Annotated in this window: 48 protein-coding genes and 2 tRNA genes (1 of these 50 running past the window's edge); 35 read left to right on the plus strand and 15 right to left on the minus strand. The window is 62.9% G+C overall.

Annotated elements, in window-relative coordinates; genetic code table 11:
• Positions 1-500, plus strand: a 500-nt coding sequence (locus F6S12_RS02090) for a PqiC family protein (RefSeq protein WP_315868685.1), incomplete at its 5' end; no start/stop codon positions are given.
• Between the two features lie 227 nt (positions 501-727).
• Here F6S12_RS02090 and F6S12_RS02095 read toward each other — a convergent pair.
• Complete coding sequence (locus F6S12_RS02095; protein ID WP_161466571.1) at positions 728-2,254, minus strand: AhpA/YtjB family protein; 1,527 nt, start codon at positions 2,252-2,254, stop codon at positions 728-730.
• Positions 2,255-2,387: 133 nt separating this feature from the next.
• Here F6S12_RS02095 and serB point away from each other — a divergent pair, with 133 nt between their 5' ends.
• Positions 2,388-3,602 carry a phosphoserine phosphatase SerB gene (serB, locus tag F6S12_RS02100; RefSeq protein ID WP_011058924.1) on the plus strand — a complete coding sequence of 405 codons (1,215 nt, stop codon included), beginning with the start codon at positions 2,388-2,390 and terminating at the stop codon, positions 3,600-3,602.
• 71 nt (positions 3,603-3,673) lie between these two features.
• Here the strand turns inward: serB and asd are convergent, their stop codons facing one another.
• The 3 genes from asd to F6S12_RS02115 are packed head-to-tail and all read right to left on the minus strand — an operon-like array spanning position 3,674 to position 6,950.
• The gene (gene asd, locus F6S12_RS02105) at positions 3,674-4,534 is read right to left on the minus strand and encodes an archaetidylserine decarboxylase (protein ID WP_015633932.1); all 861 of its coding nucleotides are present in this window, start codon (positions 4,532-4,534) and stop codon (positions 3,674-3,676) included.
• 18 nt (positions 4,535-4,552) lie between these two features.
• A complete protein-coding gene (gene rhdA, locus F6S12_RS02110) occupies positions 4,553-5,368 on the minus strand; it encodes a thiosulfate sulfurtransferase (RefSeq protein WP_315868686.1) in 816 nt (271 codons plus the stop codon).
• Between the two features lie 43 nt (positions 5,369-5,411).
• Positions 5,412-6,950 (minus strand): HDOD domain-containing protein, encoded by a 1,539-nt coding sequence (locus tag F6S12_RS02115; protein ID WP_011058927.1) that lies wholly within the window; start codon positions 6,948-6,950, stop codon positions 5,412-5,414.
• A 166-nt stretch (positions 6,951-7,116) separates the two neighbouring features.
• Here F6S12_RS02115 and motA point away from each other — a divergent pair, with 166 nt between their 5' ends.
• Together motA and motB are read left to right on the plus strand one after the other, a co-directional pair.
• A complete protein-coding gene (gene motA, locus F6S12_RS02120) occupies positions 7,117-7,968 on the plus strand; it encodes a flagellar motor stator protein MotA (RefSeq protein WP_011058928.1) in 852 nt (283 codons plus the stop codon).
• Between the two features lie 3 nt (positions 7,969-7,971).
• Entirely contained in the window at positions 7,972-9,090 is a 1,119-nt protein-coding gene (gene motB / locus F6S12_RS02125; RefSeq protein ID WP_315868687.1) for a flagellar motor protein MotB, read from the plus strand.
• A 52-nt stretch (positions 9,091-9,142) separates the two neighbouring features.
• On the opposite strand, the gene rsgA is transcribed toward motB, so the two are convergent.
• Positions 9,143-10,174 carry a small ribosomal subunit biogenesis GTPase RsgA gene (rsgA, locus tag F6S12_RS02130; protein ID WP_161466574.1) on the minus strand — a complete coding sequence of 344 codons (1,032 nt, stop codon included), beginning with the start codon at positions 10,172-10,174 and terminating at the stop codon, positions 9,143-9,145.
• A gap of 108 nt (positions 10,175-10,282) precedes the next feature.
• On the opposite strand from rsgA, the gene orn reads away from it, so the two are divergent.
• The gene (gene orn, locus F6S12_RS02135; protein WP_011058931.1) at positions 10,283-10,825 is read left to right on the plus strand and encodes an oligoribonuclease; all 543 of its coding nucleotides are present in this window, start codon (positions 10,283-10,285) and stop codon (positions 10,823-10,825) included.
• A gap of 117 nt (positions 10,826-10,942) precedes the next feature.
• Positions 10,943-11,557, plus strand: a complete 615-nt coding sequence (locus F6S12_RS02140) for a trimeric intracellular cation channel family protein (RefSeq protein ID WP_169893104.1) — start codon at positions 10,943-10,945, stop codon at positions 11,555-11,557.
• Here F6S12_RS02140 and queG read toward each other — a convergent pair.
• On the minus strand, positions 11,539-12,618 hold the full coding sequence (gene queG / locus F6S12_RS02145; RefSeq protein ID WP_011058933.1) for a tRNA epoxyqueuosine(34) reductase QueG: 1,080 nt from the start codon (positions 12,616-12,618) through the stop codon (positions 11,539-11,541). The genes F6S12_RS02140 and queG overlap by 19 nt on opposite strands.
• 63 nt (positions 12,619-12,681) lie before the next feature.
• Here queG and F6S12_RS02150 point away from each other — a divergent pair, with 63 nt between their 5' ends.
• The 12 genes from F6S12_RS02150 to F6S12_RS02205 all read left to right on the plus strand — a co-directional run bounded on the left by F6S12_RS02150 (position 12,682) and on the right by F6S12_RS02205 (position 27,021).
• A complete protein-coding gene (locus F6S12_RS02150; RefSeq protein ID WP_011058934.1) occupies positions 12,682-13,542 on the plus strand; it encodes an NAD(P)H-hydrate dehydratase in 861 nt (286 codons plus the stop codon).
• A complete protein-coding gene (gene tsaE / locus F6S12_RS02155) occupies positions 13,530-14,000 on the plus strand; it encodes a tRNA (adenosine(37)-N6)-threonylcarbamoyltransferase complex ATPase subunit type 1 TsaE (RefSeq protein WP_015633937.1) in 471 nt (156 codons plus the stop codon). Before F6S12_RS02150 ends, tsaE begins: the two co-directional genes overlap by 13 nt.
• 3 nt (positions 14,001-14,003) lie before the next feature.
• Positions 14,004-15,431 (plus strand): N-acetylmuramoyl-L-alanine amidase, encoded by a 1,428-nt coding sequence (locus F6S12_RS02160; protein ID WP_198409248.1) that lies wholly within the window; start codon positions 14,004-14,006, stop codon positions 15,429-15,431.
• Positions 15,428-17,338, plus strand: coding sequence for a DNA mismatch repair endonuclease MutL (gene mutL / locus F6S12_RS02165; RefSeq protein ID WP_011058937.1), 1,911 nt, complete (start codon positions 15,428-15,430; stop codon positions 17,336-17,338). The genes F6S12_RS02160 and mutL overlap by 4 nt, the downstream gene beginning before the upstream one ends.
• Entirely contained in the window at positions 17,338-18,309 is a 972-nt protein-coding gene (miaA, locus tag F6S12_RS02170) for a tRNA (adenosine(37)-N6)-dimethylallyltransferase MiaA (protein ID WP_053148774.1), read from the plus strand. The genes mutL and miaA overlap by 1 nt, the downstream gene beginning before the upstream one ends.
• Positions 18,310-18,401: 92 nt before the next feature.
• On the plus strand, positions 18,402-18,662 hold the full coding sequence (gene hfq / locus F6S12_RS02175) for an RNA chaperone Hfq (RefSeq protein ID WP_007921378.1): 261 nt from the start codon (positions 18,402-18,404) through the stop codon (positions 18,660-18,662).
• Positions 18,663-18,674: 12 nt separating this feature from the next.
• On the plus strand, positions 18,675-19,976 hold the full coding sequence (gene hflX, locus F6S12_RS02180; protein WP_011058939.1) for a ribosome rescue GTPase HflX: 1,302 nt from the start codon (positions 18,675-18,677) through the stop codon (positions 19,974-19,976).
• A 96-nt stretch (positions 19,977-20,072) separates the two neighbouring features.
• The gene (gene hflK, locus F6S12_RS02185; RefSeq protein WP_011058940.1) at positions 20,073-21,251 is read left to right on the plus strand and encodes an FtsH protease activity modulator HflK; all 1,179 of its coding nucleotides are present in this window, start codon (positions 20,073-20,075) and stop codon (positions 21,249-21,251) included.
• Positions 21,251-22,120 carry a protease modulator HflC gene (hflC, locus tag F6S12_RS02190; RefSeq protein ID WP_011058941.1) on the plus strand — a complete coding sequence of 290 codons (870 nt, stop codon included), beginning with the start codon at positions 21,251-21,253 and terminating at the stop codon, positions 22,118-22,120. Before hflK ends, hflC begins: the two co-directional genes overlap by 1 nt.
• Before the next feature lie 292 nt (positions 22,121-22,412).
• Complete coding sequence (locus F6S12_RS02195) at positions 22,413-23,600, plus strand: ATP phosphoribosyltransferase regulatory subunit (RefSeq protein WP_152685903.1); 1,188 nt, start codon at positions 22,413-22,415, stop codon at positions 23,598-23,600.
• 54 nt (positions 23,601-23,654) lie between these two features.
• Positions 23,655-24,947 (plus strand): adenylosuccinate synthase, encoded by a 1,293-nt coding sequence (locus F6S12_RS02200; RefSeq protein WP_011058943.1) that lies wholly within the window; start codon positions 23,655-23,657, stop codon positions 24,945-24,947.
• Between the two features lie 139 nt (positions 24,948-25,086).
• Positions 25,087-27,021, plus strand: coding sequence for a methyl-accepting chemotaxis protein (locus tag F6S12_RS02205; RefSeq protein ID WP_093406886.1), 1,935 nt, complete (start codon positions 25,087-25,089; stop codon positions 27,019-27,021).
• A 57-nt stretch (positions 27,022-27,078) separates the two neighbouring features.
• Here F6S12_RS02205 and F6S12_RS02210 read toward each other — a convergent pair whose 3' ends face one another.
• The 4 genes from F6S12_RS02210 to F6S12_RS02225 form a co-directional block, all read right to left on the minus strand.
• The gene (locus F6S12_RS02210) at positions 27,079-28,644 is read right to left on the minus strand and encodes an ABC transporter permease (protein ID WP_053148777.1); all 1,566 of its coding nucleotides are present in this window, start codon (positions 28,642-28,644) and stop codon (positions 27,079-27,081) included.
• The gene (locus tag F6S12_RS02215; protein WP_019093050.1) at positions 28,644-29,669 is read right to left on the minus strand and encodes an extracellular solute-binding protein; all 1,026 of its coding nucleotides are present in this window, start codon (positions 29,667-29,669) and stop codon (positions 28,644-28,646) included. The genes F6S12_RS02210 and F6S12_RS02215 overlap by 1 nt, the downstream gene beginning before the upstream one ends.
• Before the next feature lie 185 nt (positions 29,670-29,854).
• Positions 29,855-29,941: transfer RNA gene (locus F6S12_RS02220), tRNA-Leu, on the minus strand.
• 165 nt (positions 29,942-30,106) lie between these two features.
• Positions 30,107-30,193: transfer RNA gene (locus F6S12_RS02225), tRNA-Leu, on the minus strand.
• A 226-nt stretch (positions 30,194-30,419) separates the two neighbouring features.
• Between F6S12_RS02225 and rnr the strand changes: the two genes are divergently transcribed.
• The 13 genes from rnr (at position 30,420) to F6S12_RS02290 (ending at position 48,621) form a co-directional block, all read left to right on the plus strand.
• The gene (gene rnr, locus F6S12_RS02230; RefSeq protein ID WP_315868688.1) at positions 30,420-33,047 is read left to right on the plus strand and encodes a ribonuclease R; all 2,628 of its coding nucleotides are present in this window, start codon (positions 30,420-30,422) and stop codon (positions 33,045-33,047) included.
• Positions 33,044-33,811: a 23S rRNA (guanosine(2251)-2'-O)-methyltransferase RlmB gene (gene rlmB / locus F6S12_RS02235; RefSeq protein WP_015633942.1), complete on the plus strand. Its 768-nt coding sequence runs from the start codon at positions 33,044-33,046 to the stop codon at positions 33,809-33,811. The genes rnr and rlmB overlap by 4 nt, the downstream gene beginning before the upstream one ends.
• 250 nt (positions 33,812-34,061) lie before the next feature.
• Positions 34,062-34,487: a 30S ribosomal protein S6 gene (rpsF, locus tag F6S12_RS02240; RefSeq protein ID WP_011058949.1), complete on the plus strand. Its 426-nt coding sequence runs from the start codon at positions 34,062-34,064 to the stop codon at positions 34,485-34,487.
• A 28-nt stretch (positions 34,488-34,515) separates the two neighbouring features.
• Positions 34,516-34,746, plus strand: coding sequence for a 30S ribosomal protein S18 (gene rpsR, locus F6S12_RS02245; protein WP_002551829.1), 231 nt, complete (start codon positions 34,516-34,518; stop codon positions 34,744-34,746).
• Positions 34,747-34,782: 36 nt separating this feature from the next.
• The gene (locus F6S12_RS02250) at positions 34,783-35,682 is read left to right on the plus strand and encodes a hypothetical protein (protein ID WP_011058950.1); all 900 of its coding nucleotides are present in this window, start codon (positions 34,783-34,785) and stop codon (positions 35,680-35,682) included.
• Positions 35,683-35,703: 21 nt separating this feature from the next.
• Positions 35,704-36,150: a 50S ribosomal protein L9 gene (gene rplI, locus F6S12_RS02255; protein ID WP_007921484.1), complete on the plus strand. Its 447-nt coding sequence runs from the start codon at positions 35,704-35,706 to the stop codon at positions 36,148-36,150.
• Between the two features lie 124 nt (positions 36,151-36,274).
• Entirely contained in the window at positions 36,275-37,672 is a 1,398-nt protein-coding gene (dnaB, locus tag F6S12_RS02260; RefSeq protein ID WP_011058951.1) for a replicative DNA helicase, read from the plus strand.
• Between the two features lie 180 nt (positions 37,673-37,852).
• The gene (locus F6S12_RS02265) at positions 37,853-40,150 is read left to right on the plus strand and encodes a YgiQ family radical SAM protein (RefSeq protein ID WP_161466576.1); all 2,298 of its coding nucleotides are present in this window, start codon (positions 37,853-37,855) and stop codon (positions 40,148-40,150) included.
• Between the two features lie 172 nt (positions 40,151-40,322).
• The gene (locus tag F6S12_RS02270) at positions 40,323-41,264 is read left to right on the plus strand and encodes an NAD synthetase (RefSeq protein ID WP_186355319.1); all 942 of its coding nucleotides are present in this window, start codon (positions 40,323-40,325) and stop codon (positions 41,262-41,264) included.
• Positions 41,261-41,710: a hypothetical protein gene (locus F6S12_RS02275; protein ID WP_152685904.1), complete on the plus strand. Its 450-nt coding sequence runs from the start codon at positions 41,261-41,263 to the stop codon at positions 41,708-41,710. Before F6S12_RS02270 ends, F6S12_RS02275 begins: the two co-directional genes overlap by 4 nt.
• A 171-nt stretch (positions 41,711-41,881) precedes the next feature.
• Positions 41,882-45,157, plus strand: a complete 3,276-nt coding sequence (locus F6S12_RS02280; protein ID WP_161466577.1) for a DUF2126 domain-containing protein — start codon at positions 41,882-41,884, stop codon at positions 45,155-45,157.
• Positions 45,158-45,244: 87 nt separating this feature from the next.
• The gene (locus tag F6S12_RS02285) at positions 45,245-47,731 is read left to right on the plus strand and encodes a circularly permuted type 2 ATP-grasp protein (RefSeq protein WP_015633945.1); all 2,487 of its coding nucleotides are present in this window, start codon (positions 45,245-45,247) and stop codon (positions 47,729-47,731) included.
• Positions 47,731-48,621: a transglutaminase N-terminal domain-containing protein gene (locus F6S12_RS02290; RefSeq protein WP_011058957.1), complete on the plus strand. Its 891-nt coding sequence runs from the start codon at positions 47,731-47,733 to the stop codon at positions 48,619-48,621. Before F6S12_RS02285 ends, F6S12_RS02290 begins: the two co-directional genes overlap by 1 nt.
• 109 nt (positions 48,622-48,730) lie before the next feature.
• On the opposite strand, the gene F6S12_RS02295 is transcribed toward F6S12_RS02290, so the two are convergent.
• Positions 48,731-48,907, minus strand: coding sequence for a hypothetical protein (locus tag F6S12_RS02295; RefSeq protein WP_011058958.1), 177 nt, complete (start codon positions 48,905-48,907; stop codon positions 48,731-48,733).
• Positions 48,908-48,975: 68 nt separating this feature from the next.
• Positions 48,976-49,563: a TIGR00730 family Rossman fold protein gene (locus F6S12_RS02300; protein ID WP_236203986.1), complete on the minus strand. Its 588-nt coding sequence runs from the start codon at positions 49,561-49,563 to the stop codon at positions 48,976-48,978.
• Between the two features lie 351 nt (positions 49,564-49,914).
• On the opposite strand from F6S12_RS02300, the gene azu reads away from it, so the two are divergent.
• Positions 49,915-50,361, plus strand: coding sequence for an azurin (gene azu / locus F6S12_RS02305; protein ID WP_011058960.1), 447 nt, complete (start codon positions 49,915-49,917; stop codon positions 50,359-50,361).
• A gap of 153 nt (positions 50,362-50,514) precedes the next feature.
• On the opposite strand, the gene nadE is transcribed toward azu, so the two are convergent.
• From nadE to F6S12_RS02320, 3 genes are all read right to left on the minus strand, one after another.
• Positions 50,515-51,342: an ammonia-dependent NAD(+) synthetase gene (gene nadE, locus F6S12_RS02310; RefSeq protein ID WP_053148788.1), complete on the minus strand. Its 828-nt coding sequence runs from the start codon at positions 51,340-51,342 to the stop codon at positions 50,515-50,517.
• A 3-nt stretch (positions 51,343-51,345) separates the two neighbouring features.
• On the minus strand, positions 51,346-52,560 hold the full coding sequence (gene pncB, locus F6S12_RS02315; protein ID WP_015633947.1) for a nicotinate phosphoribosyltransferase: 1,215 nt from the start codon (positions 52,558-52,560) through the stop codon (positions 51,346-51,348).
• A gap of 202 nt (positions 52,561-52,762) precedes the next feature.
• Positions 52,763-53,665, minus strand: a complete 903-nt coding sequence (locus tag F6S12_RS02320) for a LysR family transcriptional regulator (RefSeq protein ID WP_015633948.1) — start codon at positions 53,663-53,665, stop codon at positions 52,763-52,765.
• A 170-nt stretch (positions 53,666-53,835) separates the two neighbouring features.
• Here F6S12_RS02320 and F6S12_RS02325 point away from each other — a divergent pair, with 170 nt between their 5' ends.
• From F6S12_RS02325 to F6S12_RS02335, 3 genes are all read left to right on the plus strand, one after another.
• The gene (locus tag F6S12_RS02325) at positions 53,836-55,326 is read left to right on the plus strand and encodes an aldehyde dehydrogenase family protein (protein WP_011058964.1); all 1,491 of its coding nucleotides are present in this window, start codon (positions 53,836-53,838) and stop codon (positions 55,324-55,326) included.
• 113 nt (positions 55,327-55,439) lie between these two features.
• Positions 55,440-56,723, plus strand: a complete 1,284-nt coding sequence (locus F6S12_RS02330) for an NAD(P)/FAD-dependent oxidoreductase (RefSeq protein WP_065364889.1) — start codon at positions 55,440-55,442, stop codon at positions 56,721-56,723.
• 364 nt (positions 56,724-57,087) lie between these two features.
• Positions 57,088-57,671, plus strand: the 5' portion of a protein-coding gene (locus tag F6S12_RS02335) for a branched-chain amino acid ABC transporter substrate-binding protein (RefSeq protein ID WP_152685905.1). The gene runs 553 nt beyond the window's last position; only the first 584 of its 1,137 coding nucleotides appear in the window; its start codon is at positions 57,088-57,090; its stop codon lies off the right edge, out of view.

Genomic DNA, 57,671 nt, shown 5'->3' on the forward strand with positions numbered 1-57,671 from the left:
GCCTGCAGGCCTCCACTGATGGTCGCTGGGCCGGCAGCCTGTCTTCGGACATCGACCAGTTGCTGTTGCGTCAGGTGGCCGGTCATCTCGACAGCCAGCGGGTTGTATTGGCTCCGGCCACCAGCGGCTTCACTCCGGATGTCCAGGTGCTGCTGTCGATCACTCGCCTGGATTCAGGCAAGTCGCAGCCGGCGGTGCTGGATGCGCAATGGCGCCTGATCGACCGTCGTGGCCAGGTGCGGGACAACCGCATCGTTCATCTGCAGGAGCAGCACGCGGGAACCACGGCGTCCCAGGTCCAGGCCCAGGGCGTGCTGTTGCAGCGTCTGGCGGAACAGTTGTCGGGTGCCCTCAAGCCTCTGGCCAATCAGCCGGCGGTGGCGGAGGTGCCACGCAAGGCGGCCCCGGCTCCTGCGCCCAAGCCTGCCGAGCAGGAAAAGCAACCGAAGATCCCGATGGCCACGCCGATCCGCACGGATATGGAAGTGTTCAGGTTCTGAGTTGACATGCCGCGAGACAAGGCCCGCCCAACAGCGGGCCTTGTCGTTTCTGGCTCTGGCCAACGCAATCTCCTGTAGCCGCTGCCGAAGGCTGCGAGCGGGCCGCAGGCACGCAGCGATATCACCAGCGTTGAAGCCCCTGCGGGGCTTGTCGCAGGCTGCGCCAGCGGCTACACAAAGCTCATGAAAAAGCCCGCACTGGGCGGGCTTCTTTTTGCGGGTCAGCCTTACAGCTTGGCCCGTGTTTCATGCATGCGTGCCAGTTGCCGCTCCAGCATCGACGGGTAGGGCTCCATCAGGCGTTCCACGCAGCAGGCACCTTCCGGGCTGGCGATCGGGCGAATACGTGCCCGCTGGCGCAGCAGCGGGTCGTCATTGACCTTGCGCTCCACCAGCAGCAGGTTGCGGCTGTGCTGGGACAGGGCCAGGGCATCCTGAGCGGTTTCGGTGAGCAGCAGGTCGATCTGGCTCAGGCCGAACAGTTCGTCGCCCAGGGTCAGGCCCAGTTGCAGTTGCAGGGTGATGCCGCTGTCCGCCACTTCGATCTGCAGGGCATGGCCCAGGGCGCGCAGCAACTCGCCGCAGCAGATGGCGTTGGTCAGGTAGTCGTCACCGCTGTCTTCGCTGTGGAACAGCATCAGCGTGCTGCCATCGTTCAGGGTATGTAGTTCGCTCTGGTACAGCGAGGCGGCCTGGTCGAGGCAATCGCGGTAGCGTTCCAGCAGTTCCATCAGGCGGGCGCGGGGCAGGCGTCGCAGTTGCTCCTGGGCGCCGAGTTGCACCGCCAGTACCGCACTGTGCTGGGGCTGGGCCGGAACCTGTGGTTGCGGTTGTGGCTTGGCAGCAGGCGTCGATGAGCTGTCCCGCAGGTCGGCGAAGGGGTCTTCCTCGTCCAGTTCGTCTTCTTCGGCGTGAACCAGGTGCCGGGGTGCAGGCTTCAGGCCTGCTACCGGAGCGCTTTCGTCGAAGCTCGGGTCCCGCAGGTTGCGCACTTCGAATGCCGGCTCATCGTCCTCGTCGTCTTGTACTTCAGTCTCGGGCTGCGGTGCCGGTTCGGGTTTTTCCGGCACCAGGCGGGCATGCAGCTGACGCGCCAGATCGCCGATTTCGTCCTGGCGCTGAGTGGCGGGAGTGTGTTCGTCCAGGTCACGCAGCCAGACTCGCAGTTGCAGCAGCGGAGTCGAGATGTGCCGCCCCAGGCGCAGGCTCAAGGCCAGGGCCAGGGCCAGCAGGATGGCGCTGAGGATGCCCATGCTTTGCAGGCTGATGGTCATCGGCTGCTGGAATTGCGCCATGTCCAGGCTGATTCGCAGGTTGCCCGCGGTCACGTCCTGGAAGGTGATCTTGGTCTGGTACACGCCCTCGGTTTCACCCAGCAGGCTGCTCTTGGGGCGCTGGCCGGCCTCGGCGAGGATGCGGTTGTCCACGCTGTAGATGGCCGCGTGGGCCACCAGCGGGTTCTTGGTCAGATTGTTGAGCAGGACATTGAGGCTGAGGATGTCGTTGGACACCAGCAGCTCGGTGGCCGAGGTGGCGGTCTGGGTGGTCAGGCTCTGACCCAGGGCGTCGGCTTGTTCGTGCATGGCTTGCTTGAACTGCAGGCCCATCACGCCGGCATAGATCACCAGGGCCAGGGCGACCAGGATCACGTTATGGCTGGCAATGCGCAATGCAATCGGCACACGGCGGTGGCGCAGTGCACGGAAGATCAGCAGGAAGAAGTTATCGGTTTTAACTGGCGTGGGCCGGTTCACTGAGCTCGGCTCTTTTGTCCGTGAAGTTGACGCGCAGTATAGCGACAGGCCCTAGACCGGCAAAGCGCTGGCTGTGCCCGATGGTCACCGAAAGTGGGTAGAATGCGCTTTTTTTCCACCTCGGGGGTGCGCCTTGCGCGAAATTGTCCTGATAAACATCACCGGCGAAGATCGTCCCGGTCTGACTGCGGCCATTACCGGCGTTCTGGCCCAGGGTGGTGTGAACATTCTCGACATCGGTCAGGCGGTGATCCACGACACCTTGTCGTTCGGCATCCTGGTTGAAATTCCCAGCAACGAGCAGAGCTCGTCGGTGCTCAAGGACATCCTGTTCACCGCCTACAAGCTCGACCAGCAGGTGCGCTTCACGCCGGTGTCCGAGGAGGATTACCAGCAGTGGGTCGCCGGGCAGGGCAAGAAGCGCCATATCGTGACCCTGCTGACGCGCAAGGTTACCGCCGAACAGTTGCAGCGCGTGAGTTCCATCACCGCCAAGTACGGCCTGAACATCGACCATATCGATCGCCTGTCCGGGCGCATGCCCCTGGATATGCCTGCCGACCAGGGCAAGGGCTGCATCGAGTTCTCGGTACGTGGCGAAGCCGCCGATCCGCAAGCCCTGCGGGCCGAGTTCCTCAGCGTGGCCCAGGAGCTGAACGTCGATATCGCTTTCCAGGAAGACTCGCTGTTCCGCCGTAACCGGCGCCTGGCGGTGTTCGACATGGATTCGACGCTGATCGAGGCCGAAGTCATCGACGAGCTGGCCAAGGCGGCCGGTGTCGGCGATCGGGTCGCGGAAATCACCGAGCGGGCGATGGCCGGCGAGCTGGACTTCCGCGCCAGTTTCAAGGAGCGCCTGGCGCTACTCAAGGGCCTGGACGTCAATGTGCTGGACGCCATCGGCGCCTCCCTGCGCCTGACCGAGGGCGCCGAAACCCTGTTCGCCGAGCTCAAGCGCCTGGGCTACAAGACCGCGATCCTCTCCGGCGGCTTCACCTACTTTGCCAAGCAGCTGCAAGCCAAGCTGGGTATCGACTACGTGTTCGCCAACGAGCTGGAAGTGGTGGACGGCAAGGTCACTGGCGTGGCGGTGGAGCCGATTGTCGACGCCCAGCGCAAGGCCGATCTGCTACGTGAGCTGGCGCACAAGGAAGGCCTGCGCCTGGAGCAGACCATCGCTGTCGGCGATGGCGCCAACGATTTGCCGATGCTCGGCATTGCCGGCCTGGGCGTGGCATTCCGCGCTAAGCCGCTGGTCAAGCAGTCGGCCAAGCAGGCGATCTCGACCCTGGGCCTGGATGGCGTGCTGTACCTGCTGGGGTTCCGTGACCGCGACGGGCAACTCTGAGCCGCCGGAAAATCCCCGCTCATAAAAAACGCCGCTGATCAGCGGCGTTTTTTATGTCCGGCATTCAGGCCTCAAGCCTTGGGCAGGCCCAGGCCCTGGCCCATCCGCACGGGCGAGCCGGCAGCCAGCTCTTGGGCCCACTGCACCTGGTCCGGGCCAAACAGCACGATGGCCGTGGAGCCCAGCTTGAAGCGGCCCATTTCGGCGCCTTTCTCCAGGTGGATCGGAGCGCGGGCGGCTTCGTCGTAGCGCACGGTCTTGAGTTCGCGCTTGGGCGGCGTTACCAGGCCGGCCCAGACGGTTTCGATCGAAGCGACGATCATCGCGCCCACCAGCACCAGCGCCATCGGGCCGCGCTCGGTATCGAAGATGCACACCACGCGCTCGTTGCGTGCGAACAGCTCGGGTACGTTTTCAGCGGTAGTCTGGTTGACCGAGAAGATCCGGCCCGGCACATAGACCATTTCCCGCAGGGTGCCGGCCAGGGGCATGTGCACCCGGTGGTAGTCCTTGGGGGAGAGGTAGATGGTGGCAAAGTCGCCGCCCATGAACGGCTGTGCCAGGGCCGGGTCACCGCCCAGCAGTTCCAGCACGCTGTAGCTGTGGCCCTTGGCCTGGAACACTCGGCCGTGTTCGATCGGGCCCAGTTGGCTGACCGCGCCGTCGGCAGGGCTGAGCACCGCGCCCGGGGTCGGGTCCAGCGGCCGCGCGCCGTCTTTGAGGGCGCGGGTGAAGAAGGCGTTGAAATGCTCGTAGGCGGTCACGTCCTCGACCTGGGCCTCGGACATATCCACTTGATACTGCTTGGCGAACCAGCGGGTGAAGGCATTCTTGAACCAGCGCACGCGGCACTCGGCAATGCAGCCGGCCAGGCGCGACAGCAGGTGATGAGGCAGCAGGTACTGGCTGATGATGAACAAACGCTTTTTCATTGGGTGTCCTTAAAAACCTTAAATCTCTACGGGCGTATCGGGATGATTGCCCCATTCGCCCCAGGAACCGGCGTAGCCCTTGACCCGTGGGTAGCCCAGCGCCTTGGCCACCAGATAGGTGAAGCCGGAGCGATGGTGGGTCTGGCAGTGGGTGATCACTTCTTTGTCTTTGCTGATGCCCAGGTCCGCAAGGATCTGTGGCATGTCGCGGCGGATGCGCAGGTGGCGTGCCTGATCCATGCCGGCGGTCCATTCGAAATTCACCGCGCCGGGGATATGCCCGCCCTTGGCTGCCAGGACTTTTTCGCCGGAGTACTCCAGCGGTCCGCGGGCGTCCCAGATCACCAGGTCCGCCGCGCCGAGACGGCTTTGCAGGTATTCGCGGGTGGCGGTGGGCTCGTCATGCAGGGCCAGCGCCACGGGGCCGCCGACCGCGGCCGGCACTTCGGTAGACACGGGCAGGCCTTCCGCCAGCCAGGCCGGCAGGCCTCCGTCGAGGTAGTGGTAGCGGTGGTGGCCGATCACGTCCAGCAGCCAGATGAAGCGCCCGGCCCAGCCACCGCCTTCATCGTCGTAGACCACATAGACCGCGTCCGGGTTGTGCCCGAGTTCGCCGAACAGCGTTTCAAGCGTCGCTTGCGGCGGCAGCAGCCCGGGAGCCGGCGCCTGGCCCAGCTGAGTGCGCTTGGGGTCGACGAAGCGCGCCCCGGGAATATGCCCGGTTGCATAGCGGGCAGCGCTGGTCAGGTCGACCAGGATCAGTTCGCGGGCGTTCAGGCGGGCGAGCAGGTCGCTCGGTTCAATGACCAGCGGCAAGCCAGAGAAGTCAGACATGTCAGGTCCCCAGGGCGCAAAGGGAAGGATTGTAGCGCAAGCGTCATTGGCTGCGGTTGGTAAAGCTGTGCAAGGCTTTTTCGATGCACTGGGCGGTCTTGCCGAAGGCCTGGACGCTGATTTCCGAGAACGGCACGCCGCCCTGGTCGGCGATCGCCAGCATCAGTACCCGGCCATTGCACGACAGTGAGCGGATCAGCAGGTGTTCGCCGCGAAACAGCTGGCGCAGCGAGCTTGGCAGGTGAGGGGCGAACTGGGCCCGGTTGGCCGGGGTCAGGCGGATCTGCGCGGATTTTTCCAGCAGGCGTTGCAACAGCGGGCTCTGCTTGGCCTGCAGGGTCAGGCTGGCCGCTTCCCTGGGCAGGCCGTAAAGCTGTTGCACTCGCAGGTGGCTCAGGCTGCGATCGACCATCAGCAGCATGACCCGATGCATGCCGCATGCCGCCAAGGCATCCCGGGCAAAGCCGGTAAGGTGCACGGCGTTGGTAAAGGGGCTGGGGTCCAGCAACAGTTCGCCGCAGAGCTTGCGCCACTTGGCCAGTTCCAGTGCGGTGGGCGCCGGGGCTGGTTGCTCGCCGTGATGCAGGCGTCGGGCATCCCAAGGCCAGAGCAGGGCCTGGGCCGGGTGCCAGAGATCGGGCTGGGTGTCGTTGCGGGCGCTTTGTGCTGCCTGTTGGTGCAACTGTTGCTGGACCTGGTCCAGGGGGATCTGCAGATAAAGAGCGGTAAGGTTCTGCCAGCGCCGGCCATGGGGACTGTTCCAGGACTGTTGCGCCGCCAGCGCCAGTCCGTTGGCCAGCAACACAGTGTTGGCCGGCTGGTTCAGCCAGCGCCGCAGGTCCGGTTCAGCGTCCAGGCGTTGTTGCTGGCGCAGCGGGTTGTCGCTGTCGCGGGCAATCAGCATGACCTTGGCCAGCAGGTGCTGCTCCTGGGTCAGCAGGCGATAGCCCTGCTGGACCCAGATCGGCAGGTGCCAGGCCAGGACCAGGGCCTGGCACATTTCCATCAGCCGCACTCCGAACAGTTGCAGTTCAACGTCGTGTGCGGATTCGTGCTTGTAGATGACCCGCAGTTCCCACTCTTCCAGCAGCTTGGGATAGACCAGGGCCATGGCCCACAGCGGCGAGAGAAACAGCAGGCTGCCCCAGTGGATGTCCTGCCAGAGTCGCGCCAGGCGTCCGGCAAAGAAGCCATTGGCTTGCTGGCTGGCGTGCTGGCTGATCAGCTGGAACTGGCGCAATGCCTGGGGGATCTGCTCTTCAGGCAGCGTCGGCAGTTGCTCGAGCAACTCCTCGGTACGCTTGAGGCCCAGTCGATTGACCGCGATCTCCAGGTTTTCCGCCGGTTCGCTCATGCTGCCGTGGGAATGCCGGTTGGCTTCGCGGATCACGCTCAAGGCCAGTGCCGGGCTGTTTTGCATCAGATCGACAATCTCCCGCAGCGAGCTGCGGTTGTTGGCGATGGCGCGGCAGACCCGGTCATGGCTGGCCTGGGGCACCGGCAGGCGCACGCCATTGAGGAGCTTTACCCAGGCGTCGAGAGAGGCGGGCGGAGAATGTGGGACGCTGGTTTCATTAGACATGGTCGGGCGCAATCATCGTCTGCTGTGAACACGCCCAGAGCGGGCCAAACTGGCTTTTCGCCTTAACTGGCTATAGTCTGGCGCAGTTTTGCCGATAAGTAGAAGAAGAGTTTTAAGAACTTCCGAATATGACCTTGAACCCGACTCAATAAGTACTCCCCTACCTATGGCTAAAATTATCGGCATCATCGTCGTATTCGCGAGCGTGCTCGGCGGATACGTGCTTTCCCACGGCAAAATCGCGGCACTGATCCAGCCTTTCGAAGTGCTGATCATCGGCGGCGCAGCCTTTGGCGCATTCCTCCAGGCCAACCCGGGCTATATGACGATGCACGTCGTCAAGAAATCCCTGGGCATGTTCAGCTCGCGCTTCACCCACACCTTCTACTTGGAAGTGCTGGGCCTGATCTACGAGATCCTCAACAAGAGTCGTCGCGAAGGCATGATGGCCATCGAAGGCGATATCGAGGACGCCGCGGCCAGCCCGATTTTCGCCAAGTACCCGGCGGTGCTCAAAGATGAACGCATGACCGCCTTCGTCTGTGACTATCTGCGCATCATGTCCTCCGGCAACATGGCTCCCCACGAGCTGGAAGGCCTGTTCGACATGGAGCTGTTCAGCCTCAAGGAAGACCTCGAGCATCCATCCCATGCGGTCAACGGGATTGCCGACGGCATGCCCGGTTTCGGTATCGTCGCGGCGGTATTGGGGATCGTGGTGACCATGGCCTCCCTGGGCGATGGCGACCAGAAGTCCATCGGCCTGCACGTAGGTGCGGCGCTGGTGGGTACCTTCTTCGGTATTCTCGCGGCCTATGGCTTCTTCGGCCCGCTGGCCCACTCCCTGGCCCACGACGCCAAGGAAGAACTGAACGTCTACGAAGCCATCAAGGCGTCGCTGGTGGCCTCGGCTTCTGGCATGCCGCCGTCCCTGGCCGTGGAGTTCGGGCGCAAGGTTCTGTACCCGGCGCACCGTCCTAGCTTCGCCGAGCTGGAACAAGCGGTTCGCGGTCGCTAAGTCATGGAAAATAATCAGCCGATTATCATCAAGCGCGTCAAGCGCTTCGCTGGCGGACATCACGGGGGCGCCTGGAAAATCGCCTTCGCCGACTTCGCCACGGCGATGATGGCGTTCTTCCTGGTGTTGTGGCTGCTGTCCACGGCCACCCCGGAACAGAAGATCGCCATCGCCGGTTACTTCAAGGATCCGATCGGCTTCTCGGAAAGCGGTACGCCCTACATCATCGACCTGGGCGGCTCTCCTGAGCTGGCGCCGGACAACACCCTCAACCCCGAGATCAAGTCCCAGCCACAACCGGACAAGGTCACGGTGGATGCCGACCAGGTGGAGGGCATGGCCGAGCAGGTCGAGCGCGAGCGTCTCGAGTTGCTGTTGCAAGAGTTGCAGAACAAGGTTGAAGAAAACCCGCAACTGCAGAAGTTCAAGGACCAGATCCTCTTCGAGATCACCCCGGACGGCCTGCGGATCCAGATCATGGACGCCGAGAACCGGCCGATGTTCGACTCTGGCAGTGCACGTCTGAAGCCGTATTTCGAAGACATCCTGCTGGCCATGGCTGACACCATCAAGACCGTGCCGAACAAGATCAGCATCAGCGGTCACACCGACGCCAAGCCCTATTCGGGCACTGGCGACTTCGGCAACTGGGAACTGTCGGCCAACCGGGCCAACGCTGCGCGTCGGGCGCTGGTGGCGGGTGGTTATCCTGATCCGCAAGTTGCGCGTGTGGTGGGCTTTGCTTCGTCGGCTCTATTCGATCGCAAGGACCCGTTCAACCCGGTCAACCGGCGCATCGATATCGTCGTGCTGACCAAGAAGGCCCAGCGTGCCATCGAGGGTGAGCAGACCGATCCCAATGCTCCGGTACCGACCCAGGGTAGCGGTGCTCCCGGTGAAGTACCGGGGGCGGCAGCCGACCCGAATGCCTTGCCGCCCGGTAGCGAACCGCTGCCGGCGCACGAGGTGCGTCAACGTATGAATATCTTCGAGGACGGTGTGCTGAAGATGGACGAGCAGGGTGCGGCGGGCCAGTCTTCGGCTCCAGCTCCAGCTCCAGCTCCAGCTCCAGCTCCCACTGCTCCGGTGGCGCCGCCCGCTACGCCGGGCACGGCGAAGTGACAAACGACAAGGCCGCGAAGATCGCGGCCTTGTCGTATCTGGGTCAGGTCAATCAGTAACTGTTGTCTGGCAGGCTGGCGAGGATCGAGCGGTAGCTGTTCATCCGTTGCTGCTGGATCCGCCCGTCTTCCAGGGCCTTGAGCAAGGCACAGCCCGGCTCGCGATCGTGCTTGCAATCGCGGAAGCGGCAGGTGCCCAGCAAGTCATTGAACTCGATGAACCCGGCCTCGACATCGGCGCGGCTGACATGGCCGAGGCCGAACTCACGGATACCGGGGGAGTCGATCAGCTCACCGCCACCGGGGAAGTGGAACAGGCGCGCGGTCGTGGTGGTGTGAGTGCCCTGGCCGGAGAGCTCCGACAGCGGGCCGACGCGGGTTTCGACTTCCGGCAGCAGGCTGTTGACCAGGGACGACTTGCCCACCCCCGACTGGCCGACGAATACACTGATGCGCCCGTCCAGCAGGGCTTGCAACTGCTCCATGCCGTCGCCGTGATGAGCCGAGACCTCCAGCAGCGGGTAGCCCAGCTGACGGTAGACCGCGAGCAGGGCGTTGAGCGCAGGGGCGTTCTGCTCATCGATCAGGTCGGCCTTGTTCAGCAGCAGCAACGGCCGGATTCCAGCATGCTCGGCGGCTACCAGGTAGCGGTCGATCAGGTTGGCGTGGGGCTCGGGCATGGGCGCAAACACGATCACGATCATGTCGACGTTGGCGGCCACCGGCTTGAGCTGGCCGCGGCTGTCCGGGCGGCACAGCTCGGTGCTGCGCGGCAGTTGCGCGACGATCACCCCGATGCCCTGGTTGCCGGCGCGCCAGACTACCTGGTCGCCGGTCACCAGGGCCGGCAGGTTGGCCCGCAGGTAGCAGCGGAATACCTGGCCGGCCGTTTCGCCTTCGCGAGCCTCGACTTCGACCTGGACGCCGAAGTGAGCGATGACCAGGCCGGTCTGTTCCGGGCCCAGGTCGCCACCTTCCAGCGCCTCGACGGCAGAGGACTCGCGTTTGGCGGCGCGGGCGGCGCGCTCACCCTGGATCTTTTCGATGCGCCAGTTTTGGCGGCGATTGAGCTGGCGTTTGGCCATTGGTGTTCCGTGTCGATAATTACGGCGGATAGGTAAAACGGCGGCGAGTTTAGCACGCCGGGCAGGCCCTCTAGGCTAAACTGCGCAACTACGCCGAGGAGCCCACCCATGCAAAACCCGCAGAACCTGATTTGGATCGACCTGGAAATGACCGGTCTGAACCCTGACACCGACGTCATCATCGAGATGGCCACCATTGTCACTGACAGCAACCTCAACACCTTGGCTGAAGGACCGGTCATCGCCATCCACCAGAGCGACGAGATCCTCGCCGGCATGGATGAATGGAACACCCGCCAGCACGGTGGTTCCGGTCTGACCCAGCGGGTTCGCGAAAGCCGCATCAGCATGGCCGAAGCAGAAGCCCAGACCATTGCCTTCCTGGAGCAGTGGGTACCCAAGGGCAAATCGCCGATCTGCGGCAACAGCATCTGCCAGGACCGGCGCTTCCTGTACCGCCACATGAAGGCTCTGGAAAGCTACTTCCACTACCGCAACCTGGACGTCTCGACCCTCAAGGAACTGGCCGCCCGCTGGGCGCCGGACGTGCGCGACAGCTTCAAGAAAGGCAGCACCCACCTGGCCCTGGACGATATTCGCGAGTCCATTGCCGAGCTCCAGCACTACCGCAAGCACTTCATCAAGTTCTGACCCGCAGGCGCCGACTTGCCGGCGAACGGGCGCCCGCTGCGACTCGGCGCCCGTACCCGCCCCCTTTTGGTGCCCGCTTCAACTGAGTAGACTGCGCGCCTTCCTGCAAGGACCGCCATCATGCTGTTGATGCTTTATCTGATTGCCATTACCGCCGAAGCCATGACCGGCGCCCTGTCTGCCGGCCGGCGCGGCATGGACTGGTTCGGTGTGGTGCTGATTGCCTGCGTCACCGCACTCGGCGGCGGTTCGGTGCGTGATGTGCTGCTGGGCCACTACCCGCTGACCTGGGTCAAGCACCCGGAATACCTGGTGCTGACCTCGGTGGCGGCGTTGGTGACGATCTTCATCGCGCCCTTGATGCGTCACCTGCGCTCGCTGTTTCTGGTGCTCGACGCCGTGGGCCTGGTGGCCTTTACCCTGATCGGCTGCATGACTGCCCTGGAAATGGGCCACGGCATGCTGGTGGCTTCAGTCAGTGGGGTGATCACCGGGGTCTTTGGCGGCATCCTCAGGGACATCTTCTGCAACGATATCCCGCTGATCTTTCGCCGCGAGCTGTACGCCAGCGTGTCCTTCGCCGCGGCCTGGTGCTACATGCTGTGCATCTACCTGCAACTGCCCAGCGAGCAGTCGATCCTGGTCACCCTGTTCGGCGGCTTTCTATTGCGCCTGCTGGCGATCCGTTTTCACTGGGAAATGCCCAAGTTCGTCTACAACGACGAACACTGACGGTTGGCGTGCTGGTCCAGGGCCCATTGCACATGTTCGCGAACCAGTTCCGAGGGGTAGTCCTGGCGGGCCTTGAGGGCTTCCAGAACCGGAATGCTAGAGGGTGCGTTGCCCAGGCCCACCGCCAGGTTGCGTAGCCAGCGCTCGTAGCCGGCGCGGCGCAAGGGTGAACCTTCGGTATTGCTGAGGAATTTGTCCTCGTCCCACATGAACAGCTCTGCCAGTTCGGCATTGTCCAGGTTGTGCCGGGGCTTGAAGTCGCCCTCGGCCGTTGAGCGGGCGAAGCGATTCCAGGGGCAGACGATCTGGCAGTCATCGCAGCCGAATACCCGGTTGCCGATCAGCGGGCGCAGGTCTTCGGGGATGGCGCTTTTGAGCTCGATGGTCAGGTAGGAAATGCAACGTCGGGCATCCAGCACATAGGGGCCGACGAAGGCGTTGGTCGGGCAGATGTCCAGGCAGGCGGTGCAGCGGCCGCAGTGCTCCGTGGCGTGGGGCGCGTCCACCGGCAGGGGCAGGTCGACGAACAGTTCACTGAGGAAGAAGTAGCTGCCGGCTTTGCGATTCAGCACCAGGGTGTTCTTGCCGATCCAGCCGAGCCCGGCCTGTTCGGCGATGGCTTTTTCCAGCACCGGAGCGCTATCGACGAAGGCGCGGTAGCCAAAGGGGCCGATGGCTTGCTGGATGCGCTCGGCCAGTTGCTGTACGCGCTTGCGGATCAGCTTGTGATAATCGCGCCCCAGGGCATAGCGCGAAACGTAGGCCTTGGAAGGCTGGGCCAGGCGCTGGGCCATCTGGGTGTCGCCGGGCAGGTAGTCCATGCGCAGCGAAACCACCCGCAGGGTGCCAGGCACCAACTGGTCGGGATGGGAGCGTTTGCTGCCGTGGGCGCCCATGTATTCCATCTCGCCGTGGTAGCCGGCGGCGAGCCAGCGTTCCAGGTGCTGCTCATGCTCGGCCAGGTCCAGGCCGCTGATGCCGACTTGTTGAAAGCCCAGTTCGCGGCCCCAGTCCTTGATCGATTGGGCGAGAGCGGGAAGATCCTGGGTAATAGCGGGCATGAGGCGAGAGAAACCGGGGCTGAGGTGCGTATAATTCTGCCAGACATCGGAGCTCGAAGACGCATGCCGCAGACAAAACACCCTCTACCTGACGTTCAGTTGCTGACTTCTGGCCATTTGCCACATCTGAATGGACGACTTCGCGATGCCCACAAGGGCCAGTTCGGGCACCTGTTGCTGATTGGGGGCGATCGAGGTTTTGCCGGCGCCGCCTTGCTGAGTGCGGAAAGTGCCTTGCGCAGTGGCGCGGGGCTGGTGTCCCTGGCGACCCGCAGTGAGCATGTGGCTGCCGCTGCGGCGCGCTTGCCTGAGGTCATGACCCAGGGCACTCATTCGGCCAACCAGTTGATGGGGTTGCTGGCTCGGGCCACGGTGCTGGTGGTCGGGCCGGGGTTGGGGCAGGGCGCCTGGGGGCGCAGTCTGCTGTCGGCGGCGGCCAATGCGCCGTTGCCCCAGGTGTGGGATGCCGATGCCTTGAACCTGCTGGCCGAGGGCGGGCTGCAACTGCCTGCCGCGAGTGTCATCACTCCCCATCCGGGAGAGGCGGCGCGGCTGCTGGGTATCTCCAGCGCCGAGGTGCAGGCGGATCGCCCTGCAGCGGCCCTGGCGTTGAGCAAAAAATACGCAGCGGTTGCGGTACTCAAGGGGGCCGGTAGCCTGATCGCCACTGCCGATGGGCGGCTGGCCCGCTGTGACGTAGGGCATCCGGCGATGGCCACGGCAGGCTTGGGTGATGTGCTGGCTGGCCTGATCGGCGCCTTGCTGGCGCAAGGCTTGTCGGCATTCGATGCCGCCTGCCTGGCGGTCTGGCTGCATGCCAGCGCGGGCGAGCAGCAAGGCAAATTGGGCCGAGGGCTGGCGGCCAGTGATCTGATTCCAGCCATTCGTCAGTTGTTGGAGGAACAATCACCGTGTCTGAGTTAACCCTTTTTCTGGCCGACGAACAGGCCATGGTGGAATTTGGTGCACGTATTGCCCAGGTGACCCAAGGCGTGGGGGTGATCTTCCTCGAGGGCGACCTGGGAGCGGGCAAAACCACCTTGTCGCGAGGGATCATCCGTGGCCTGGGGCACGCGGGGGCAGTGAAGAGTCCGACCTTTACCCTGGTCGAACCGTACGAGATCGGCTCGGTGCGGGCTTTCCACTTCGACCTGTACCGCCTGGTGGATCCTGAGGAGCTGGAGTTCCTGGGGATTCGCGACTACTTCGAGGGCGATGCTCTGTGCCTGCTGGAGTGGCCCCAGCGTGGTGCAGGCTTTTTGCCAAAGCCTGACCTGACCATTACCATTACCCCGCATAACAATGGGCGTTCTGTGCATCTGTTGTCTCAAGGCTCGCGTGGCGAGTCCTGGTGTGCCGCTTTGGCGTTGGAATTCAAATAATTGATGGGGTTAGGTATGCGCATTCGCGCGTTGGTTGCTGTCGTAGGACTGTTGCTTACGGCATTGGCCGTCGATGCTGTGGCCGCTACACAGGTTCGCAGCGTCCGCCTGTGGCGGGCACCGGATAACACGCGACTGGTATTCGACCTGTCCGGCCCGGTTCAGCACAGCGTCTTTACCCTGACGGCCCCGGATCGTCTGGTGATCGATATCAATGGCGCGACCCTTGGCGGTCCGCTGAATGTCGCCACGGCCAATACACCGATTACCGCCATGCGCTCGGCACAGCGCACGCCCAGTGACCTGCGGGTGGTCATCGACCTGAAAAAGGCCGTCACGCCGAAGAGTTTCACCCTGGCGCCCAACGCTCAGTACGGCAATCGCCTGGTGGTCGATCTGTTCGACAACCCGGCTGACGCCGCGCCACCTGCTGCGCCGCCACCTACTGTGGCCACTGTCCCAGCAGTGCCCGTCACTCCGGCGGAGCCGGCGATCAAGCTGCCGCCAGCCCCGGCGGGCAAGCGCGACATCATTGTGGTGATCGATGCCGGCCACGGCGGCGAAGACCCGGGTGCCTCCGGCTCCCGCGGGCAGCATGAAAAAGACGTGGTGCTGGCCATTGCTCGCGAATTGCAGCGTCAGGTCAATGGCCTCAAGGGTTTCCGCGCCGAGCTGACCCGTACTGGCGACTACTTCATTCCATTGCGCGGTCGTACCGAGATCGCCCGCAAGAAGGGCGCCGACCTGTTCGTCTCGATCCACGCCGACGCTGCGCCTTCGGCCGCGGCCTTTGGCGCATCGGTGTTTGCCTTGTCTGAACGTGGTGCCACGTCGGAAACCGCGCGCTGGCTGGCGGACAGCGAGAACCGTTCCGACCTGATCGGCGGGGCTGGCAACGTCAGCCTGGATGACAAGGACCGGATGCTGGCCGGGGTGCTGCTGGACCTGTCGATGACAGCGTCCCTGACCTCCAGTCTGAATGTCGGGCAGAAAGTCCTGAACAACATCGGCCGGGTGACTCCGTTGCACAAGCAGCGGGTGGAACAGGCCGGGTTCATGGTGCTCAAATCCCCGGATATTCCGTCGATCCTGGTGGAAACCGGCTTTATCTCCAACTCCAACGAGGCCTCGAAGCTGGCCACCGCCAGCCATCAGCAGGCCCTGGCGCGCTCCATCAGCAGCGGCGTGCGGCAGTTCTTCCAGCAGAACCCTCCACCGGGCACCTATATTGCCTGGCTGCGCGATTCCGGGAAGATCGCCCAGGGTCCGCGTGATCACCGGGTCAATCCGGGGGAAACCCTGGCCATGATCGCCGTGCGCTATCAGGTCTCCGCGGCCACGCTACGCAGTGCCAACAACCTGAAAAGCGATGAATTGAAAGTGGGGCAGGTGTTGACCATCCCCGGTACAGAACTGGCGGCCAAGGAATGAGTGAATCGGTAATCAGTAGCGCACGCATCGAGCTGCTCAGCCCGCGCCTGGCCAACCAGATTGCCGCGGGCGAGGTGGTCGAGCGCCCTGCTTCGGTGATCAAGGAGCTGTTGGAAAACAGCCTGGACTCCGGCGCCAAGCGCATCGATGTGGATGTGGAGCAGGCCGGGGTCAAGCTGCTGCGGGTACGTGACGACGGTAGCGGCATTTCCTCCGACGACTTGCCGCTGGCCCTGGCCCGGCACGCCACCAGCAAGATCCGCGACCTGGAAGACCTGGAGCGGGTGATGAGCCTGGGGTTCCGCGGCGAGGCCCTGGCTTCCATCAGCTCCGTGGCGCGCCTGACCCTCACGTCCCGTACCCGGGATGCCGAGCAGGCCTGGCAGGTGGAAACCGAAGGCCGGGACATGGCACCAAGGGTGCAGCCGGCGGCGCACCCGGTAGGCACTTCGGTGGAAGTTCGCGATCTGTTCTTCAATACGCCGGCACGACGCAAGTTCCTCAAGGCGGAAAAGACCGAGTTCGATCACCTGCAGGAAGTGATCAAGCGCCTGGCCCTGGCGCGTTTCGACGTGGCCTTCCACTTGCGGCACAACGGCAAGAGCATCCTCAGCCTGCACGAGGCCAAGGACGACGCCGCTCGTGCCCGTCGTGTGGCGGCGGTGTGCGGTTCGGGCTTCCTGGAGCAGGCGTTGCCCATCGAGGTCGAGCGCAACGGCTTGCATCTGTGGGGCTGGGTGGGCTTGCCGACCTTCTCCCGCAGCCAGGCGGACCTGCAGTACTTCTACGTCAACGGTCGCGCAGTACGGGACAAGCTGGTGGCTCACGCGGTACGCCAGGCTTATCGCGATGTTCTGTTCAACGGTCGACACCCGACCTTTGTTCTGTTTTTCGAAGTCGACCCGTCGGTGGTCGACGTCAACGTGCACCCGACCAAGCACGAAGTGCGTTTCCGTGACGGGCGCATGGTGCACGACTTCCTTTATGGCACCTTGCACCGGGCCCTGGGTGATGTGCGGCCCGAGGACCAGTTGGCGGCGCCGGCGGCGGTCGCGGGCATCGTGCGCCCGACAGGTATCGAGGCCGGTGAGTTCGGGCCTCAGGGTGAGATGCGCCTGGCCGCGAACCTGGCTCTGGAGCAGCCCCAATCCCAGCCGAGCTTCAATGCGCCGGGCGCGGGAGCCGGCAGTGGCTATCAATATCAGTACACGCCACGGCCACAGCCAGTGTTGCCGGCCGCCGAGAGCCAGGGCGTGTACCGCGAGTTCTTTGCCCCGTTGCCGGGGGCGCCGGCGGCGGCCTTGCCGGACGGCCAGGAGGACATTCCGCCCCTGGGCTATGCCCTGGCCCAGCTCAAGGGGATCTACATCCTGGCGGAAAACGCCCTGGGTCTGGTGCTGGTGGACATGCACGCAGCTCACGAGCGGATCATGTACGAGCGCTTGAAGGTGGCCATGGCCAGCGAAGGCCTGAGCGGCCAGCCGCTGCTGGTGCCGGAGTCGATTGCCGTCAGCCAGCGTGAGGCCGATTGCGCTGAAGAACACATGAGCTGGTTCCAGCGCCTGGGCTTCGAGCTGCAGCGCCTGGGCCCGGAATCCCTGGCGATCCGCCAGATCCCGGCATTGTTGAAGCAGGCGGAAGCCAATCGCCTGGTGCACGACGTACTGGCGGACCTGATGGAGTACGGCACCAGTGACCGGATCCAGGCTCACCTCAATGAGCTGCTCGGCACCATGGCCTGCCACGGCGCGATCCGCGCCAATCGACGCCTGGCCCTGCCGGAAATGAACGCCTTGCTGCGGGACATGGAAAACACCGAGCGCAGTGGCCAATGCAACCACGGTCGACCGACCTGGACCCAAATGGGCCTGGACGATCTGGACAAACTCTTTCTGCGCGGCCGTTGATGACCCAGCTTCCTCCAGCGATTTTCCTGATGGGCCCGACCGCTGCGGGCAAGACCGATCTGGCCATCGAACTGACCAAGGTGCTGCCTTGCGAGCTGATCAGTGTCGACTCGGCGCTGGTCTACCGCGGCATGGACATTGGCACCGCGAAGCCTTCCAGGGAACTGCTGGCGCAGTTTCCCCATCGCCTGATCGATATTCTCGACCCTGCCGAGAGCTACTCGGCGGCGGATTTCCGTACCGATGCGCTGGCGGCCATGGCCGATATCACCGCCCGGGGCAAGATCCCGCTGTTGGTGGGCGGCACCATGCTGTATTACAAGGCGCTGCTTGAAGGCCTGGCGGACATGCCCGCGGCGGATCCGCAGGTACGTGCCGAGCTGGAGGACGAGGCTGCACGCCTTGGCTGGCAGGCCCTGCACGACCAGCTGGCGGCGGTGGACCCCGAGTCGGCGGCGCGGATCCACCCCAACGACCCCCAGCGTCTGACCCGGGCGCTTGAGGTCTATCGGGTCAGTGGCCTGACAATGACCGCCCATCGCCAGCGTCAATTGGCGCAAAGTACTGAAGCAGGCGCATCGGGACGCAGTCAATTGCCCTATACTGTCGCCAATCTGGCCATCGCTCCGGCGAATCGCCAGGTACTGCACCAGCGTATTGCACAAAGATTCACACAAATGTTGGAACAGGGATTCATTGACGAGGTCGTAGCTCTGCGTTCCAGAAGTGACCTGCATGCCGGGTTGCCGTCTATACGTGCAGTGGGCTACCGCCAAGTCTGGGATCATCTGGATGGCAAGCTGACGTCAGCCGAAATGCAGGAGCGGGGCATCATTGCCACGCGCCAATTGGCGAAACGCCAGTTCACCTGGTTACGTAGTTGGGCTGACCTGCAATGGTTGGACAGCCTGGATTGCGACAATCTGCCACGCGCCTTGAAATACTTGGGGACGATCTCCATATTGAGCTGAGTCCTTGCAATTGCCGTCTATCCTTGGGGGTGTGACGGCTTTGGCCATCTGTTTTCTGATTTTTATTATTGATCCTTAAAGGAGTGCGGCACATGTCAAAAGGGCATTCGCTACAAGACCCTTACTTGAATACATTGCGTAAAGAGAAGGTTGGGGTTTCCATCTATCTGGTCAACGGGATCAAGCTGCAAGGTACGATCGAGTCTTTCGACCAGTTCGTCATCCTGCTGAAGAACACCGTCAGCCAAATGGTTTACAAGCACGCTATCTCGACAGTGGTTCCAGTTCGCCCGATTCGCCTGCCTAGCGCTTCCGAATCCGAACAGGGTGACGCTGAGCCAGGTAACGCCTGATAGGAGTCTCCTTTGTTCTTTGAGCGCCACGGTGGTGGTGAACGGGCCATTCTCGTTCACTTGGATGGTCAGGACCCTGAGGCGCGCGAAGATCCGCAGGAGTTTCAGGAGCTGGCATTATCGGCCGGCGCCGAGACCGTCGCGTTTGTTAGCGTGCCGCGTCATCGGCCAACCGCCAAATACCTGGTTGGCAGCGGCAAGGTCGAGGAGTTACGCGACCTGGTCAAAGCCGAACAGGTAGACCTGGTGATTTTCAATCACATCCTCACACCCAGTCAGGAACGTAACCTCGAACGTGTATTCGAGTGTCGCGTGATCGACCGCACGGGTCTGATTCTCGATATCTTCGCTCAGCGCGCGCGCACCCATGAAGGCAAGCTCCAGGTTGAACTGGCCCAGCTTGAGCACATGAGCACCCGTCTGGTTCGTGGCTGGACTCACCTTGAACGGCAGAAAGGCGGTATCGGTCTGCGCGGGCCCGGTGAAACCCAGCTGGAAACCGACCGGCGCCTGTTGCGAGTGCGTCTGCGGCAGATCAAGGCGCGCCTGGAGAAGGTTCGCAGCCAGCGTGAGCAGGCCCGTCGTGGCCGCAAGCGTGCGGATATCCCTTCAGTGTCCCTGGTGGGCTACACCAACGCCGGCAAGTCCACGCTGTTCAATGCGGTCACTGCGTCCGATGTTTTCGCTGCCGACCAATTGTTCGCCACCCTCGACCCCACCCTGCGCCGGCTTGAGCTGGACGACCTGGGGCCGATTGTGCTGGCCGATACCGTGGGGTTCATCCGCCACCTGCCGCACAAGTTGGTGGAGGCGTTTCGGGCTACCCTCGAAGAATCGAGCAACTCCGATTTGCTGCTGCATGTGATCGATGCCCATGAGCCCGAGCGCATGGCGCAGATCGAGCAGGTGATGGTGGTGCTGGGGGAGATCGGGGCTCAAGACTTGCCGATCCTGGAGGTCTATAACAAACTCGATTTGCTCGAGGGTGTGGAGCCGCAGATCCAGCGCGACCCTGACGGCAAGCCGCAGCGGGTCTGGCTGTCGGCCCGTGATGGCCAGGGGCTGGATCTGCTCAAGCAGGCCATCGCCGAGCTGCTGGGTGAAGATTTGTTTGTAGGCACCTTGCGCTTGCCTCAGCGTTTTGCTCGACTGCGAGCACAGTTTTTCCAGTTGAACGCTGTGCAGAAAGAAGATCACGACGACGAAGGTGTCAGCCTGCTTGCTGTTCGCCTGCCACGGGCCGAGTTGAACCGGCTGGTCAGTCGCGAAGGCATGCAGCCGTCGGAATTCATCGAGCAACACACTTTGCAATAAAAGCCTGGGCAAGCGGTTGTGCCGCTGTAGCAGGCATTCTGTAGCATTGGTCGGCGCGCCGTGGGTGCGTCTTTGCTTTATCAGATGGAGAGCGCTATGGCTTGGAATGAGCCGGGTGGCAACTCGAATAATCAGGACCCTTGGGGTGGTAAGCGCCGCAATAATGGCGATCGCAAGGGGCCACCAGATCTCGACGAGGCCTTCCGTAAGCTGCAGGAAAGCCTGAATGGGTTGTTCGGTGGTGGTAAGAAACGTGGTGATGACGGCGGTAGTTCCGGCAAGGGCGGTGGTTTCGGCCTGCTGGGTATCGGTCTTGTCGTGCTGGCTGCCGTGTGGCTGTACAGCGCGGTGTATGTAGTAGACGAGCAGGAGCAGGCCGTAGTGCTGCGCTTCGGCAAATACTACGAAACCGTCGGCCCGGGTCTGAACATCTACTTCCCGCCGATCGATCGCAAGTACATGGAAAACGTCACGCGCGAGCGTGCCTACACCAAGCAGGGTCAGATGCTCACCGAGGACGAGAACATCGTCGAAGTGCCGCTGACCGTGCAGTACAAGATCAGCAACCTGCAGGATTTCGTGCTGAACGTCGATCAGCCGGAAATCAGCCTGCAGCATGCGACCGACAGCGCCCTGCGTCACGTGGTGGGTTCCACCGCCATGGACCAGGTGTTGACCGAAGGTCGTGAATTGATGGCCAGTGAGATCAAGGAGCGTCTGCAACGCTTCCTGGACAACTATCGCACCGGTATCACCGTGACCCAGGTGAACGTACAGAGCGCAGCGGCACCGCGTGAAGTACAGGAAGCCTTCGATGACGTGATCCGTGCCCGTGAAGATGAACAGCGTTCGCGCAACCAGGCTGAAACCTATGCCAACGGCGTCGTGCCGGAAGCCCGTGGTCAGGCCCAGCGCATCCTCGAGGATGCCAACGGTTACCGTGACGAAGTGGTATCCCGGGCCAAGGGTGAGGCAGATCGCTTCACCAAACTGGTTGCCGAGTACCGCAAGGCTCCTGAAGTCACCCGTCAGCGCCTGTACCTGGACACCATGCAGGAAGTCTTCAGCAACACCAGCAAGGTGTTGGTGACTGGCAGCAAGGGCGGGCAGAACAATCTGCTCTATCTGCCGCTGGACAAGATGATCGACAGTGGTCGTAGCGGCAGTGCTCCGGTAACGGGCGCAGCGTCGGCGGCCAGCAATGAAGCGAATGCGCGCGCCGCGGCTGACCATATGCAGCAACAGCAGCAGACGCGTTCTAGGGAGACTCGCTGATGAGCAATAAATCGCTGATCGCCCTGATCGTGGGCGTTGTCGTGGCGGTGGTTGCCTGGAACAGCTTCTACATCGTCGCTCAGACCGAGCGTGCGGTGTTGCTGCAGTTCGGTCGTGTGGTTCAGGCGGATGTCCAGCCTGGCCTGCATGTGAAAGTGCCCTACGTGAACCAGGTGCGTAAGTTCGACGCACGCCTGATGACCCTGGATGCACCGACGCAGCGCTTCCTGACCCTGGAAAAGAAAGCCGTAATGGTGGATGCCTACGCCAAGTGGCGGGTGAAGGATGCCGAGCGTTTCTACACCGCGACTTCCGGCCTCAAGCAGATTGCCGACGAGCGTCTTTCCCGTCGCCTGGAGTCGGGCCTGCGTGACCAGTTCGGTAAGCGCACCCTGCACGAAGTGGTTTCCGGTGAGCGTGACGCGCTGATGGCGGATATCACGGCGTCGCTGAACAAGATGGCGGAAAAGGAGCTGGGTATCGAAGTGGTCGATGTCCGGGTCAAGGCCATCGACCTGCCCAAGGAAGTGAACCGCAGCGTGTTCGAGCGCATGAGCACCGAGCGTGAGCGTGAGGCTCGCGAGCACCGGGCCAAAGGTAACGAACTGGCGGAAGGCATCCGTGCCGATGCTGATCGTCAGCGTCGCGTGCTGTTGGCTGAAGCCTATCGGGAGTCTGAAGAGGCTCGCGGTGACGGTGATGCCCAGGCAGCGGCGATCTATGCCAAGGCCTACGGCCAGGACCAGGAGTTCTACGCGTTCTACCGTAGCCTGCGTGCCTACCGTGAAAGCTTCGCGAACAAATCCGACGTCATGGTTCTGGACCCAAGCAGCGACTTCTTCCACTACCTGGAAAAGTCCAAGCCTTGATCAGGCCCTGACCCTGGAGCACCCCGCCGGGCGGCTAAAACGCCTCGCGGGGTGATCCTTTGGGAAAACGGGTGTATGATGCGGCAGCCGGGAAATTCCCGGCTTTTTTGCGTCTGCATCTTTGATTGGCCGTGGCTCGTTCAAGAGTCCGGCAAGATTTTTCGAGGAAAATGGTCTGTACAGCTGATTCCTGGCTGCCTGTCCGGCTGAGCTCGCGTCGGATGCGACTGTTTTCTGCTTCACTCTAAGGCTGGCCCCAGGCTTGCCGCCCGGACCATAGGGGAATGGCGTAATGGCAACGGTAGACCGCTGGCTGCTGCCAGATGGCATCGAAGAAGTATTGCCGCCGGAAGCGGCGCGCATCGAAGTGGCGCGTCGTCAGGTGTTGGATCTGTTTCAGAGTTGGGGTTACGAGTTCGTCGTCACTCCCCATATCGAATACCTGGAATCCCTGTTGACAGGTGCAGGCCAGGATCTGGATCTGCGTACCTTCAAGGTCATCGACCCGCAGTCGGGCCGGCAGATGGGGTTTCGGGCCGACATCACGCCGCAGGTGGCGCGTATTGATGCCCACACCCTGCGCCGCGAAGGGCCGAGCCGCCTGTGCTACGCCGGCAGTGTGCTGCATGCGCAGCCGCGTGCCTTGTCGTCCTCGCGCAGCCCGATCCAGCTGGGGGCCGAGTTGTATGGCGATGCCAGCCCGAGCAGCGACGTTGAAGTCATCAGCCTGATGCTGGCCATGCTGCAACTGGCCGACGTGCCCGATGTGCACATGGATCTGGGACATGTTGGCATCTACCGTGGCCTGGCACAGGCCGCCGGCTTGTCCGGTGCTGTTGAACAGCAACTGTTCGATGCCCTGCAACGCAAGGCGATCGACGAGGTCATCAGCCTGACGGAAGGCCTGCCGGCCGACTTGGCGGACATGCTGCGCTCCCTGGTGGACCTGTGCGGCAGCCGCGAAGTGCTGGGCGATGCCCGCCGTCGCCTGGCCGGTGCGCCGACGTCTGTGCTGCTGGCGCTGGATGAATTGCTGATCATTGCCGAGCGCCTGTCCGTGCGGTTCCCGGACTTGCCGCTGTATTTCGACCTTGGCGAGTTGCGCGGCTATCACTACCACACCGGTGTGGTGTTCGCGGTATTTGTTCCAGGCGTGGGCCAATCCATCGCCCAGGGCGGGCGCTACGATGACATCGGCGCGGATTTCGGGCGTGCCCGTCCCGCGACTGGTTTCTCCACCGATTTGAAAACCCTGGTGACCCTGGGGCGTGCTGAAGTCGAGCTACCGTCTGGCGGTATCTGGATGCCAGACAACACTGACGCGGCACTCTGGCAGACCGTCTGCCGCTTGCGCAGTGAGGGTCAGCGTGTGGTTCAGGCCTTGCCTGGGCAGCCTTTGGCCGCCGCCCGTGAAGCGGACTGCGACCGGCAATTGATTCAGCAGAATGGGCTTTGGCAAGTATTGCCGCTGGCTTCTTGAGTTTTCCTGCCGGCGGCTGCCGGCACCAAGTTTGCGCGAATGAGGACAAGTGTTATGGGTAAGAATGTCGTAGTCCTGGGCACCCAATGGGGTGATGAGGGCAAAGGCAAGATCGTTGATCTGCTGACCGAACATGCCGCCGCCGTAGTGCGCTACCAAGGTGGCCACAACGCTGGCCACACCCTGGTGATCGACGGTGAGAAGACCGTCCTGCACCTGATTCCGTCCGGTGTGCTGCGCGAAGGCGTGCAGTGCCTGATCGGTAACGGTGTGGTGGTAGCTCCGGATGCCTTGATGCGTGAAATCGTCAAGCTGGAAGAGAAGGGTGTGCCGGTGCGCGAGCGCCTGCGTATCAGCCCGTCCTGCCCGCTGATCCTGTCCTATCACGTGGCCCTGGACCAGGCCCGCGAGAAAGCCCGTGGCGAGCAGAAGATCGGTACCACCGGCCGCGGCATCGGCCCGGCTTACGAAGACAAGGTTGCACGTCGTGGCCTGCGCATCGGCGATCTGTTCCACCGCGAGCGTTTCGCCGCCAAGCTGGGCGAGCTGCTGGACTACCACAACTTCGTTCTGGTGAATTACTACAAAGAGCCGGCCATCGACTTCCAGAAGACCCTGGACGAGTGCATGGAATACGCCGAACTGCTCAAGCCGATGATGCTCGACGTGACTGCCGAGCTGCACCAGCTGCGCCGCGCCGGCAAGGACATCATGTTCGAAGGCGCTCAGGGTTCGTTGCTGGACATCGACCACGGCACCTACCCGTATGTCACCAGCTCCAACACTACTGCTGGTGGTATCGCCACCGGTTCGGGCGTGGGTCCGATGTACCTGGACTACATCCTGGGCATCACCAAGGCCTATACCACTCGCGTAGGCTCGGGCCCGTTCCCGACCGAGCTGTTCGACGACATCGGCGCTTTCCTGGCCAAGCGTGGTCATGAGTTCGGCGCCACCACCGGCCGCGCTCGTCGCTGCGGCTGGTTCGATGCCGTGATCCTGCGTCGCGCCATCGACGTCAACAGCATCTCGGGCCTGTGCCTGACCAAGCTGGACGTTCTGGACGGCCTGGAAACCATCAATATCTGTGTCGGCTACAAGAACCAGGATGGTGCAGTCATCGACGCGCCAACCGACGCCGACAGCTACATCGGCCTGGAGCCGGTGTACGAGCAGATGCCGGGCTGGAGCGAGTCGACCCTGGGTGCCAAGACCCTGGAAGAGCTGCCTGCCGCCGCCCAGGCCTACATCAAGCGCATCGAAGAGTTGGTCGGCGCGCCGATCGACATTATTTCGACAGGCCCGGACCGCAACGAGACCATCGTTCTGCGTCATCCGTTCGCTTGATAAGTCGTTGATGTAAAAAACAAAGGGCCCTTAATCGGGCCCTTTGTCGTTTCTGCCTGCCACGCGGCACGACCCTTGCTGTGAAATCCACTTCTAGAGTGCCATCAGAATAATGGCGTCAAAAGTAGAGGGATTTCCTGTGTCGGCCGTTCTCTCACTGTTACAAAGCCGTTTACTACGGCCTGTGTTCGTTACTCTCGGTATCGCCCTTTTGGTGCAAGTGCTGGTAGCGGTTGCCCTGACTCGGAGCACAGTGACTGCCCTCGAGGCGGATCTGGCTTCGCGCCTGGGCGGCGACAGCCAGAAATTGGCTGGCGAGCTCGAGCAAGCGGGCAAAGAAGTCACCTCCAGTCTGGAGAGTCTTTCCAGCAGTACCCGCCAACGCCTCACGGCCGGCCTGTCTTCGCGTCTCAAGGAAGAACAGGTACAGCTGCGTGCAGCGCTGGAGAAGGACCTGAAGGACTCTGCCAATGACATGGCTCAGTTGCTGGCCTCCGTGGCGCCTCGCGCCATGTGGGACAGTGATGTGCCGACCTTGTCCGAGTTCGCCCGACGGGCTCAGCGCAACCCCAATGTGTTGTTCGTGGTTTATGACGATGCGGCGGGAGAGCACCTGACCCGTTACCTGAATCGTGAAAACCCGATCAACAAGGCGCTGCTGGAAAAGGGCAAGGGCGACCGGGCGCTGGACAAGGTCCTGGATGCAGCGAAGAACGATCCTTCGGTGTACTACCTTGAAGCCTCGATCAATCCCAATGGCGTGGAAATCGGCAAGGTGCTGATGGGAGTCTCCACCGCGTCGGTGGAGGCCGATATCGCCGCCCTGGATCAGCGCTTCAGTGCCTTGATTGCCAGCAGCGATCAGTTGGTTGGCGACAGCCTCAAGGGAGCTTCTGCCGACAGCTCGGCGGCCATGCGCTCGCGCTTGCAGTCGGCCCAGGGTACGGCGGCACAGATGCAGGCCAATACCGCGAGCACGGTGCAGGAGGCGGCGACTACCTTGCGCTGGCAGATCGGCGTCGGCCTGGCGCTGGTTGGCCTGGCCCTGCTGCTGTTGCTGGCAGTGGTGCTGGGGCGTCGCGTGGTGAGCAAGCTGCATTTGCTGATCGCTGCGCTCAATGACCTGGCAGCGGGCGAAGGTGATCTGACCAAGCGTGTGCCGCTCAACAGCAATGATGAGATTGGCGACATGGCCTCGGCGGTGAATCGCTTTGTGGATAAGTTGCAGCCCATCGTGCGGGAAGCGGGGGATGTGGCCCAGCGCACAGGTGTCGAGATCGGCGCCATGAGCCAGCGTAATGCTGGGGCTGATGCCGCAGCCGAAGCGCAGCGTGATGAAGTGGCAGAGAGCCTGCGGGCGTTGTCGCAGATGGCCGATGAAGCCCAGGCGGAAAGCCAGGCGATGCAGGCCGCACTGCAGCAGGTGGTGGAGATTCGTCAGGCGACGGACGAGACTACCCGCACCTCCGAGCAGGTCGGCAGCCTGATCGAGGCGCTGGCGGGGCAAGTGGATACCGGGGCCAAGGTGATCGAGCGCCTGGCCCAGCAGAGCGAGCAGATCGAGGTGGTGCTGACGGTGATCCATGGCATTGCCGAGCAAACCAACCTGCTGGCATTGAACGCTGCGATCGAGGCCGCGCGCGCCGGCGAGACCGGGCGCGGATTTGCCGTGGTGGCGGATGAGGTGCGGGCACTGGCCAGCAAGACGCAAAGCTCCACTGGCGATATCCAGGCCCATATCGGTGCCCTGCAGCAGGGCGCGCGGGAGGCCGTAGCGGCTATCGGTCAGGCCGGGCGTCAGGCCAGCGAGGGCTTGCTGGTGCTGCGCGACAGTGCTCGCCTGCAACAATCGGTGCAGTCTTCGGTAGAGCAGGTGCACGCCGCGATTGGCCTGGCCACCCAGGCTGCGGCCCATCAGGCGCAGGGCGCGCAGGCGGTGCGTGGGCGGGTGGAAACCATCCATGCCCAGGCCGAGCGTGCGGCTCAGGCCGTGGTAGAAACCACCGCCAGCGGCAAGGTACTGGACAGCCTGGCGGCGCAGCTCAAGGCCAGCCTCGGTCAGTTCCGCGCCTGATGCCTGGCTGGCAAGCTGGCTCCTGCCACCTTACTGCAGGAGCCGGCTTGCCACCTCTCAGCGACTCAAATACATCCGCGTTGTCAGCAGATAGACCGGTAGCCCTGACACCAGTATCAACAGCGCCGCATAAGGTGCCGCCGCTGCAAACTCCACATTCGCCGTATGCGCCCACACTTCTGTGGCCAGGGTGTTGAGCCCGGTTGGGCTGAGCAGCAGGGTCGCTGTCAGTTCCTTCATCGCATCCAGAAAGACCAGGGCGAAAGCCGCGCCCAGCGCCGGGAAGATGATCGGCAGGGTCACTCGGCAAAAGGCGCTGAACGACGATGCGCCGAGGGTTCTTGCTGCTTCTTCCAGCTGTGGCGCGGCCTTGTTCAGCGCGGTGCGGATCGGCGCCTGGGCCAGGGGCAGGAACAGCAGGGCATAGGCAATCAGCAGCAGCGCCGAGGTCTGGTACAGCACCGGCACATAGTGCAGCGCGAAATACACCAGGGTCAGGGCGATCACCAGCCCTGGCAGGGCATGCAGCAGATAGGGCAGGCGCTCTGCCCAGATGGCCAGGCGCCCCTTGTAGCGCACCACCAGCAGGCCCACCGGCACTGCCAGCACCAGGCACAGGCCGGCGCCGCCCAGGGACAGGGCCAGTGAAGACAGCAATGCTTCGCTGATTGCCGCGACGGGGAAGGCTGCCGATGAACCGACGGCCAGCCAATAGGCAAGCATGCCCAGGGGGACACCGCTGCCGATCAGCGCCAGCATCAGGCAGTAAAGTTGTCCGCTGATGCTCCAGCCCCCCAGGCGTACCTGTTCGGCGTGCCTGGCTGCGCCCTGGCCGGTGCGTACATGGCGGCCCTTGCCACGGACGCGCAGTTCCAGCCCCAGCAGCAGCAGGCACAGCGCCAGCAACACGGCCGACAGCATGGCGGCGTTGGCATTGCTGAACTCCAGCTCGAATTGCTGGTAGATGGCGGTGGTGAAGGTCTGCAGGCCGATGATCGACAGGGCGCCGAACTCCACCAGCATATGCAGGGCAATCAGCAGCGAGCCGGCCAGCAATGAAGGCCATAGCAAGGGCAGGGTTATCTTGAAGAACACGCCCCAGCGATTTTGCCCCAGGGTCCGCGCCGATTCCTCCAGGGAGGGGTCGAGATTACGCAGGGTGGCCGCCACCGGCAGGAACACCAGCGGGTATTTGGACAGGGTCATCACCAGGATCGCGCCGCCCAGTCCTTCGAACCCGGCGCTCAGGGATACCCAAGTGAAGCTGCTGACAAAGGCCGGTACGGCGAAGGGCAAGCACAGCACCACGCCCCAGATCCGCCTTCCCGGCAAATCGCTGCGTTCCAGCAGCCAGGCCAGGGACAGGCCGAGCACGGCGCAGGCAAGGGTCACACCGAGCATCAGCAGCAGGGTATTGCTCAGCAGGCGCAACACATAGGGGCGCCACAGCAGGTGCAGGGCTTCAGCCCAGCCGGCCTGCCAGGCCTTGAGGCCGACATATAACAGTGGCAACAGGCTCAGGCAGACCAGTAGCAGGACTGGCAGCAGTAGCCAGATCGAAGGCCGCTTGCGCCTCGGCACGAAGGTGGTGCGCAAGGCGGAAGCGGATGGCGATGGATTCATCAGTTCAGGCCGACGTCACGTTCCAGGTCCAGGGCTTCCTCGGCATTGCCGAGATCGGCTGGGGTCACCTTCGGGGCTTCCAGTTCATTGAAGGGCTTGAGTCCACGATCGGACTGCATGCCTTTATGCAGCGGGTACTCGGCCGTGGTCTGGGTAATCACCCGCTGGCCTTCTTCGCTGGCCATGTAGGCCAGAAGCTGCTGGGCCTCTTTCGGATGCTTGCTGGACTTGAGTACGGCTGCGCTGGACACGGTGATCAGGCCGCCCACGTCGCCGCCCGTGAAGTAGTGCAGTTTCGAGTCGAGCTGGCCTTTTTCCCGTTGCAGGGCAAACCAGTAGTAGTTGTTCACCAGGACCGTGGCCACTTCGCCGTTTTCCACGGCTTTGAGGGCCACCATGTTGTTGCTGTAGACCTTGCCGAAAGCCCGCAGGCCGGTCAGCCATTCTTCGGCAGCATCCCTGCCGTGCATCTTGATGATGGCCACGGCCTGTTCCTGGAAGGCGCCACTGGTGGGCACGAAGCCAACCTTGCCTTGCCACTGCGGCTGGGAAAATTCCATCACCGACTTGGGCAGGTCTTTTTCGTCGATCAGTTTCGGGTTGAAGGCGACGACTCGTACGCGCGCGGTGACACCGATCCAGGTGCCGTTGCCCGCAACATATTCCTTGGGCAGTACGGCCAGGGTCGTGGTGTCGGTCTGGGCCAGCAGGCCCTGCTCGCCGAGTTTGTTCAGGGGAGGGGATTCTTCGGTGTAGATCACATCAGCGGGGGAGCGGTCGCCTTCTTCGACAACCTGGCTGGCCAGTTGATTGCTGCTGCCCTTGCGGACATTCACATGGATGCCGGTCTTGGCTTCGAAAGCCTTGGCTACCGCGTCGCCGACTTCCTTGTGCTGACCGTTGTACAGGGTCAGGGAAACCGGATCGGCTGCCTGGGTGAAGGGGGATGCCAGGGTCAGCCCCAGCAAAGTGATGGTCAAGCCACGCAGAAGGGATGTTGGAAGGAGGGTATTTCTGAACATCATTCGCAGGTTTCCTCACTGTAGTGCCGCAAAAACTTGTAACAATCATAAACGATATCGTTTCTCATGTGCGCTTTGCGGATGCGGAGGAAGGCGATGGCGCGGGGAAATATCAGGGGGCAGAAACGCAAAAACCCGCTTTCGCGGGTTTTTGTGAGACTTGAAAGTGATGCTCTCAAGTTTTGAATTGGTGCCCAGAAGAAGACTCGAACTTCCACGACCTTGCGGTCACCAGCACCTGAAGCTGGCGTGTCTACCAATTTCACCATCTGGGCAGTATCGACGTCGTCGCCGTGTCGATGGAGCGCACTATACGGACAGCGTTTTGATCTGTAAACCCCTGTTTTGGTTTTATTAAATCAAACACTTAGAATGCAAAAACCCGCTTTCGCGGGTTTTTGTTTGAGCCTTGAAACTGATCTAATCTCAAGCTCTTGAATTGGTGCCCAGAAGAAGACTCGAACTTCCACGGCCTTGCGGCCACCAGCACCTGAAGCTGGCGTGTCTACCAATTTCACCATCTGGGCAGTATCGCTGACGTCTCCGTCGTCGATGGCGCGCACTATACGGAGGCTCTTTTGAGCTGTAAACCCCAGATTTCAAAAAAGTTTGAAAAAAGTCTCCGGCGGTATGCGTGACGATGTTTCTGAGGCGATGGCGAGGATTATTCCCAGGTTGTCTGAGCCTGAAATTTCCCGTTTCAATACGCGTATGCCAAACTAACCCGCATATAGACAAGGTGAAATTTATCTAATGGCCGATTGGCAGTCCCTCGATCCCGAGGCCGCTCGTGAAGCGGAAAAATACGAAAACCCTATTCCTAGCCGCGAACTCATCCTTCAGCATCTTGCTGACCGGGGTTCGCCTGCTAGTCGCGAGCAGTTGGTAGAAGAGTTCGGTCTGACTACGGAAGACCAGCTGGAAGCCCTGCGCCGCCGCCTGCGCGCCATGGAGCGCGACGCTCAACTGATCTATACCCGCCGTGGCACCTATGCGCCGGTGGACAAGCTCGACCTGATTCTCGGCCGTATCAGCGGTCACCGCGACGGCTTCGGCTTCCTGGTGCCGGATGACGGCAGCGACGACCTGTTCATGAGCCCGGCGCAAATGCGTCTGGTATTCGATGGCGACCGCGCCCTGGCCCGGGTTTCCGGCCTGGATCGTCGCGGCCGTCGCGAAGGCATGATCGTCGAAGTGGTGTCCCGTGCCCACGAAAGCATCGTCGGTCGCTACTTCGAAGAAGGTGGCATCGGTTTCGTGGTGGCAGACAACCCGAAGATCCAGCAGGAAGTGCTGGTAACGCCGGGGCGCAATGCCAATGCCAAGATCGGTCAGTTCGTCGAAGTGAAGATCACTCACTGGCCGACGCCGCGCTTCCAGCCGCAAGGCGATGTGGTGGAAGTGGTGGGCAACTACATGGCACCGGGCATGGAAATCGACGTTGCCCTGCGCACCTACGATATTCCTCATGTCTGGCCAGAGGCGGTGCTCAAGGAGGCCGGCAAGCTCAAGCCCGAAGTGGAAGAGAAGGACAAAGAGAAGCGCATCGACCTGCGTGATCTGCCTTTCGTCACCATTGACGGCGAAGACGCCCGTGACTTCGACGACGCTGTTTTCTGCGAAGCCAAGCCCGGCAAGCTGCGCCTGTTTGGTGGTGGCTGGAAGCTGTATGTGGCGATTGCCGACGTCTCCAGTTACGTGAAGATCGGTTCGGCTCTGGATGCCGAAGCCCAGGTGCGCGGCAACTCGGTGTACTTCCCCGAGCGGGTGATCCCGATGCTGCCCGAGCAACTGTCCAACGGCCTGTGCTCGCTGAACCCGAAAGTCGATCGCCTGGCCATGGTTTGCGAGATGACCATCTCCAAGTCCGGCGAGATGACCGATTACCAGTTCTACGAGGCGGTGATCCACTCCAAGGCGCGTCTGACCTACAACAAGGTCAGCACCATGCTCGAGCAGCCGAAAACCAGCGAAGCCAAGCAGTTGCGCGGTGAATACGGCGATGTCCTGCCGCACCTGAAGCAGCTGTATGCGCTGTACAAGGTCTTGCTGGGGGCTCGTCATACCCGGGGCGCCATCGACTTCGAGACCCAGGAAACCCGGATCATCTTCGGTTCCGAGCGCAAGATCGCCGAAATTCGTCCGACTAGCCGCAATGATGCGCACAAACTGATCGAGGAATGCATGCTGGCGGCCAACGTGGCCACCGCCGAGTTCCTCAAGAAGCACGAGATTCCGGCCCTGTACCGGGTGCACGATGGTCCGCCGCCGGAGCGTCTGGAAAAACTGCGCGCCTTCCTCGGCGAGCTGGGCCTGTCCCTGCATAAGGGCAAGGATGGCCCGACGCCGAAGGACTACCAGGCATTGCTGGAAACCATCAAGGACCGTCCGGATTACCACCTGATCCAGACCGTGATGCTGCGCTCCCTGAGCCAGGCGGTGTACAGCGCTGATAACCAGGGCCACTTCGGTCTGAATTACGAAGCCTATACCCACTTCACCTCGCCGATCCGTCGCTACCCGGACCTGTTGACCCATCGGGCCATCCGCAGCGTCATCCACTCCAAGCAGGACACGCCGCACGTGCGTCGCGCCGGGGCGATGACCATTCCGAAGGCGCGTATCTATCCGTACGACGAAGCGACCCTGGAGCAGCTCGGCGAGCAGTGCTCGATGAGCGAGCGCCGTGCCGATGAGGCTACGCGGGACGTAGTGAATTGGCTCAAGTGCGAGTTCATGAAGGATCGTGTGGGCGAGTCCTTCCCGGGTGTGATCACCGCGGTGACCGGTTTCGGCCTGTTCGTCGAGTTGACCGACATCTACGTCGAGGGCCTGGTGCACGTCACCGCCTTGCCGGGGGACTACTACCACTTCGACCCTGTGCATCACCGCCTGGCGGGCGAACGCACCGGTCGCAGCTTCCGCCTGGGCGATACTGTGGAAGTGCGTGTCATGCGCGTCGACCTGGACGAGCGCAAGATCGATTTCGAAATGGCCGAGAAGACCATCAACGCACCGATCGGCCGCAAGAAGCGTGGCGCCGCGGACGCACCTGCCAGCAAGGTCGTGGAAGAGCCGGCTCCAGCCAAGGCGGGGCGTCGCAGCTCCGCCAAGGAAAAGGCGGTCGAGGCTTATCGTCCAAGCGACGCTGCAGCGAAAAACGCCGAAGTGCGCAAAAGCCGTGAAATGAAGCGGGCGCTGCTGGCCGAAGCCAAGGGCGGTGGTAAAGCGACGTCTGCGGGAAAGTCCGGTAAGCCGGCGCCCTCGCGCGCTGGCGAAAAGCCCGCCAAGCCGAGCAAACATCGTAAAGGTCCGCCCAAGGCGGGCTCCGCTTCCGGCGCTAAAAGCGGCGGGGCGCGCAAACCTAAGGCCAAGTCATGAGTCAGTTGGAAAAGATCTACGGCGTGCATGCCGTAGAAGCGTTGCTGCGTCACCATCCCAAGCGGGTCAAGCAGATCTGGTTGGCTGAAGGGCGCAGTGATCCACGGGTTCAGGTGCTGGTGGACCTGGCTGCGCAGAACCGTGTTTCGGTTGGCCAGGCCGAGCGTCGTGAGATGGACGCATGGGTTGAAGGTGTGCACCAGGGCGTAGTGGCGGAAGTCAGCCCGAGCCAGGTGTGGGGCGAGGCCATGCTCGACGAGCTGCTGGACCGTACCGAAGGCGCGCCGTTGCTGCTGGTGCTGGACGGTGTGACCGACCCGCATAACCTCGGGGCCTGCCTGCGTACTGCCGATGCGGCCGGTGCCCTGGCAGTGCTGGTGCCCAAGGACAAGTCGGCGACCCTGACTCCGACCGTGCGCAAAGTGGCCTGCGGCGCCGCCGAAGTGATTCCGCTGGTAGCCGTGACCAACCTGGCCCGCACCCTGGAGAAGCTCCAGCAGCGTGGGCTGTGGATCGTCGGCACCGCCGGCGAGGCCGAACAGGAACTGTACGACCAGGACCTGACCGGCCCGACCATCATCATCATGGGGGCCGAAGGCAAGGGCATGCGTCGCCTGACCCGCGAGCACTGCGACTACCTGGTACGCCTGCCGATGGCCGGCAGCGTCAGCAGCCTCAACGTCTCCGTGGCCACTGGCGTGTGCCTGTTCGAAGCCATGCGCCAGCGCGGTGCCAAGGCCAAGGCCGGCGCCAAGAAAGCCTGACCCGCAGTTGCAGGAGCCGGCTTGCCGGCGAGGCGCGTGCTGCCGTCCATCGTCGGCACGCCGGCTCCCGCAGGTGGTTGTTCAAATAATCACCAATTGCCTTGCGCCGCTGTTCCCCCTTCTCTACAATTGCGCCCCTTGCCGTGACGGCAGGCGCATATGTGCCTACTACCAGGCAAGACACACCAGTGTCATTCACTCCTTGTCTGACCGCTTATAGGCGGCAGGCTACAACCCGTAAGGAGCATTCATGCGTCATTACGAAATCATCTTTTTGGTCCACCCGGATCAAAGCGAGCAAGTCGGCGGCATGGTTGAGCGTTACACCAAGCTGATCGAAGAAGACGGCGGCAAAATCCACCGTCTGGAAGACTGGGGCCGTCGTCAACTGGCCTACGCAATCAACAATGTTCACAAGGCTCACTACGTGATGCTGAACGTTGAGTGCACCGGTAAAGCCCTGGCTGAGCTGGAAGACAACTTCCGTTACAACGATGCTGTGATCCGTAACCTGGTCATCCGTCGCGAAGAAGCCATCACTGGCCAATCCGAGATGCTCAAGGCTGAAGAAAACCGCAGTGAGCGCCGTGAGCGTCGTGACCGTCCTGAGCATGCTGACAGCGCCGATGGCGATGACAGCGACAACAGCGACGCCAGCGATAACGCTGACGAGTAATCCACGGACCTTTTGAGGAGCCAATTACATGGCACGTTTCTTCCGTCGTCGTAAATTCTGCCGCTTCACCGCTGAAGACGTGAAAGAGATCGATTACAAAGATCTCAACACTCTGAAAGCCTACGTATCCGAGACCGGCAAAATCGTTCCAAGCCGCATCACCGGTACCAAAGCTCGTTATCAGCGTCAGCTGGCCACCGCTATCAAGCGCGCCCGCTTCCTGGCCCTGCTGGCCTACACCGACAGCCACGGCCGCTGAGATCGGGCAGTCGACAAGTAGTAAGGGATTGAATGCATGCGCGCCTTAGCTGAGTTCATCATGCGCGGTCGTATGCAGGCCACTCTGGTAGTGGCTGGCTGTTCGGCATTGCCGTTGTTGTATTGGTTGGGTGCTGCCGCCGGGAGCCTGGTGCTTCTGCGGCGCGGATTGAAGGATGCCCTTGGCGTCCTCGCTCTGGGAGTGCTGCCAGCTTTGCTCTGGTGGCTGACGTTCGATGACCCGCGGGCACTTCTGGTGCTGCTGGGTTCTTCGAGTCTTGCGTTGGTTTTGCGCGCAAGCGAGTCCTGGAGCCGCGTGCTGCTGGTCAGCATAGCGATGGGGTTGGTGTTTGCTGGAGTCCTGGGTGCGGCTTTCCGCCCTCAGATCGAAGCGCTGTCACAGGAATTGATAAAAATCCTGCCGATGGCCTTGGGTGAGGTCTACCAGCAGCTATCGGTTGAAGAGCGAGCTCGTCTTGCCACGCTGATTGCACCGATCCTGACCGGCCTGATAGCGGCCCTGTTGCAAGCCATCAGCGTGCTGAGCCTGATTCTTGGGCGTTACTGGCAGGCTGTGTTGTATAACCCGGGTGGTTTTGGTCGCGAGTTTCGCGCCATCAGAATCCCTCTTGGGCCAGCGATGTTGCTGCTGGCGTGCATGCTGGTGGGGCCGAACTTCGGACCTCAACTGGCCATGCTGACGCCGATGTGCAGTGTCCCGCTGGCTTTTGCCGGGCTGGCCCTGATTCACGGGCTGGTGGCACAAGGGCGACTGGCCAGGTTCTGGCTGGTGGGGTTGTACGTCACGCTGTTGCCGTTCATGCAGCTGATCTATCCGTTGCTCGTGGTCCTGGCCATTGTCGACAGTCTGGTTGATTTTCGCGGTCGTTTGGCGCCGAAAGACGCTGATAACGGCTCTGCGAACGGTGAAGGTTAAAAGTTAAGAGGTTATTACCAAATGGAACTGATCCTGCTGGAAAAAATCGCCAACCTGGGCAACCTGGGCGATAAGGTAAACGTTAAGGCTGGTTACGGCCGTAACTACCTGCTGCCTTTCGGCAAAGCCACCGCTGCTACCGCTGCCAACCTGGCTGCGTTCGAAGCGCGTCGTGCCGAGCTGGAAAAACTGGCTGCAGAGAAGAAGGCTTCTGCCGAAACTCGCGCTGCGCAACTGGCTGAGCTGGAAGTGACCATCACTGCCACCGCCGGTGACGAAGGCAAGCTGTTCGGTTCGATCGGCACCCACGACATCGCTGATGCACTGACCGCCTCGGGCGTTGAAGTGGCAAAAAGCGAAGTTCGTCTGCCGAACGGCACCATCCGCAACGTAGGTGAATTCGACGTAGCCGTGCACCTGCACGCTGAAGTTGAAGCAACCGTACGCGTTGTCGTGGTGGCTGCTTAAGCAGTACCAAATCGTCTGGCACCTTGTGTGGCTGACGGTTAACATCGGGCACGATCCTGTTTACAGGTCGTGCCCTTTGTCTTTCTGCTGATCCTGATTTTCATCCCCCGAATTCCAAGTGGCCATGAACGATATCTCCGCTCCCGAGCAATACGATCTGCAAACCGCTGCCCTGAAGGTGCCGCCGCACTCCATCGAGGCCGAACAGGCCGTGCTCGGTGGTCTGATGCTGGACAACAACGCCTGGGAACGCGTGTTGGATCAAGTGTCCGACGGCGATTTCTACCGGCATGACCACCGTTTGATCTTCCGCGCCATCGCCAAGCTGGCCGACCAGAACATGCCCATCGACGTGGTCACCCTGTCCGAGCAACTGGACAAGGAAGGCCAGACTTCGCAGGTCGGCGGCCTGGGCTACCTGGGTGAACTGGCGAAGAACACTCCGTCGGTGGCCAACATCAAGGCCTATGCGCAGATCGTTCGCCAGCGGGCAACCCTGCGTCAGCTGATCGGCATCAGCACCGAGATCGCCGACAGTGCCTTCAACCCGGAAGGGCGCACCGCCGAAGAGATTCTCGACGAGGCCGAGCGGCAGATCTTCCAGATCGCCGAAGCGCGGCCCAAGACCGGCGGCCCGGTGGGGGTCAACGAACTGCTGACCAAGGCCATCGACCGCATCGATACCCTGTTCAACACGGACAACGCCATCACCGGCCTGTCCACCGGCTATACCGATCTCGACGAGAAGACCAGCGGCCTGCAGCCGGCCGACTTGATCATCGTCGCCGGCCGTCCGTCCATGGGTAAGACCACCTTCGCCATGAACCTGGTGGAGAACGCGGTACTGCGCAGCGACAAGGCGGTGCTGGTGTACTCCCTGGAGATGCCAGGTGAATCGCTGATCATGCGTATGCTCTCCTCCCTGGGCCGCATCGACCAGACCAAGGTCCGTTCCGGCCAGCTGGAAGACGACGACTGGCCACGCCTGACCTCGGCGGTCAACCTGCTCAACGACCGCAAGCTGTTCATTGACGACACCGCGGGCATCAGCCCCTCGGAGATGCGTGCGCGGACCCGGCGCCTGGTGCGTGAGCACGGCGATATCGCCATGATCATGATCGACTACCTGCAGCTCATGCAGATTCCAGGCTCCAGCGGCGACAACCGGACCAACGAGATTTCCGAGATTTCCCGGTCCCTGAAGGCCCTGGCCAAGGAGTTCAACTGCCCGGTAGTGGCCCTGTCCCAGCTCAACCGCTCCCTGGAACAACGTCCCAACAAGCGCCCGGTGAACTCCGACTTGCGGGAATCCGGAGCGATCGAGCAGGACGCCGACGTGATCATGTTCGTCTACCGGGACGAGGTGTATCACCCGGAAACCGAGCACAAGGGCATTGCCGAGATCATCATCGGCAAGCAGCGGAACGGCCCCATCGGCTTTATCCGCCTGGCGTTCATCGGCAAGTACACCCGCTTCGAGAACCTCGCCCCGGGCAGCTACAACTTCGACGACGACGAATAACCCGCCCGTTCGCCGGCCATCCGCCTGCCGGCGCCTGTAGGAGCCGGCTCGCCGGCGAATCGGCTGCACCGAATTCCGACCATAACGGTCGGAATTGGTTATTTTTTGTGCTATATTCCGCGCCCGCGAATTTCCCTGTGAATCAACGCGTCCCTATCCAAGCCAACACCGGTCATCGACATGCAAGCAGCCAAGCCGTTATTTGACTATCCCAAGTACTGGGCCGAATGTTTCGGGCCAGCACCATTCCTGCCCATGAGCAGGGAGGAGATGGATCAGCTCGGCTGGGATTCCTGCGACATCATCATCGTCACCGGTGATGCCTACGTCGATCACCCGTCGTTCGGCATGGCGATCATCGGCCGGCTGCTGGAGTCCCAGGGCTTTCGCGTCGGGATCATCGCCCAGCCCAACTGGCAGTCCAAAGACGACTTCATGAAGCTCGGCGAGCCGAACCTGTTCTTCGGTGTCGCTGCCGGCAACATGGACTCGATGATCAACCGCTACACCGCCGACAAGAAAATCCGCTCCGACGACGCCTACACCCCCGGTGGCCTGGCGGGCAAACGCCCGGATCGTGCGAGCCTGGTCTACAGCCAGCGCTGCAAGGAAGCCTACAAGCACGTGCCCATCGTTCTCGGCGGCATTGAAGCGTCCCTGCGCCGCATCGCCCACTACGACTACTGGCAGGACCGGGTGCGCAACTCGATCCTGATCGACGCCAGCGCCGACATCCTGCTGTACGGCAACGCCGAGCGAGCCATTGTCGAAGTGGCCCAGCGCCTGTCCTACGGCCACAAGATCGAAGACATCACCGACGTGCGCGGCACCGCCTTCATCCGCCGCGACACGCCCAAGGACTGGTACGAAGTGGACTCCACCCGTATCGACCGCCCGGGCAAGATCGACAAGATCATCAACCCCTACGTCAATACCCAGGACACCCAGGCCTGCGCCATCGAGCAGGAAAAGGGCCCGGTGGACGATCCCCAGGAAGCCAAGGTGGTGCAGATCCTTGCCAGCCCGCGCATGACCCGGGACAAGACCGTGATCCGCCTGCCGTCCATGGAGAAGGTGCGCAACGACCCGGTCCTGTACGCTCACGCCAACCGCGTGCTGCACCTGGAAACCAACCCGGGCAACGCCCGCGCCCTGGTGCAGAAACATGGCGACGTGGACGTGTGGTTCAACCCGCCGCCCATTCCCATGACCACCGAGGAAATGGACTACGTGTTCGGCATGCCTTATCAGCGCATTCCGCACCCGGCCTATGGCAAGGAAAAGATCCCGGCCTACGACATGATCCGCTTCTCGGTGAACATCATGCGCGGCTGCTTCGGCGGTTGTACTTTCTGCTCCATCACCGAGCACGAAGGGCGGATCATCCAGAACCGTTCCGAAGAGTCGATCATTCGCGAGATCGAAGAAATTCGCGACAAGGTTCCAGGTTTTACCGGGGTCATTTCCGACCTCGGCGGCCCGACCGCGAACATGTACCGCATCGCCTGCAAGAGCCCGGAAATCGAATCCGCGTGCCGCAAGCCGTCCTGCGTGTTCCCGGGCATCTGTCCGAACCTGAACACCGACCATTCGTCGCTGATCCAGCTGTATCGCAGCGCCCGTGCCTTGCCCGGGGTGAAGAAGATCCTCATCGCCTCCGGCCTGCGCTACGACCTCGCTGTCGAGTCGCCGGAGTACGTCAAGGAGCTGGTGACCCACCACGTGGGCGGCTACTTGAAGATCGCCCCGGAACACACCGAGGAAGGTCCGCTCAATCAGATGATGAAGCCGGGCATTGGTACCTACGACCGCTTCAAGCGGATGTTCGAGAAATACTCCAAGGAAGCGGGCAAGGAGCAGTACCTGATTCCGTACTTCATCGCCGCCCACCCGGGCACCACCGATGAAGACATGATGAACCTGGCCCTGTGGCTCAAGGGCAACGGCTTTCGCGCGGACCAGGTACAGGCGTTCTACCCGTCGCCGATGGCCACCGCCACGGCCATGTACCACTCGGGCAAGAACCCGCTGCGCAAGGTCACCTACAAGAGCGACGGCGTGACCATCGTCAAGAGCGAGGAGCAGCGCCGCCTGCACAAGGCGTTCCTGCGCTACCACGATCCGAAGGGCTGGCCGATGCTGCGCGAGGCTCTGCTGCGCATGGGCCGTGGCGACCTGATCGGTCCCGGCAAGAACCAGCTGATTCCGACCCACCAGCCGGCTACCGATAGCTACCAGAGTGCCCGTCGCAAGAATTCGACACCGGCCGGCAGCCACAAGGTGGCCAAGGAAACCAAGATCCTTACCCAGCACACCGGGCTACCTCCTCGCGGCAGCGACGGCGGCAATGCCTGGGACAAGCGCGAACAGGCCAAGGCTGCGGCGTTTGCCCGCAACAAGCAGGCGGCCAAGGAGCGCGCCGATGCGGCCAAGGGCAAAGGCAAGAAGCCGACCCGCAAGCCGGTAGTGCCGCGCTAAACCCCACAAAACGCCAGCCACCGAGCTGGCGTTTTGCTTTTATGGAGATCGATTTTTTTACCGGCGGGTGAGCAACAAACGGTCAGGGCTTTGTTAAGGTTGCCGGGCTTGCATTGCCGCGATGCCTGGCTGGCTCATGGCTATCAGGCAGATTCACATCGTCAGACCAAGGATGAACCGCGTGACCAGCCCACTAGACGGAGTGATCAGGGACCTCAGCCTGACCCAGGTTCTTGCCCGCCAACGGATCGAAAGCCAGATAAACCTGCCGCGTCTGTTTGCCGCCATCGACACCGATCCCTCGATTGCCGGTGCCGGGGTGGTGTACATCGATGCCGACTTCAATGTCGTGACCCTGCGCGAATTCAGGCCAATCTGCAGCATCGTGCCCAAGCGGGTGATCTTGCGCGAGGCCAAGCGCTACATCGCGCCCCAGCAGTTCGTCGACCAGGTGAAGAACAACCCGCGCGAATCGCGGCTGGCCACTGAATCCTTCAACACCACCCTGGCCTGCACGGCCGCAGTGATCGGCTGGCTGGTGGTGTTCAGCGGCAGCATCGCCGTGCCCTTCACCGCCGGTGCCAGTGTCTGGGTGGTAGCGCTTGGGGCCTCGGCGGCGATGGCCGGCACCGCTCAGTGCGTGATTGGCGGCGCGCGGGTGATCAACGAGATCCAGGACCCGGCGGCCAACGACCGCATGGACGATGCCGAGTGGTACAACATAGTCACGCCGATTCTCGATGGCATTTCCCTGGTGGGTGTCGGCGGTTCGGCGCTGACCACGCTCAGGCTGCTCAAGGCCAGCAAGGCGGCGAACACCGGCAAAAGCTGGATGCAGTTGCTCAAGGGGCTCAACCGCCAGGAACGGGCCAAGCTGACCAAGGAACTGTTGACCCTGCGGGACCCGAGCCTGACCTCCAAGCTGCTGAAGCTGCAACAGCGTGCCGGTGCGTTGCCCAGGCGCTATTCGTCGACGCAGATCCGCCACGCCACCCTGACCCAGATGCAGGATGCTCTGGGCGCTGCCCTGAGTACCAGCGGGAGTATCAGCTCCGGCAATCTTGGCCAGGTGAAAACCCTTGCGGTGGGGCTCTACGAGGAGTTCGACGAGTGATAGATGGCGGCCGCATGAGAGACTTCCTGGTACGTTATTTCCCGACCTTCATGCTCACCGTGCTGCTGGGCTGCTTCAGTGCCTCGCTCCTGCTGTCCCTGGCCGGCACCACTTATTGGCGCGCCATGGCACCGCCCCAGCGCGACGAATACCTGCTGTTTGGCCTGTTGGTACTGATCCCGCTGCTGGTGCTGGGCAACCTGCTGATAGTGCGTGGCATTTCCCGCGCGGTATGGTTGGTGGCCGGCTACTTTGTCGCCTGCCTGCTTGGGGTGGTGCCGATGTTTCAGTATCACCCGCACCAGGGGGTGTACCTGTTCGGCGTGTTGCTGCCGCTGCTCGGGCTGTTGCTGCTCAACAGCAAGCGGCACCGGGAAATGCGCGAACGACTGCTGCAGATCCGCCAGCAGCGCCAGCGCCTCAAGCAGCAGCGCAAGCGCGGCTGATTCGTCGCCTGCCTTCTGGCGCATTTATGTGCAATTGCCTGCACCGGGATGCATCGATTGCGCGGTTTTGGTGCTGTACTGCCCAGGGTCGCTGAACAACCCCATGGACTTGCGCGCTGGCATAAGTCTTGCGCAGGTTCTCCCACCGTTCAGGCTCGCAGGAGGCACGCCGTGTCGATTCATGTCGCATTGCACCATGTCACGCACTATCGCTACGACCGCGCCGTCGAACTGGGCCCGCAGATCGTTCGCCTGCGCCCGGCGGCCCACAGCCGCACGCGAATTCTCTCCTATGCGCTGAAGGTCCAGCCCGAGCAGCATTTCATCAATTGGCAGCAGGACCCGCAGGGCAATTACCTGGCGCGTCTGGTGTTCCCGGAAAAAACCAGCGAGCTGCGTATCGAAGTCGACCTGCTGGCGGAAATGGCGGTGTTCAACCCGTTCGATTTCTTCCTCGAGCCCTACGCCGAGCAGATTCCCTTCGCTTATGCCGCCGATGAACAGCGCGAGCTGGCGCCCTACCTGGAAACCCTGCCCCTGACGCCGAGGTTCCAGGCTTACCTGGACGCCATTTCGCGCTCACCGCTGCCGGCGGTGGATTTCCTAGTGGGCCTGAACCAGCGGTTGAGTGCCGACATCGCCTACCTGATCCGCATGGAGCCCGGGGTGCAGACTCCGGAGCAGACCCTGCTCAACGCCTCCGGCTCCTGCCGGGACTCGGCCTGGCTGCTGGTGCAATTGCTGCGCAACCTGGGGTTGGCGGCGCGCTTTGTCTCCGGCTACCTGATCCAGCTGACGGCGGACGTCAAATCCCTGGATGGCCCCTCCGGCACCGAGGTGGACTTCACCGACCTGCATGCCTGGTGCGAGGTGTACCTGCCGGGCGCCGGCTGGATCGGCCTGGATGCCACGTCCGGGCTGTTCGCCGGGGAAGGGCATATTCCCCTGGCCTGCAGCCCCGACCCCTCTTCAGCAGCGCCCATCACCGGGCTGGTGGAGCCCTGCGAATGCGAATTCAGCCATGAGATGAGTGTGGAGCGCATCTGGGAAGCGCCCCGGGTGACCAAGCCCTACACCGACGAGCAATGGCTGGCGATCCAGGCCCTGGGCCGGCAGATCGATGTCGACCTGCTGGAGGCGGATGTGCGCCTGACCATGGGCGGCGAACCGACTTTCGTCGCCATCGACGATCCCGATGGCCCGGAGTGGAACACGGCAGCCCTGGGGGCGAACAAGCGCCGCCTGGCCGGCGAGCTGTTCCAGCGCCTGCGCCAGCACTATGCGCCCCAGGGCCTGGTGCACTTCGGCCAGGGCAAGTGGTACCCGGGAGAGCAACTGCCGCGCTGGTCGCTGAATTGCCACTGGCGTCGCGACGGTGTACCGGTGTGGCGCAACAACGCGCTGATTGCCGACGAGCATGAAGATTACGCCGCCGATGCGCTGTTGGCCGGACGTTTTCTGGCCAGTGTCGCCGAGCGTCTGAAGCTGCCTGCGCGTTTTGTGTTTCCCGCCTACGAGGACAATTTCTACTACCTGTGGCGCGAAGGCGGCCTGCCGCTGAATGTCAGCGCCGAGGATTCGCGGCTGGAGGATGCCCTGGAGCGGCAGCGCCTGCGCAAGGTTTTCAGCCAGGGGCTGGACAAGGTCATCGGCCAGGTCCTGCCCTTGGCCCGTACCGCCAAGGGCGACCAGTGGCAGAGCGGGCGCTGGTACCTGCGCGATAGCCATTGCCGGCTGGTACCGGGTGATTCGCCCCTGGGCTATCGCTTGCCCCTGGCGTCCCAGCCCTGGGTGACGGCGGCGGAGTATCCGTTCATTCACGCCACCGATCCGAACCAGGATTTTCCCGAACTGGCGGGCGCGGCTCAGCTGGCAGCGATTGATGAGCCGGCAGTGGCGGACGAGCGGGTGCCCCAGGTGGACGAGTCCGCCGACTGGCTGACCCGTACCGCGCTCTGCGCCGAGGCGCGCGAGGGGCGGTTGTACCTGTTCATGCCGCCCCTGGAGCGTCTGGAGGATTACCTGCAACTGGTCAGCGTGATCGAGGCCACGGCCGAGGAGCTGCGCTGCCCGGTCTTGCTGGAGGGCTACGAGCCGCCGGCGGACCCTCGCTTGTGCAACTTCCGGGTGACCCCGGACCCGGGGGTGATTGAAGTCAACGTGCAGCCCTCGGTCAGTTGGGACGAGTTGGTGGAGCGCACCGAGTTTCTCTATGAGCAGGCCCGGCAGACGCGCCTGACCAGCGAGAAGTTCATGATCGATGGGCGCCACACCGGCACCGGTGGCGGCAACCATTTTGTCCTTGGCGGAGCCACCCCGGCCGACTCGCCGTTCCTGCGGCGCCCCGACCTGCTGCGCAGCCTGATCAGTTACTGGCACAACCACCCGTCGCTGTCCTACCTGTTTTCCGGGTTGTTCATCGGCCCCACGTCCCAGGCACCGAGGGTCGACGAGGCACGCAATGACGCGCTGTACGAGCTGGAGATTGCCTTCGCGCAGATGCCGGCTCCCGGCCAGGAGTGCGCGCCCTGGTTGGTGGACCGCCTGCTGCGCAACCTGTTGATCGATGTCACCGGCAACACCCATCGCGCCGAGTTCTGCATCGATAAGCTGTATTCGCCGGATGGCGCCACTGGGCGCCTTGGCCTGCTGGAGCTGCGGGCCTTTGAAATGCCGCCCCATGCGCGCATGAGCCTGGCCCAGCAGTTGCTGCTGCGGGCGCTGGTGGCGCGCTTCTGGCGCGAGCCTTACGCACCGGCCCGATTGGCGCGCTGGGGCACCGAACTGCACGATCGTTTTCTGTTGCCGCACTTTATCGAACAGGATTTCGCTGATGTGTTGGTAGAGCTGAATGCCGCCGGCTACCCGCTGCGGGCCGAATGGTTTGCCGCGCACCTGGAGTTCCGCTTTCCCAAGGTCGGCGATTACGCCGTCAGTGGCATCGAGCTGGAACTGCGCCAGGCCCTGGAGCCCTGGCATGTGCTGGGGGAGGAGGGCGCGGCGGGCGGCACGGTGCGTTATGTCGACTCTTCCCTGGAGCGCCTGCAGGTCAAGGTCGGCGGCCTGGTACCCGAGCGCCACGTGCTGACCTGCAATGGCGTGGCGCTGCCCCTGCATCCCACTGGGCGGGTCGGCGAGTTTGTCGCCGGGGTACGTTACCGCGCCTGGCAGCCGGCCAATTGCCTGCAACCCACTATCCCGGTGCATGCACCGCTGGTGTTCGACCTGCTCGATACCTGGATGCAGCGCTCCCTGGGCGGCTGCCAATACCATGTGGCCCACCCCGGCGGGCGTAATTACGACAGCCTGCCGGTGAATGCCAACGAGGCGGAAAGCCGGCGCATGGCGCGCTTCTTCCGCCTTGGCCATAGCCCGGGAAGCCTGGAGGTGCCGCCAGTGGTGATCAATGCCGAGTTGCCGCTGACCCTGGATTTGCGACGCTTCTAATCCACCTGCGACGCCTGTGAGATAGCCATATCCGGGCGTCATGGCGGTGCGTTAATCTGACTTTCCCTGCCGTCTGCCGAGTGTTCCATGCCTGACTTGCTAGACCGTTACCCGCTGACGGCGGGTACCTACCACGAGTTGCTGGATGACCAGGGCCAGGTCCGGGCGCACTGGCAGCGGCTGCTGGAACAGTTGCAGCGCAGCAGCCCCGGTCAACTGGCCCAGCGCCAGGCGCTGCTGACCCGGCAGATCCACGAGAACGGCGTCACCTACAACGTCTATGCCGACCCCAAGGGCGCCGACCGGCCCTGGGAACTGGACCTGTTGCCCCATGTGATCGCAGCGGATGAATGGCAGTTGCTGTCCACCGGAATCGCCCAGCGCGCTCGCCTGCTCAATGCCGTGCTGGCGGACCTGTATGGCCCGCAGCGGTTGATCCGCGAAGGGCTGTTGCCGGCGGAACTGGTGTTCGGCCACAACAATTTCCTCTGGCCATGCCAGGGCATCTGCCCGCCGGAACAGACCTTCCTGCACCTGTACGCCGTGGACCTGGCACGCAGCCCGGACGGGCGCTGGTGGGTCACCGCCGACCGTACCCAGGCGCCCTCCGGGGCCGGCTATGCCCTGGAGAACCGCATGAGCGTGTCCCGGGCGTTCCCCGACCTGTACCGCGACCTGCAAGTGCAGCACCTGGCCGGGTTCTTCCGCACCCTGCAGGAAACCCTGGCCCGCCAGGCACCCCGGGACAGCGAAGCGCCGCTGGTGGTGCTGCTGACGCCTGGGCGGTTCAACGAGAGCTATTTCGAGCACCTGTACCTGGCGCGACAGCTTGGCTACCCGCTGGTGGAGGGCGGCGACCTGACCGTGCGTGATGCCACGGTGTACCTCAAGACTCTCAGCGGCCTGCGCCGGGTGCACGCCATCATGCGTCGCCTGGACGACGATTTCTGCGATCCGCTGGAGTTGCGCACCGACTCGGCCCTGGGGGTTCCCGGGTTGCTGGACGCGGTGCGCCAGGGCCGGGTGCTGGTGGCCAACGCCCTGGGCAGCGGGGTGCTGGAGTCCCCCGGCCTGCTGGGCTTCCTGCCGAAGATCAGCCAGTTTCTGCTGGGCGAGGAACTGCTTCTGCCGTCCATCGCTACCTGGTGGTGCGGCGAGGCCCCGGTGCTGCAGCAGGCCCTGGAAAAACTCCCGGATCTGCTGGTCAAGCCGGCCTTCGCTTCCCAGAGCTTCACCCCGGTGCTGGGCCGCGACCTGGACCCCGAGCAACGCCGGCAATTGGCTGAGCGCATGCGGGCGCGGCCCTATGCCTATGTCGCCCAGGAATTGCCGCAACTGTCCCAGGCGCCGGTCTGGCAGGCCGAGAACGGGCAGCTGCAGCCCCGTGCCATCGGCATGCGGGTGTACGCGGTGGCCAGCGAGGACGGCTACCGGGTGCTGCCCGGAGGCCTGACCCGGGTCGCTGCCCAGGCCGGTGCCGAAGTGGTGTCGATGCAGCGCGGTGGCGCCAGCAAGGACACCTGGGTGCTGGGGGAGCGGGCGCCCAGCGGCGAGCAGTGGAAGGCCCAGCGCACCATCGGCGTGTATGACCTGGTGCGCCGCGATCCCTACCTGCCGTCGCGGGTGGTGGAAAACCTGTTCTGGTTCGGCCGTTATTGCGAGCGCTGTGACGACAGTGCGCGGCTGCTGCGGATCATGCTGGCGCGCTATGTCGACGGCGATGACCCTCAAGCCTTGCTGGCCGCGGTGGACCTGGGAGAAAGCCTGATGCTGCTGCCGGATGAGGGCGAGCTGCCCGAGCGCCTGCTGGCGGCCCTGTTGGGTGAGGACTGGTCCTTCAGCCTGCGCTCCAACCTGCAACGCTTGCAGTGGGCGGCTTCCCAGGTACGCGGCAAGCTGTCCCGGGAAAACTGGCAGGCCCTGGTGGAGCTGCAGCGCGAGGCCCAGGAGCTGGACACTCCGGAGCCGGATTTCGCCGAACTGCTGGATTTTCTCAACCGCCTGGTGATGTCCCTGGCGGCGCTCTCCGGGTTCGCCCTGGACGACATGACCCGCGACGAAGGCTGGCGCTTCCTGATGATTGGCCGGCGCATCGAGCGCCTGCAGTTCCTCAGCAGCAGCCTCGCGGCCTTCCTGCGGGGCACCGCGGCCTTCGACCAGGCCGGCCTGGACTGGCTGCTGGAGCTGGGTAACAGCAGCATCACCTACCGGTCGCGCTACCTGGCGGTGGCGCAGTTGATTCCGGTCCTCGACCTGTTGCTGCTGGATGAACAGAACCCCCACGCCGTGTTGTTCCAGCTCAAGCTGGTGACCCGCACCCTCAAGCGCCTCAACGATGATTTCGGCGTGCCCCGCGAGCTGGCGCTGCCGCGGCTGGTGGAGCGCCTGGCGCATTTCGACCTGGGCTGCCTGGAGAACTCGCTGTTCGGCGAGGTCAGTGTGCGCGCCGCAGTGGAGGGCCTGGCGGACCTGCTGCAGGAGATCGCCGAGGTCAGCGGGCAGGTTTCGGACCGCCTGGCGCTGCGGCATTTCGCCCATGTGGATGATGTCAGCCAGCAAACGGTGTCGGTCTGATGAGCGCGCGCTACCAGGTGTTCCACGACACCCACTACCGCTACGACAGCCCGGTGTCCCTGGCCCAGCAACTGGCGCACCTGTGGCCCCGGGCCTGTGCCTGGCAACTGTGCAGCGAGCGGCAATTGCTGATCAGCCCCGACCCTACCAGCCGTCGTGACGAGCAGGATGTATTCGGCAACCCGCTGACCCGCCTGGCCTTCGAGCGGCCCCATGACGAATTGCTGGTCAATGCCCAGCTCAGTGTCGAGGTGCTGGAGCGGCCGGCGCTGGATTTTGCCGCGTCACTGCCCTGGGATGCCGCCCGCGGCGCCCTGACCTACAGCGGCCAGCCCTTGTCCGAGGCGTTGCTGGAAGCCTGTCGCTACCGTTTCGAATCGCCTTATGTGCATCTGAAGCAGAGTTTTGTCGAGTTCTGCGCCAGTTGCTTCGTACCGGGGCGGCCGCTGTTGCAGGGCGCCCAGGCGTTGATGGAGAAGATCTTCAGTGAGTTCACTTTCGACGCCGAAGCCACCCAGGTGGCGACGCCGCTGGTGGAGGTGCTGGAACGTCGGCGCGGGGTGTGCCAGGACTTCGCCCACCTGATGCTGGCCTGCCTGCGCTCGCGAGGGCTGGCGGCGCGCTATGTCAGTGGCTACCTGCTGACCCAGCCACCGCCGGGGCAGCCGCGGCTGATCGGCGCCGATGCTTCCCATGCCTGGGTGTCAGTGTTTTGCCCGGTGCTGGGCTGGGTGGATTTCGACCCGACCAATAACGTGCAGCCGGCGCTGGAGCACATCACCCTGGCCTGGGGCCGGGATTTTTCCGATGTGTCGCCGTTGCGTGGGGTGATTCTGGGAGGGGGCAGCCATGACCCGGATGTTCGGGTCACCGTCATGCCTCTGGCATGACACTGCCATTTCCGACCTTGCAGGAGCCGGCTTGCCAGCGATGGGGCCTGCGGATATTGCGTAGGGCTGGAGAGCGCTTTCGCTGGCCAGCCAGCTCCTACGGGGCAGGTCAGGCCTGGGGGGCCTCGGGCTCGGCGTCGTCGACGCTCACTTCACCTTCTGCATCCGGGTTCAGTGCGCTGGTTTCTTCAGCGGCGGCTTTCTTGCGTTGCAGCTTTTCCTCTTTCTTCTGTTCCTTGGCCAAGTCACGTTGACGTTTGGCGAAGGAGTAGTTGGGTTTGGCCATGGGCGATCCTCTGGGGTCGAAGGTGAGGTTGAGCGGCGCGTATTCTGCCTGTTATCGGGCCTGGGTGGTTAGCTGGGTTTGCGCTCGGCCCATTTGTCCGGGACCGTCGGTTGCCAGGCGTCCAGCGCATCCAGCAGGCCGGCCGGCGACTCGCTCATTTGCAGCATGTCACGGTGCGGGGCACGGACGAAGCCTTCGCCGACGATATGATCGAGAAAACCGCTGAGTTTTTCGTAGAAGCCATTCACTTCCAGCAGGCCGAGCGGCTTGTGGTGGTAGCCCAACTGGCCCCAGGTCCAGACTTCGAACAGTTCTTCCAGGGTTCCCAGGCCGCCGGGCAGGGCGATGAAGGCGTCGCTGAGCTCGGCCATGCGCGCCTTGCGGGCGTGCATGCCGTCCACCACTTCCAGGCGGGTCAGGCCGCGATGGCCGATTTCCTTGTCCTTCAGGCTTTGCGGAATGATCCCGATGACTTCGCCCCCGGCCGCCAGGGCCGCGTCGGCGACGATGCCCATCAGCCCTACCGCGCCGCCGCCATACACCAGGGTCAGCCTGCGCTCGGCGATGGCCCGGCCCAGGGCCTGGGCGGCTTCACGATAGAGAGGGTTGGCGCCGGTGCTGGCGCCACAGAATACACAGACAGAAGTTAACGACATGCCTTACTCCGAGGTCATTGATGGCCTCAGAGTAAAGGCTCGCCGGCCTCGCTCCAAGTATTAAACCTCCCGTTGCGGGGTTTCATGGGTACCGCTGGCGCCACAGGCGTAGGCGGCGAGCAAGCTGCGAAACAGGCTGTTCAACGGCATGAGGGTGACTCCGATCAGGGACGATGGCGTGATTCTAGAAGCGTGCCATGCCGCTGGCCGGTTGATTGTCTTGATCAGGTCGATAGCAGAGAGTTGTATACAATTTTTTGATGCAAATCATAGGAACTTGCGAGAAATTCAGGCAGTCTTCCGTCCCATGGATTCAGATGGATTTTGTTAACCCTGCCTTGGAGATTCACCATGTTTGCCAAACTCGTTGCGGTATCCCTGTTGACACTGGCCAGCAGCCAACTGATGGCCGCCGAATGCAAGGTCGATGTCGACTCTACCGACCAGATGTCCTTCAACACTAAGGAAATCACCATCGACAAGAGCTGCAAGACCTTCACCGTGAACCTGACCCACTCCGGCAGCCTGCCGAAGAACGTCATGGGCCACAACTGGGTACTGAGCAAGACCGCAGACATGGCTGGCATCGCCACCGACGGCATGGCCGCCGGCATCGACAAGAGCTACCTGAAGGAAGGCGACACCCGTGTCATCGCCCACACCAAGATCATCGGTGCCGGCGAGAAAGATTCGGTGACCTTCGACGTATCGAAGCTGACCGCTGGCGAAAGTTACCAGTTCTTCTGCTCGTTCCCGGGCCACAACTCGATGATGAAAGGCGCTGTGGTCCTGAAGTAAGCATCAGGCCCGGCTGCAACAAGAAAGCGCCCCCAGGGGCGCTTTTTTTGTGTGCATCCGTAGGAGCGGGCTTGCCCGCGAAGAGGCCCTCGAGCCTCGTGCAGCACAAGCGGCCCATTCGCCGGCAAGCCGGCTCCTACAGAGCGAGGCGGGTCATGGGGCGAAGGGCATGACGCGTTTGTGATGGGTCTTGCGGTAGGTGTCGCAGATGATCTTGAAGGCTTCCTCACGTACCGGCTGGCCATGCAGGAAGGCGTCGATCTCGGCGTAGGTGACGCCGTGGGACGCTTCGTCCGGCTTGCCCGGCGACAGGTCTTCGAGGTCGGCGGTAGGGACTTTTTCCACCAGGGACTCCGGCGCGCCGAAATAGCGGGCAATGGAGCGCACCTGGTTTTTCACCAGGCCGCTCAGGGGCGCCAGGTCGCAGGCGCCGTCACCGAACTTGGTAAAGAAACCCATCACCGCTTCGGCGGCGTGGTCGGTACCTATCACCAGGCCATGGGCGGCGCCGGCGATGGTGTACTGGGCCACCATGCGCATCCGCGCCTTGGTGTTGCCGAGGACGAAATCCCGGGACACCGCGTGCTGCCCCTCGAAGGCCGCCACTTCGTTGGCCAGGGCCCTGACCGCCGGGCCGATGTTCACGGTGTGGCGTTCGTCAGGGTTGATGAAGTCCACCGAGGCCTGGGCATCGTGCTCGTCGAACTGGGTCTCATAGGGCAGGCGCACGGCAATGAAGCGGTAGCCATCGTCCCCGCTGCGTTCGCGCAATTCACGCATCGCCCGTTGGGCCAGCAGGCCGGCGGTCAGGGAGTCGACGCCGCCGCTGATACCCAGCACCAGGGACTTGAGCCCGGAATTGACCAGGCAGTCCTGGATGAAGCGGATGCGCCGGGCGATTTCTGCCTCAAGGGCGGCGTGGTCGGGAAAAGGTGCTTGGACCTTGAGCTGCTGCGCAATCTCACGCTGTACGGCTTGCATGATTCACTCCTTGCCAGGTTGGGCAGGTACTTGGAAAACGTGGCGCAAGTAAGCGACGAAGTTCGGATCCTTGCAATGGGTCTTGCCCGCTTCATCGGAGATCTTGGCGACGGGCTGGCCATTGCAGGCAGCCATTTTAAGCACGATGCTCATCGGCTCGACACCGGGAATGTCACAGGTCAGGTTGGTGCCGATGCCGAAGCTGACATTGATCCGCCCCCGCAGCGCACGGAATATTTCCAGGGCGCGCGGCAGGCTCAGGCTGTCGGAGAACACCAGGGTCTTGCTCATCGGATCGATGCCCAGCTTGTGGTAGTGGGCGATGGCCTTTTCTGCCCAGAGGATCGGGTCGCCGGAGTCGTGGCGCAGGCCGTCGAACAGCTTGGCGAAGAACAGGTCGAAATCGCCGAGGAAGGCATCGGTGGTGATGCAATCCGTCAGGGCGATGCCCAGCAAGCCACGGTATTCGCGGACCCAGCAGTCGAGGGCGGCGATCTGGCTGTCGATCAGCCGCGGCCCCAGTTGCTGGTGGGCCATGATCCATTCGTGGGCCATGGTGCCCAGGGGTTTCATGTTCAGTTCCCGGGACAGGTGCACGTTGCTGGTGCCGACAAAACGTCCGGGGAAATCGTGCTTGAGCACGTTCACTACTTCTTCCTGGACTCGGTAGGAAAAGCGTCGGCGGGTGCCGAAATCCGCCACTTGCAGCTCGGAAAGTTCTTCGCTGCTGGCGTTGGCGGTCAGCCAGTCGAACTTGCGGTACAGCTGCTCGCGGGCCTGGACCAGCTGGATCTCGCGATAGCGGTAGCGGTTGCGCACCTCGCTGATGATGGCCAGCATCGGCACTTCGAACAGGATCACGTGCAGCCAGGGGCCGCGCAGGCGGATAAACAGCTCGCCGTCCTCGATGCCGGTATGCACGTAGCGCAGGTTGAAGCGAAACAGCCCGAGAAAGCGCAGGAAATCCGGCTTGAGGAAGCTGATTCGTTCGAGAAAGCCCAACTGGTCGGCGCTCAGGCTCAGTTCCGCCAGGCGCTCGAACTGGTAGCGGATCTCTGCCAGATAGGGCCGCAGGTCCTCGCTGTTACGGCAACGAAACTCCCATTCCACCTCGACGTTGGGGTAGTTGTGCAGCACCGCCTGCATCATGGTCAGTTTGTAGAAGTCGGTGTCGAGCAGGTTCTGCACGATGCGATCGGCAAACACACTCTCGCTCATAACGGGAATCTCCATGCTGGCCGCGACGGACAAGTGCGGCATTCAGCTCTTTCAATGAAGGCGCTAGTGGCGCATAGACGCGCAGCGCTTTGCCAGTGTTTTTTGTGGCGGGCCATTCTCCGGCCGTAGGAGCTGGCTTGCCAGCGAACGGATCTTCAGTCTTGAGCAGGGCTCAAGGGCCCCATCGCCGGCAAACCGGCTCCTACGGGAGGGGCGAGTCGTTGTGTTCGAGCATCCAGCGCACGAAGTCCCGGACCTTGGGCACTTCCGCCGAGTGTTCGGGGTAGGCCAGGTAATAGGCGTCCTGGCTGGGCATGGCGTATTCCCAGGCGATCACCAGCTTGCCTTCAGCCAGTTCTTCTTCCACCAGAAAACGTGGCAGCAGGGCGACCCCGCAGCCGACCTGGGCCGCACGAATGCACATATAGAAGGTTTCGAAGCGTGGGCCGTGGTAGCTGTGCTCGGTCTGGTAGCCCTGTTGGTCGAACCATTCGTGCCAGCCCTGGGGCCGTGAAGCGTTCTGCAACAGCACCAGTTCAGTGAGTTGCCTGGGGTCGGTCAAGGGCTCGGCGGGCAGGCTGTCAGGGGCGCAGACCGCCACCAGCTCTTCGCTGAACAGCTTCAGGCTCTCGGTGCCGGGGCGTGAACCCTGGCCAAAGTAGAAGGCCAGGTCGGCATGGCCCTGGAGCAGTTCGTCAGGCTCTTGCTCATTGCACAGGTCCAGGTGGATGTGCGGGTGGCGCAGTCGCCAGCCCTTGAGGCGCGGCACCAGCCAGCGGGCGCCAAAAGTGTAAGGCGTGGAGACTCGTAGGACTTCGGTCTCGCCGCCGTAGGAACGCAGGTAATGGGTAGACATCTCCACCTGGGTGAGGATCTTGCGCACCTCCACCAGGTACAGGTCGCCGGCCGGAGTCAGTTGCAGGCGCCGCCGTACCCGACGAAACAGCAGGTGTTGCAGCAGCTCTTCCAGTTGCGCCACTTGCTTGCTCACCGCGCTCTGGGTCAGGTTGAGCTCTTCGGCCGCACGGGTGAAGCTCAGGTGCCGGGTCACGGCCTCGAAGCACTGCAGGGCGGTGATCGACGGCAAGTAGCGTTTGTTGAGCATGGGTGGTCCTTGTTCTTATGGGTGCCAGCGAGCGGCTCAGCATGAATAAACGGAATGATATCTCGCTTAAAGGTCGTTTGTTGGCAAGTCTCGGGCCAGCTACAACTACTAGCCTTGATGGCCGTCGCAGCGGCCTGGTTCTTTCGCTTTCATCTGTAAGGAGTAACCCCATGGTTGCCGCATTGCTTGATCGTCTGGGTGTCAACCCGGCCCTGTACCAGTCGGGCACCCAGCCTGTGCACTCGCCCATCGACGGCAGCCGGATCGCCGCGGTGAACTGGCAGGGCGCCGCCGAGGTGGAGCAGCAGGTCAGTCGCGCAGAGCATGCATTCGCCCTGTGGCGCAAGGTGCCGGCACCCCGTCGCGGTGAGCTGGTGCGGCAATTCGGCGAGGTGCTGCGCGAGTACAAGGCCGACCTGGGGGAGCTGGTGTCCTGGGAAGCCGGCAAGATCACCCAGGAAGGCCTGGGGGAAGTGCAGGAAATGATCGACATCTGCGACTTCGCCGTCGGCCTGTCGCGCCAGCTCTACGGCCTGACCATCGCCTCCGAGCGCCCGGGCCACCACATGCGTGAAACCTGGCATCCCCTGGGGGTTGTCGGGGTGATCAGCGCCTTCAACTTCCCGGTAGCGGTCTGGGCCTGGAACACCACCCTGGCGCTGGTCTGCGGCAACCCGGTGATCTGGAAACCCTCGGAAAAGACCCCGCTCACCGCCCTGGCCTGCCAGGCGCTGCTGGAGCGCGTGTTGAAGAACTTCCAGGATGCTCCCGAATACCTGAGCCAGGTGATCATCGGCGGCCGTGATGCCGGTGCCGCCCTGGTGGACGATCCGCGGGTGGCCCTGATCAGCGCCACCGGCAGTACCCGTATGGGCCGCGAAGTGGCGCCCAAGGTGGCCGCGCGTTTTGCCCGCAGCATTCTCGAACTGGGGGGCAACAATGCCATGATTCTCGGCCCCAGCGCCGACCTGGACATGGCGGTGCGCGCCATCCTGTTCAGCGCCGTGGGTACCGCCGGCCAGCGTTGCACCACCCTGCGTCGCCTGATTGCCCACGAGTCGGTGAAAGAGGAAATCATCAGCCGCCTCAAGACGGCCTATTCCAAGGTGCGCATCGGCCATCCGCTGGAAGGCAACCTGATCGGCCCGCTGATCGACAAGCACAGTTTCGAGGCCATGCAGGATGCCCTGGAGCAGGCCCTGAGCGAGGGCGGCCGGGTCTTCGGCGGCCAGCGCCAGTTGCAGGACCAGTTCCCCAACGCCTACTACGTGTCGCCGGCCATCGTCGAAATGCCCGAGCAGAGCGAGGTGGTGTGCAGCGAAACCTTCGCGCCGATCCTCTATGTGATCGGCTACAACGACTTCGAAGAAGCGCTGCGCCTGAACAACGCCGTGCCTCAGGGCCTGTCGTCCTGCATCTTCACCACCGACGTGCGTGAAGCCGAGCAGTTCATGTCGGCGGTGGGCAGCGACTGCGGCATCGCCAACGTCAACATCGGCCCCAGCGGCGCAGAGATCGGCGGCGCCTTCGGCGGCGAGAAGGAAACCGGTGGCGGTCGCGAATCCGGCTCCGATGCCTGGCGCGGCTACATGCGGCGCCAGACCAACACCGTCAACTACTCCCGGGAGCTGCCGCTGGCCCAGGGCATCACCTTCGATTGAGTCTTTTCGCGAGCACGCTCGCTCCTACGGGGAGGTTTGTAGGAGCCAGCTTGTTGGCGAACAGCGGCAAGTGCGTTTCAGCGTCTGTGGTTCGTTGATTTCGGAGTCTGGCAATGGCGCTACAAGAACAATGTCTGTGGGAAACACTCACCCCGCAACGGCCTGACAGAGCGCCGCTCAAGGGCGAGCTGACGGCGGATGTGTGCATCATCGGCGCCGGCTTCACCGGGCTGTCGGCCGCCGTGCATTTGCTGGAGCAGGGCAAGCGGGTCTGTGTGGTCGAAGCCCACCGCGCGGGGCACGGCGGTTCAGGGCGCAACGTCGGGCTGGTGAACGCCGGCATGTGGATCCCGCCGGACGAGATCGAGGCCGGTTTCGGCGAGCAGGTGGGCAGCCAGCTCAACCGCATGCTCGGCGCGGCGCCGTCATTGGTGTTCAGCCTGGTGGACAAGTACCACATCGATTGCCAGCTGCGCCGCGAAGGCACTTTGCACATGGCCCACAACGCCCGGGGCGAGGCCGATCTGCGCAGCCGTGAAGAACAGTGGAAACGTCGCGGGGCCCCCGTGGAGTTGCTGAGCGGCGCGGCGTGCGAGGCGGCCACCGGCACTCGCAAGATTGCCGCGGCCCTGCTCGACCGGCGGGCGGGAACCCTCAACCCCATGGCTTACGTCAGCGGCCTGGCCAGGGCGGCGACGGAATTGGGCGGGCGTCTGTTCGACCATTCCCCGGTCACCCGCCTGGAGCGCCAGGGCCAGCGCTGGTCGGTGCAGACCGAGCAGGGCTCGGTGCTGGCCGAGCAGGTGGTGATCGCCTCCAACGCCTACACCGAAGGCGACTGGACCGAGCTGCGGCGCAACTTCTTCCCCGGCTACTACTACCAGGTGGCTTCCGCGCCCCTGACCGAAGAAGCGGCCCGGCAGATCCTGCCCGGGGGCCAGGGCTCCTGGGATACCCGACAGGTGCTCAGCAGCATCCGCCGGGATGCCGAGGGCCGCCTGTTGCTGGGCAGCCTGGGCAATGGCAGCCAGAAGCCCTTGTGGTTCCTCAAGGCCTGGGCCGACCGCGTACAGCAGCATTACTTCCCGTACCTCAAGCCGGTGGAGTGGGAATGCACCTGGACCGGCTGCATCGCCTTCACCCCCGACCACCTGATGCGCCTGTTCGAGCCGGCCCCGGGCCTGGTGGCTGTCACCGGTTACAACGGCCGGGGCGTGACCACCGGAACCGTGGTGGGCAAGGCCTTCGCCGACTACCTGTGCAACGGCGACCCCCAGGCCCTGCCGATCCCCTTCGCAGCCATGCAGCCCCTGGCCGGCGTGGGCTTGCGCAGTTGCCTGTACGAAGCCGGCTTCTCCCTCTACCACGCGGGCCAGTGCCTGCGAATTGTGATCTGAACAAGGAAATAGTGGGCGGCCGACGACGCTTTTCGATGCAGCGACTAGCCTGTAATGGTGCGGCTCGTAGCAGTCTCGCACCAGCAGTGTGCAGTTCGGTGACGCGAGCTGTTACAGCAGGGTTGCACGTTGAATTGTGTCGCGGTTGCAATGATGGCACGCATGGGTTGCGCCCATTAAAAAGCAGGGTTTTACCTTCCGCGGTTTAGACGGTTGCACGCCCAATAAAAAAGGGCTCGAAACAGTCGAAATAACAATAAGACAGCGACTTTTTTCAGAATAAAAAACCACTGGCACGGCGCTTGCTCTGAGCAACCTTAGTGAAGTCGCAGTGCCAACTAAAAAAACCTTGGAGCACCACCTCATGTCCCAGACGTTTTACAAGAAAGGCTTTCTGGCCCTCGCAGTGGCAACTGCGCTGGGTGTTTCTGCGTTTGCTCAAGCCGACCTGAAGATCGGTGTAGCGGGTCCCATGACAGGCGCCAACGCGGCATTTGGCGAGCAGTACATGAAGGGTGCACAGGCAGCGGCTGACGAGATCAACGCCAAGGGCGGGGTCAACGGCGAGAAGATCGTCCTGGTCAAGGGCGATGACGCCTGTGAACCCAAGCAGGCGGTGGCAGTGGCCAACCGCCTGGTGGACCAGGACAAGGTGGCCGGCGTGGTCGGGCACTTCTGCTCCTCGTCGACCATTCCGGCTTCCGAGGTGTACAGCGACGCCGGTGTGATTGCCATCACCCCGGGCTCCACCAACCCCCAGGTCACCGAGCGTGGCCTCTCCGCGATGTTCCGTATGTGCGGGCGTGACGACCAGCAGGGCATCGTCGCCGGTGACTACATCATCGATGTGCTCAAGGGCAAGAAAGTCGTGGTGCTGCACGACAAGGACACCTACGGCCAGGGCCTGGCGGATGCCACCAAGGCACAGTTGACCAGGCGCGGCGTGAC

The organism is Pseudomonas sp. JV245A (assembly GCF_032424515.1).
Lineage (GTDB): Bacteria > Pseudomonadota > Gammaproteobacteria > Pseudomonadales > Pseudomonadaceae > Aquipseudomonas > Aquipseudomonas protegens.

Excerpts from the sequence above, each read along its gene's own strand:
- miaA (WP_053148774.1), top strand. The coding sequence starts at position 17,338 with ATGACCCAGCTTCCTCCAGCGATTTTCCTGATGGGCCCGACCGCTGCG.
- F6S12_RS02215 (WP_019093050.1), bottom strand. The coding sequence starts at position 29,669 with ATGATGTTCAGAAATACCCTCCTTCCAACATCCCTTCTGCGTGGCTTG.
- rnr (WP_315868688.1), top strand. The coding sequence starts at position 30,420 with ATGGCCGATTGGCAGTCCCTCGATCCCGAGGCCGCTCGTGAAGCGGAA.
- rplI (WP_007921484.1), top strand. The coding sequence starts at position 35,704 with ATGGAACTGATCCTGCTGGAAAAAATCGCCAACCTGGGCAACCTGGGC.
- rsgA (WP_161466574.1), bottom strand. The coding sequence starts at position 10,174 with ATGGCCAAACGCCAGCTCAATCGCCGCCAAAACTGGCGCATCGAAAAG.
- queG (WP_011058933.1), bottom strand. The coding sequence starts at position 12,618 with ATGCCCGCTATTACCCAGGATCTTCCCGCTCTCGCCCAATCGATCAAG.
- hflK (WP_011058940.1), top strand. The coding sequence starts at position 20,073 with ATGGCTTGGAATGAGCCGGGTGGCAACTCGAATAATCAGGACCCTTGG.
- F6S12_RS02295 (WP_011058958.1), bottom strand. The coding sequence starts at position 48,907 with ATGGCCAAACCCAACTACTCCTTCGCCAAACGTCAACGTGACTTGGCC.
- rlmB (WP_015633942.1), top strand. The coding sequence starts at position 33,044 with ATGAGTCAGTTGGAAAAGATCTACGGCGTGCATGCCGTAGAAGCGTTG.
- F6S12_RS02250 (WP_011058950.1), top strand. The coding sequence starts at position 34,783 with ATGCGCGCCTTAGCTGAGTTCATCATGCGCGGTCGTATGCAGGCCACT.
- F6S12_RS02200 (WP_011058943.1), top strand. The coding sequence starts at position 23,655 with ATGGGTAAGAATGTCGTAGTCCTGGGCACCCAATGGGGTGATGAGGGC.
- hfq (WP_007921378.1), top strand. The coding sequence starts at position 18,402 with ATGTCAAAAGGGCATTCGCTACAAGACCCTTACTTGAATACATTGCGT.
- rpsF (WP_011058949.1), top strand. The coding sequence starts at position 34,062 with ATGCGTCATTACGAAATCATCTTTTTGGTCCACCCGGATCAAAGCGAG.
- hflC (WP_011058941.1), top strand. The coding sequence starts at position 21,251 with ATGAGCAATAAATCGCTGATCGCCCTGATCGTGGGCGTTGTCGTGGCG.
- nadE (WP_053148788.1), bottom strand. The coding sequence starts at position 51,342 with ATGCAAGCCGTACAGCGTGAGATTGCGCAGCAGCTCAAGGTCCAAGCA.
- rhdA (WP_315868686.1), bottom strand. The coding sequence starts at position 5,368 with ATGTCTGACTTCTCTGGCTTGCCGCTGGTCATTGAACCGAGCGACCTG.
- F6S12_RS02160 (WP_198409248.1), top strand. The coding sequence starts at position 14,004 with ATGGGGTTAGGTATGCGCATTCGCGCGTTGGTTGCTGTCGTAGGACTG.
- F6S12_RS02285 (WP_015633945.1), top strand. The coding sequence starts at position 45,245 with ATGCCTGACTTGCTAGACCGTTACCCGCTGACGGCGGGTACCTACCAC.
- F6S12_RS02115 (WP_011058927.1), bottom strand. The coding sequence starts at position 6,950 with ATGTCTAATGAAACCAGCGTCCCACATTCTCCGCCCGCCTCTCTCGAC.
- motA (WP_011058928.1), top strand. The coding sequence starts at position 7,117 with ATGGCTAAAATTATCGGCATCATCGTCGTATTCGCGAGCGTGCTCGGC.
- F6S12_RS02195 (WP_152685903.1), top strand. The coding sequence starts at position 22,413 with ATGGCAACGGTAGACCGCTGGCTGCTGCCAGATGGCATCGAAGAAGTA.
- F6S12_RS02330 (WP_065364889.1), top strand. The coding sequence starts at position 55,440 with ATGGCGCTACAAGAACAATGTCTGTGGGAAACACTCACCCCGCAACGG.
- F6S12_RS02150 (WP_011058934.1), top strand. The coding sequence starts at position 12,682 with ATGCCGCAGACAAAACACCCTCTACCTGACGTTCAGTTGCTGACTTCT.
- F6S12_RS02210 (WP_053148777.1), bottom strand. The coding sequence starts at position 28,644 with ATGAATCCATCGCCATCCGCTTCCGCCTTGCGCACCACCTTCGTGCCG.
- asd (WP_015633932.1), bottom strand. The coding sequence starts at position 4,534 with ATGAAAAAGCGTTTGTTCATCATCAGCCAGTACCTGCTGCCTCATCAC.
- mutL (WP_011058937.1), top strand. The coding sequence starts at position 15,428 with ATGAGTGAATCGGTAATCAGTAGCGCACGCATCGAGCTGCTCAGCCCG.
- F6S12_RS02320 (WP_015633948.1), bottom strand. The coding sequence starts at position 53,665 with ATGCTCAACAAACGCTACTTGCCGTCGATCACCGCCCTGCAGTGCTTC.
- rpsR (WP_002551829.1), top strand. The coding sequence starts at position 34,516 with ATGGCACGTTTCTTCCGTCGTCGTAAATTCTGCCGCTTCACCGCTGAA.
- motB (WP_315868687.1), top strand. The coding sequence starts at position 7,972 with ATGGAAAATAATCAGCCGATTATCATCAAGCGCGTCAAGCGCTTCGCT.
- azu (WP_011058960.1), top strand. The coding sequence starts at position 49,915 with ATGTTTGCCAAACTCGTTGCGGTATCCCTGTTGACACTGGCCAGCAGC.
- F6S12_RS02325 (WP_011058964.1), top strand. The coding sequence starts at position 53,836 with ATGGTTGCCGCATTGCTTGATCGTCTGGGTGTCAACCCGGCCCTGTAC.
- dnaB (WP_011058951.1), top strand. The coding sequence starts at position 36,275 with ATGAACGATATCTCCGCTCCCGAGCAATACGATCTGCAAACCGCTGCC.
- pncB (WP_015633947.1), bottom strand. The coding sequence starts at position 52,560 with ATGAGCGAGAGTGTGTTTGCCGATCGCATCGTGCAGAACCTGCTCGAC.
- F6S12_RS02270 (WP_186355319.1), top strand. The coding sequence starts at position 40,323 with ATGAACCGCGTGACCAGCCCACTAGACGGAGTGATCAGGGACCTCAGC.
- orn (WP_011058931.1), top strand. The coding sequence starts at position 10,283 with ATGCAAAACCCGCAGAACCTGATTTGGATCGACCTGGAAATGACCGGT.
- F6S12_RS02265 (WP_161466576.1), top strand. The coding sequence starts at position 37,853 with ATGCAAGCAGCCAAGCCGTTATTTGACTATCCCAAGTACTGGGCCGAA.
- F6S12_RS02290 (WP_011058957.1), top strand. The coding sequence starts at position 47,731 with ATGAGCGCGCGCTACCAGGTGTTCCACGACACCCACTACCGCTACGAC.
- F6S12_RS02300 (WP_236203986.1), bottom strand. The coding sequence starts at position 49,563 with ATGTCGTTAACTTCTGTCTGTGTATTCTGTGGCGCCAGCACCGGCGCC.